The organism is Streptomyces sp. NPDC093546 (genome assembly GCF_044765045.1).
Taxonomy (GTDB): Bacteria; Actinomycetota; Actinomycetes; order Streptomycetales; family Streptomycetaceae; genus Streptomyces.
This window is the reverse complement of record NZ_JBIWJG010000014.1, coordinates 112945-170615: the sequence shown is the minus strand read 5'-3', so window position 1 is coordinate 170615 and position 57671 is coordinate 112945. Positions and strand designations below refer to the sequence as shown.

Genomic DNA, 57671 nt, shown 5'->3' with positions numbered 1-57671 from the left:
ACCGCATGGAGTCCTTCTACGGGCCCACGGCACACCTCTACGACGCCTTCCGCGAGAACCGGCTGCTGCACGGCCGCCGCGACCTGATGGAGATGCTGCCCCTCGAACCCGGCAGCCGACTGGTCGACCTGGGCGGCGGCACCGGGAACAACCTCGAGTACCTCGCCGCCGACCGCCGGGAGCGGTGCGCGCGCATCACGGTCGTGGACGTGTCGTCGTCCATGCTGGAGGTGGCGCGCGAACGGATCCACCGCAACCGCTGGCGCAACGTGGAGACGGTCCACGCGAACGCCACCGACTACCGGCCCCCGGACGGGCCCGTGGACGTCGTCGTGTTCAGTTACGCGCTGACGATGATGCCCGACTGGTTCGCGGCCGTGGACCACGCCCGCGCCCTCCTCAGACCGGGCGGCACGATCGCGGTCTGCGACTTCTACGTCTCCCGCAAGCACCCGGCCGGCGGCGCCGTACGGCACGCGGCGTGGCGGCGGCACGTGTGGCCCGCCTGGTTCAGCCACAACAACGTCTTCCTCTCCGCCGACCACCTTCCGTACCTGCGGGAGCGGTTCGCCACCGTCCGGCTGGACGAACGGCTGGGCCGGGTCCCTTACCTCGGGGCGCGTGTGCCGTTCTACCTCTTCCTCGGAACCAAACCCGACGCGAAGTCCTGACCGGAAAACCGACCAGAAGACCTGACTCCCGAAGAGCCGACCCGAAGAGCCGACCCAGAAGACCCGACCCGAAGGGCGCCGCCCATGCGCATGCTCCTGATCCGCCACGGCCGTACCGACGCCAACCGGACCCACGTCCTCGACACCGCGGCCCCGGGCGCCGCCCTGGACGACGTGGGCCGGCGGCAGGCCGCCGCCCTGCCCGCCGCGCTGGCCGGCGAGGAGATCGACGTGCTGTACGCGTCCACCCTCACGCGCGCCCGGCAGACCGCCGCCCCGCTCGCCGCCGCGCGGGGGCTGGAGGTCCGCGTCCGGGACGGCATCCGCGAGATCGAGGCCGGTGTCCTGGAGGGGTGCTGCGACGCCGAGGGGATCACCCGCTACCGCACGATCGCCGTGGCCTGGGCCGCCGGGCGGACGGAGCCGCGGATGCCGGGCGCGGAGGACGGAGCCGAGTTCCTCGCCCGCTTCGACGCCGTCGTCGCCGAGGCCGCCGCCTCGGGCGCCGCCACCGCCGCGCTGGTGGGCCACGGCTCGGCGATCCGCGTGTGGGCGGCCGCCCGGGCGCACAACGTGTCCGTCCCCTTCGCCGCCGCGCACGAGCTGCCCAACACGGGCATGGTCGTCCTGGAGGGCACCCCGGAGGACGGCTGGCACGCGCTGTCCTGGACGGGCGGGGACCTGGCCACCCCCACCCTCACCTGCACCTCGACTACACCGGCTCAGGAGCCGGTTCCGGCTCCGACTCCGCCTCCGGCTCGGGCCTCGCGTCCGTCGGTGTCCTTCTGACCGGCAGCCACCAGTTGGCGCGGCCGAGCAGCGCCATCAGCGCGGGCGCCAGCAGCAGCCGGATGAGGGTGGCGTCGACGAACACCGCCACGGCCAGGCTGACGCCCACCACCTTCAACAGCAGCAGCCCGGAGGCCGCCAGCGCCGCCATGACGACGATGACGACCACGGCCGAGGCGGTGAACAGCCCGGCCGTGCGCTGCACGGCCCGCGCGACGGCCACCCGCGTGGAGGCGCCCGCCGCGTGCTCCTCCACCGCACGCGACAGCAGCAGCACCTCGTAGTCCATCGACAGCCCGAAGGCCACGCACAGCACCAGGATCGGTACGAGCGTGTCCGTCACGCCCGTCACCGCGAAGCCGCCCAGCAGGCCGCGCAGGAAGCCCTGCTGGAAGACGAGCACCATCACCCCGAAGGCCGCGCTCAGACTGAGGACGTTGAGCAGGAACGCCTTCAGCGGCAGCACGACGCTCCGCGTGCACCAGGCCAGCAGCGCCAGCGTGACCACGGTGATCAGCACCAGCGCCGGCACCAGGCCCGCGCGGATGCTGTCCTGCAGATCGGCCAGCCACGCCTGCGTACCGCCCACCATGAACGGCCCCGGAGCCGGGGTCTTCCGCACAGCCCGTACCACCGCCGCGCCTTCCTCGGCGTGCGGCCCGATGTCCGTGACGACCGCCGCCCAGGTACCGGCGGGGGAGGCGTATCCCACCTGGGGATGCGTGGGGCCGAGCAGCCGGCCGTGGTGGTAGATGCCGGTGACGGTCTCCACCCGGGTCACGTGCTCCAGCCGGGACAGGCGGCGGGCGTACGCGTCCAGCGCCGCGGCCTCCCACGCGCGGTGCGCGTCGAGGCCGGGCAGGACCACCTGCACGGAGTTGACGGCGTGGTGGTCGAAGTCCCGCCGCAGCGTCTCCGTCGCCTGCCGCGTCGGCGAACCCTCCGGCAGCGCCCGGTCGTCGAACGTGCCGAACCGGGCGTCCGCGAACGGCAGGACCAGCGCCGCCAGCAGCGTGCCCAGGACGAGGACCACCGGCACGGGCCGCCGCATCACCCCGTCGGCCAGCCGGTACCAGCGGCCCTTCTCCGGCGCGGCGGCCGGCCGCGCGGTACCGTCGCGGCGCCGGCGCAGCGACAGCCGGTCGATGCGCGGGCCCAGCAGGAGCAGCGCCGCGGGCAGCGCGGTGAGCGCCAGCAGCCCGCTGAGCGCCACCACGGCCATCCCCCCGTACGCGATGGAACGGAGCATGTCGAGCGGGAAGACGAGCAGCGCCGCCATGCTGGCCATCACCGTCAGGGCCGAGCACACCACCGTCCGGCCGGTGGTGCGCACGGTCTCCAGCAGCGCGTCGTGGAGGCTCGCCGTCCGCTCCCGCTCCTCCCGGTAGCGGGCCAGCATGAAGAGGCTGAAGTCGACCGCCAGGGCGAAACCGAGCGCGGTCGTCAGGTTGAGGGCGATCACGGAGACGGTGGTGAAGCCGGCGAGCCCGCTGAGCACCGCCGCGCTGCCCACCACCGCCGCCAGCCCGACCACCAGGGCCAGCCCGGCGGCCACGACACCCCCGAAGACCACCACGAGCACGGCGGCGGTCAGCGGCGCGGCCAGCAGCTCCATGCGCTGGAGATCCAGCCGGCTCTGCCGCTCGATGGCCAGCCCCACCGGGGTCGGCCCCGTCGCCGCCACCTCCAGCGGCCCGTGGCGGCCGGTGAGCTCGCGCAGCAGCGGCTCGACGTCCCGGTGGGCGGTGCCCTCGCTGGTCGCGATCCGCAGCAGCACCAGCGCCGAGCGCCCGTCGCGGCCGCGCAGCGAGATCGGCCGCTCCGTCCAGTAGGAGCGCACCGCCACCACCTTCGGCAGCGCGCGCGCCCGCGCGACGAGCCGCGTTCCGGCGCGTACGGCCGCGGGGTCGTCCACCGACCCGGTGGCCGCCGTGGCCACCAGCGTCACCGTCGGCACACCGCTGCGGAAGGCCGTGGACAGCGCGTGCTCGGCCCGCGCCGCTTCCGCGCCCGGCGGGGTCGTACCGCCGTGGTACAGCCGGTCGCCCACACCCACGCCCGCCACTCCGGCCGCCACCAGGGCGCACAGCGTCAGCACGAGCGTACGGACGGGGAAGCGCAGTACGAGCCGGGCCAGGGCGCCCAGCGGATCGGCGCGCAGAGCCCTACCTCCCGAGGGAGGGCGCCAGGGCGGGGGCCTCCGGCGCCAGCCGGTCCAGCGCCTCGTGCCAGTACCCCGCCAGCTCCCGCGCCGCCGGTACGGCGGCGTCGGCGGTGAACGCGCAGACGGCCTGGGAGCGCCAGATGGTCAGCACGGGCTGGTACGGGAAGTGGGCGGGCAGGCAGTTCAGGCCGGTGAGGCCCAGGGCGCGGCAGCCGCCGAGCCCGAAGTCGGCCGTCTGCGTGAGGACCGTGGTCTGCACCCCGCAGCGCGCGAAGACCCGCTCCGACAGGCTCCTCGTGCGCCGCGCGTCGAGCCGTACGAGCGCGTCGCCCTTCGCCCACCTGAGAGCGGGATCCTTGTAGCGGGCGGTACGCCGGGACAGCAGCCGCGCGCGGCGCCGCAGGTCCGCCTCCTCCCACGGCACGTCCACCACGGCGACGGAGAAGCGGTTGCCCGCATAGGCGGGGCAGGCCGCGGTGGAGGAGCCCACCGGGCCCAGCGCGATGGGCAGTCCGATGCCCCGCGCGCGCGGCCCCTCCCGGGTCCAGCCGGTGGTGTCCGTCCGCTGCGCCGCGTACGACAGGGCGCTGAGGTGGATGTCGAGCACCGAGCAGCCGAGGCCGGCGGCCGCCGTCCGCAACCGGCTCACCGGCACGCTCACGGCGGACAGCACCCGCCGCCCTTCCCGGGGCCCGTCCAGCAGCGGCCGGCGCGAGGCCGGCAGGAAGAGCCGTACGGACTCGAGCGCGTTGCGCGCATGGCCGCCGATCCGCGCGGAGAGGTCCGGCGCGTACGAACCGCCCGCCGGGGGCACGGCCTCGGCCGGCGGCCTCGTCCGGAAGAGCCGCTGCATCACCCAGGCCAGGCTCACGCCGTCGTGCAGCGCGTGGTGTCCGCGGTAGCACAGCAGGAACCGGTTCTCCTCGTAGCCGTGCACCAGCCACACGCCCCAGGGCCGCCGCGGACACGGAGCGGCGGCGTTGAGCAGCGCGTCGTACGCCGCCTCCCGCCGCTCCACACGCAGTTCGCGGACGTGCCGGCCGAGGTCCGGCCCCTCGTCCCCGGCGTCCCCCGTGACGGACAGGGAGAGCAGCGGCAGGTACGGCAGCCGCCCGCGTACGTGCTCCCGTACGGCGGCGAGCTCCGGCACGGGCCCTTCCAGCTCCAGTACGGCTCCGATGTGCAGGTAGTGGCCCTGGTCGGGGCCCTCCATGGCGCGAATGACCTCGTCCACCGCCGGGTAGGCGGCGGCCCCGCCGGTCCCGCTCATCAGCCCGCGACGGGCTGGGCGTGGCGCTGCAGGAAGTCGGCGATGTCGCCGACCGTCCTCAGGCCGGTCAGCCGGCTCTCGTCGACGCTGATCCCGAGCTCGTCCTGGGCGATGAGCACCAGCTCCGTCACGGCGAGCGAGTCGAGGCCGACCTCCTCCACCGTGGCGTCCGGCCGGATCAGGTCGACCGGCAGGTGCAGCGTGCCGGCCATGGTCTCCCGCAGCCATTCGTACATGGTTCTCCTCTGCGCTCACCGTGTGGGACCACTTCTGGAATGCGCCAACTTTCCACACGGCCGAGGGCGGTGCCCGGCACCCGGCCCGGCATGTTCGCAATCGCCCGGGATCCTGTACTCGGACGGCGGAAGGCGCCCCGGCCCGCCCCTCGGCGGCCCTCCGACCGGCTCGGGACGGGGCTCGCCCGGCGCCCCCTTACCCTGGAGGAATGACCAGCATCGACCGGAGCCTTGCCGTGGGCGCGTCCAAGACCTATGAGATCCGCACCTACGGGTGCCAGATGAACGTCCACGACTCCGAGCGCCTCTCCGGGCTGCTGGAGGAGGCGGGCTACGTCCGCGCGCCCGAGGGCTCCGACGGTGACGCCGACGTTGTCGTCTTCAACACCTGCGCGGTGCGGGAGAACGCCGACAACAAGCTGTACGGCAACCTCGGGCGGCTCGCCCCGCGCAAGTCGGAGCGGCCCGGCATGCAGATCGCCGTCGGCGGCTGTCTGGCCCAGAAGGACCGCGACACCATCGTGAAGAAGGCGCCGTGGGTCGACGTCGTCTTCGGTACGCACAACATCGGCAAGCTGCCGGTGCTCCTGGAGCGCGCCCGGATCCAGGAGGAGGCGCAGATCGAGATCGCCGAGTCGCTGGAGGCGTTCCCGTCGACGCTGCCGACCCGGCGCGAGTCCGCGTACGCCGCCTGGGTGTCCATCTCCGTCGGCTGCAACAACACCTGCACCTTCTGTATCGTCCCCGCGCTGCGCGGCAAGGAGAAGGACCGCCGCCCCGGCGACATCCTCGCCGAGATCGAGGCGCTGGTCGCCGAGGGCGTCTCCGAGATCACCCTGCTCGGCCAGAACGTGAACGCGTACGGCTCCGACATCGGTGACCGCGAGGCCTTCTCCAAGCTGCTGCGGGCCTGCGGCACGATCGAGGGCCTGGAGCGCGTGCGCTTCACCTCCCCGCACCCCCGCGACTTCACGGACGACGTGATCGCGGCGATGGCCGAGACCCCCAACGTGATGCCGCAGCTGCACATGCCGCTGCAGTCCGGCTCGGACACCGTCCTGAAGGCGATGCGCCGCTCCTACCGCCAGGACCGCTTCCTGGGGATCATCAGCAAGGTGCGGGAGGCCATCCCGCACGCCGCGATCTCCACCGACATCATCGTGGGCTTCCCCGGCGAGACCGAGGAGGACTTCGAGCAGACCCTGCACGTGGTGCGCGAGGCCCGCTTCGCGCAGGCCTTCACCTTCCAGTACTCCCAGCGCCCCGGTACGCCGGCGGCGACCATGGACGGGCAGATCCCCAAGGAGGTCGTGCAGGAGCGGTACATGCGCCTGGTCGCCCTCCAGGAGGAGATCTCCTGGGAGGAGAACAAGAAGCAGGTCGGCCGGACCCTGGAGGTGATGGTCGCCGAGGGCGAGGGCCGCAAGGACGACACCACCCACCGCCTGTCGGGCCGCGCCCCCGACAACCGCCTGGTGCACTTCACCAAGCCGGAGCAGGAGGTGCGCCCGGGCGACGTGGTGACCGTCGACATCACCTACGCGGCCCCGCACCACCTGCTGGCCGAGGGCCCCACCACCCGGGTACGCCGCACCCGCGCGGGCGACGCGTGGGAGAAGCGCAACGCCGCCGAGGCGGCCAAGCCGGCCGGTGTGATGCTGGGCCTGCCCCAGATCGGCGTCCCGGCCCCGCTGCCGCCGGTCACCGGAGGCTGCGCGGTCGGCTGATCCACGCCGGTCTGCCGACGCACACTGGTGTCCGCCTGACCTGCGCCGCTGTCACCGGGGTGCAGCGGCTACGCTGCGGATCATGCTTGTCGCCGCGGCCGTCTGCCCCTGCCCCCCGCTCCTGGTCCCCGACGTCGCCGCCGGGGCCGCGCCCGAACTCGACGCCGCGCGCACGGCCTGCTCCGACGCGCTGTCGGTGCTCGCCGCCGCGCGCCCGGACCGGCTGTTCGTGGTGGGCCCGGCCGAGGGCGACGCGATGGAGCGGTACACGGCCGGCGCGGTGGGCGACTTCCGGGGCTTCGGCGTCGACCTCGGCGTGCGGCTGGGGCACGGTGCCGCCGCGCGCGCGGAGGACCGGCGGCTGCCCGCTTCCCTCGCCGTCGGGGCCTGGCTGCTGGCACGGGTCGACTGGGCCGACGCACCCGTCGAGGGCCTGGCCGTGGGGGAGCGCCTTTCGCCGGCGCGCTGCGCCGACGCGGGCCGCGACCTCGCCGCCCGCGCCGATCGGGTCGCCCTGCTCGTGATGGGCGACGGCAGCGCGTGCCGCTCCCTCAAGGCGCCGGGCTACCTCGACGACCGCGCCGCCGGCTTCGACGAGGCGGCCGCCCGCGCCCTGGGCGCGGCGGACACCGCCGCCCTCGCGGCGCTGGACGAGCACCTCGCGTACGAGCTGAAGGCGGCGGGGCGCGCTCCCTGGCAGGTCCTGGCGGGCGCGGCGGAGGGCGCCCGTCTGGAAGGCCGCCTGCTCCACGAGGACGCGCCGTACGGCGTCGGCTACTTCGTCGCCGCCTGGTCCTAGGGGCGCCGCAGCACGACGGCGGACGGCCGCGGAGTCGTGCTCCGCGGCCGTCCGCCGTCGCCGTGCTGCCGTTGCCGTACGTCTACGCGTACGAGGGTTCGGGGTCGCGGGGTCAGGAGGTGGAACCCGGCGGTGGCGGTGGCGCGGCGCCACCCTCGTCCTTGTGGGCGAACCGGCCCAAGGCGTCCTTGGCCTTGCCCGTACCGGAATGGATCTTGTCGCTGTACTTGCCCTTGGTGCTCTGGTCGACCATCCGCGCGACCTTGTCGAACCCCTGGTCGATCCGCCCCTCGTGCTGGTGCGCGAGGTCCTGGACCTTCTCCTTGGCAGGGGCGAGCTTGGCCTTCATCTGATCCAGGAAGCCCATGGGTCACCGTCCCTCGTCAGTCGCCGCCCGGCCGCGATGCCGCCGCCGTGGTGCGGCTTCCCGCTCCGGCTCTACTTGCGCGCGCCTTCACCAGCCCCGTTGTCCGCCGCCTCCTCGGCCGACTGCTGCTTGGGGATCTCCACCCCTTCGCCGCCCGCGGCCTCGGGCGCCGGTGCCGCCCCGGTCGTCTCCGCCGCTTCGGTGACCTCGGCCGCCGCCTCGGACTCCGCCGCCGTCTGCGCGGCGGTGTCGGTGTCGGCGGTCACCGGAGCGGTCGCCGTCCCGTCGGCCGATGCCGCGGCAGGCTCCTCACCCTTCCGGCGAAACCATGCAAAAACGCCCATGTCTACTCCATAGCGTACTCGTGTGGGCGAAATTCCGCGCCGTCCGGAGCGTCCCATTGCGTCGCCCGGTGGAGCCGGTCCTGAAAACCGGCGGTCGGAACCTCGCAACAGGCAACGACGCCGACCCCGGACCGTCACGTCGCTCGTTCGGGGACAGTGGGTGAGGTTTGCGAGACTGGGTCGGTGAGAAGCGCAGCTCCCGCCCCGCGGGTCATCGCCGTCGTCGGCCCCACCGCGGCCGGAAAGTCCGATCTGGGCGTCTTCCTCGCCCAGCAGCTGGGCGGCGAAGTCGTCAACGCCGATTCCATGCAGCTCTACCGGGGGATGGACATCGGAACCGCCAAACTGACGCCCGAGGAGCGCGGCGGCATCCCGCACCACCTCCTCGACATCTGGGATGTCACCGAGACCGCCAGCGTCGCCGAGTACCAGCGGCTCGCCCGCGCCGAGATCGACCGGCTGCTCGCCGAGGGGCGCGTCCCCGTCCTCGTCGGTGGCTCCGGGCTGTACGTACGCGGCGCCGTCGACGCCCTCGAGTTCCCCGGCACCGACCCGGCCGTCCGCGCCCGCCTCGAAGCCGAGCTCGACGAGCGCGGCTCCGGCGTCCTGCACGCCCGCCTCGCCGCCGCCGACCCGGACGCCGCCCGGGCCATCCTGCCCAGCAACGGCCGCCGGATCGTCAGGGCGCTCGAAGTCATCGAGATCACGGGCAAGCCCTTCACCGCCAACCTCCCCGGTCACGAGTCGGTGTACGAGACCGTCCAGATCGGCGTCGACGTCGAGCGCCCCGAGCTCGACGAGCGGATCGCCGCGCGCGTGGACCGCATGTGGGAAGCCGGACTCGTCGACGAGGTGCGGGAACTGGAGGCGCGCGGGCTGCGCGAGGGCCGCACCGCCTCCCGCGCCCTCGGTTACCAGCAGGTACTCGCCGCGCTCGCGGGCGAGTGCACCGAGGACGAGGCGCGCGCCGAGACCGTCCGCGCCACCAAGCGCTTCGCGCGGCGCCAGGACTCCTGGTTTCGCCGCGACCCGCGCGTGCACTGGCTCAGTGGGGCGGCCGCGGACCGCGCGGAACTCCCGCGGCAAGCGCTGACGTTGGTCGAACGAGCGGTTACAGCCTGATCACGTGATGGCATCGGGACGCCCTGCCCGTCATTCCGGTGCCCGGGGCCGTGCCATCATCGAGCATCGATCGACCAGTGGAGTCCGAGTTGGGAGGGCGCGTGGCGATGGAGGCCGGCCCTCGCGACAGAGAACAGTACGAAGCACCGGACGACATGGCACCGGGAGAAGACCAGGCAGCACAGGGCCTGGGCTCCGCCGCGCCGGGCCTGAGCCCGGACGGGCCGGAGCTCGACGAGGACGGGGCCCAGGAGATCACCCCGGACGAGGTCGAGGTCGAACTGCGCCCGCAGCGGCGGCTGCGCATCTGGCAGCTCGCCCCCATCGTGGGACTCGCCGCGATCGGCTCGCTGATGTTCGCCTTCCCCCTCGCCTTCGGCTCGGGTGACGGCGGCGCGGTCCTGCCCATGCTGGGCCTGCTGCTGTGCGGGTGCGCCGCCGGCTGGGGCATGATGGCCGCCCGCCGGGTCGGCTACACCTGGCCCGGCCTGCCCGCCCGCGGCTCCGGCGAGCGCCCCGACTGGCGCGTGATCGCGCTGTACGCCGCCGGCGTCGCCGTCCTCGTGGCGCTGGCCGTGTGGCGGGTCGCTCGCCTCCGCTGAGCCGAGCGGGGCCGGTGTCGGACCCCCCTCGTACGATGGAGCGCATGACGACCACACCCCTCGCCTTCCTCAAGGGCCACGGCACCGAGAACGACTTCGTGATCGTGCCGGACCCGGACAACGCCATCGAGCTGAGCGCCTCCGCGGTCGCCCGGCTCTGCGACCGGCGGGCGGGCATCGGGGGCGACGGGGTGCTGCACGTCGTCCGCTCCGCCGCGCACCCCGAGGCCCGGGACATGGCCGGGGAGGCCGAGTGGTTCATGGACTACCGCAACGCCGACGGTTCGATCGCCGAGATGTGCGGCAACGGCGTCCGCGTCTTCGCCCGCTACCTCGAGCACGCGGGCCACATCACCGCCGGTGAGATCGCCATCGCCACCCGCGGCGGCGTCAAGCGCGCCCACCTGGAGAAGACCGGTGACGTCACCATCTCCATGGGTCGCGCCCGGCTGCCCGAGGACGGCGTCACCGTCACCGTCGGCGACCGCAGCTGGCCCGCCCGGAACGTGAACATGGGCAACCCGCACGCCGTGGCCTTCGTCGAGGACCTCGCCCACGCCGGTGAGCTGCGGTCCGAGCCGCCGTACGAGCCCGCGGCCGTCTACCCCGACGGGGTCAACATCGAGTTCGTCGCCGACCGGGGCCCCCGCCACGTCGCGATGCGCGTCCACGAGCGCGGCTCCGGCGAGACCCGCTCCTGCGGCACCGGCGCGTGCGCGGTGGCCGTCGCCGCGGCCCGTCGGGACGGCGCCGACCCGGCCGCGACCGGGACGCCGGTCACGTACACCGTGGACCTCCTCGGCGGCACGCTCACGATCACCGAACACCCCGACGGCGAGATCGAGATGACCGGCCCCGCGGTCATCGTCGCCGAGGGCCGCATAGACCCCGCCTGGCTCTCGGGGAACGCCACCGCCTGAGGCTTCGCTCGAATGGGTGATCCCGTTCACGCTGGGGGAGAGCCGGTCGGCTCGACGTGGTGGGCTCGGTAGCATCAAGCACCGGCCCGGCGGGCATGCCGCCCGCCCACCGCCGGTAGACCCCGCCGGAGGTGCCCCATGAGCGCAGAGGCCACCAACCCCGCGCCCAGCCGCCGGCGCGGCCGCCCGAGGATCGACCTCCGGAGGCTCGGCCGCGCCGCCCTGCTCGGTCCCGCCACCCGGGACCGGCTGCCCGACGCGATCAGCCATGTCGCCGAGGCCCACCGCGCACACCACTCCGACGCGGACCTCGCCGTGCTGCACCGGGCGTACGTCCTCGCCGAATCCTCGCACCGCGGACAGTTCCGCAAGAGCGGCGAGCCGTACATCACCCACCCGCTCGCCGTCACGCTGATCCTCGCCGAACTGGGCGCCGAGACCACGACCTTGACCGCTTCCCTCCTCCACGACACCGTCGAGGACACGGACCTGACCCTCGACCAGGTGCGCGAGCAGTTCGGGGACGAGGTCTGCTACCTCGTCGACGGCGTGACCAAACTGGAGAAGGTCGACTACGGCGCCGCCGCCGAGCCCGAGACCTTCCGCAAGATGCTCGTCGCCACCGGCAACGACGTCCGCGTCATGTCCATCAAACTCGCCGACCGGCTGCACAACATGCGCACCCTCGGTGTCATGCGCCCCGAGAAGCAGGCGCGGATCGCCCGGGTCACCCGCGACGTCCTCATCCCGCTCGCCGAACGGCTCGGCGTACAGGCGCTCAAGACCGAGCTGGAGGACCTGGTCTTCGCCATCCTCCACCCCGCCGAGTACGAGCAGACCCGCGCCCTCATCGCCGAGAACGCCACCGCCGGGGACGCCCTCGCCGCCATCGCCGACGACGTCAGGACCGCCCTGCGCGAAGCGCGCATCCCCGCCGAAGTCCTCGTCCGGCCACGCCACTTCGTCTCCGTGCACCGGGTCAGGCTCAAACGCGGCGAGCTGCGCGGCACGGACTTCGGGCGCCTCCTGGTCCTGGTGGGGGAGGACGCCGACTGCTACGGCGTGCTCGGCGAACTGCACACCTGCTTCACGCCCGTGATCTCCGAGTTCAAGGACTTCATCGCGGCGCCCAAGTTCAACCTGTACCAGTCGCTGCACACCGCGGTCGCCGCGCCCGACGGCTCGGTCGCCGAAGTGCTGATCCGTACGCACCAGATGCACAAGGTCGCCGAGGCAGGCGTCGTCGCCCTCGGCAACCCCTACGCCGCGGGCGCCGAGCACGGCGAGGACGGGGAGGACGGCGAGCGCGCCGACCCGACCCGGCCCGGGTGGCTCTCCCGCCTGCTGGAGTGGCAGCAGGCCACCCCGGACCCCGACACCTTCTGGACCTCGCTGCGCGCCGACCTCGCCCAGGACGGCGAGATCACCGTCTTCCGCCCCGACGGCGGAACGCTGGCGCTGCCCGGCGGCGCGACCTGCGTGGACGCCGCGTACGCCCAGTACGGCGAGGCGGCCCACGCCTGCGTCGGCGCCCGCGTCAACGGCCGCCTCGCCTCGCTCGCCACGGTGCTCGGCGACGGGGACACCGTGCAGCTGCTGCTCGCCCAGGACCCGCCGCAGGACGCCGTCTCCGGGCCCTCGCCCGACTGGCTCGAACACGCCAGCACCCCGGCCGCGCGGATCGCCATCACCCGCTGGCTCGCGGCACACCCGGAGGCGGTGAAGCCGGAGCCGGCGGCGGAGCAGCCGTCGGAGCACCCCGCGGAGCACCCGCCCTTCGCCGCCGCGCCCACGGAGCGGGGCCCGGCGGGCCCCGGCCCCGTCCCCATGCCCGGTGCGGGCGCCCGCGCCGTCGTCGCCGGCCTCCCGGACGCGCCCGTCCGCCTCGCCCGCTGCTGCACCCCCGTACCGCCCGACGCGGTCACCGGCTTCGCGGTACGCGGCGGAAACGTCACGGTCCACCGCGCCGAGTGCCCCGCCGTCCGCCGCATGGAGGCGCTCGGGCGCGTGCCCACCGCCGTGAGCTGGGGCGACACCGCCGACTGCCGGGTCACGCTCGTCGCCGAGTCCTTCGGGCGGCCGCGCCTGCTCGCCGACCTCACCGACGTCATCGCCACGGCGGGCGCCGCGATCATCTCCGCCACCGTGGAACCGCCCACCGAACAGCGCGTCCGGCACACCTACACGCTGCAGCTCCCCGACGCGGCGCAGCTGCCCGGCCTGATGCGCGCCATGCGCGACGTGGCGGGCGTGTACGACGTCAGCCGCGCCTAGGCCCCTATGGGGAGCGGCGTACGACGCCGTTCGGGTGCGCGCGAGGTACGCGGGGCGCGCGCCGTCACGGCGGGTGCGCGGTGCGCTGGTAGCGGTTGCCCCATGCCTCTCATCACACCGCGATCCACGCCGCGCTCGCTCGTACGATCGTCCCGACGCCTCCGCGTGGCCCTGCTGGCCGCGGCGTCGGCCGGCTGCCTGGTCGCCGCCGCCGCGCCCGCGCCCCAGCCGCTCGGCATCGGCGACCCGCTCTTCCCGCACCTCGGCAACCCCGGCTACGACGTCCTCGCGTACGACATCGCCCTCACCTACCAGGGCGACAACACCAAGCCGATGGACGCCCTCACCAAGATCGACGCGCGGACCACGGCCCGGCTGGAGCGCCTCAACCTCGACTTCACCCACGGCACCGTGCGCGCCGTCCACGTCAACGGCCTGCCCGCCGCGTACGAGAGCAGCGGCGAGGACCTGGTCGTCGAGCCGGTCCAGCCCGTCGAAGCCGGTGCGCCGCTGACCGTCACCGTCGCCCACACCAGCGATCCGCGCGCCTCCCGGGAAGCGGGCGGCTGGGTCCGCACCTCCGACGGGCTGGCGATGGCCAACCAGGCCGACGCCGCCCACCGGGTCTTCCCGGGCAACGACCACCCCGCCGACAAGGCGTACTTCACCTTCCGCGTCACCGCTCCCCGGGACCTCACCGTCGTCGCCAACGGACGCCGCGTCGCGCAGGTGGAGGCGGGCGACGCGCGGACCTGGCTCTACCGCACCGCCCAGCCCATGGCGACCGAGCTCGCACAGGTCTCCATCGGCCGTTCCGCCGTCGTCGAGCGCACCGGCCCGCGCGGGCTCCCCGTGCGCGACGTCGTCCCGGAGGCCGACCGGGAGGCCCTGGAACCGTGGCTGAAGAGGACACCGCAGCACCTGGAGTGGATGGAGCGCCGGGTCGGGGCCTACCCCTTCGAGACGTATGGCGTGCTCGTCGCCGACGCCGACACCGGCTTCGCGCTGGAGACCCAGACGCTGTCCCTCTTCGAGCGGGCGCTGTTCCGGGACGGTGACTACCCGAAGTGGTACGTCGACGCGATCATGGTCCACGAGCTGGCCCACCAGTGGTTCGGCAACAGCGTCTCCCCCCGCACGTGGTCCGACCTGTGGCTCAACGAGGGCCACGCCACCTGGTACGAGGCCCTGTACGCCGAGGAGACCGCCCAGCAGTCGCTGGAGGAGCGGATGCGCAACGCGTACATCGCCTCCGACGGCTGGCGCGCGGCGGGTGGCCCCCCGGCCGCGCCCAAGCCTCCCGCCCCCGGCCAGAAGATCAGCCTGTTCCGGCCGGTGGTGTACGACGGCTCCGCCCTGATCCTGTACGCGCTGCGCCAGGAGATCGGCAAGGAGGCCTTCGAGCTGCTGGAGCGGCGCTGGGTGACGGAGCACGCCCACGGGACGGCGAGCACCGCGGACTTCGTACGCCTCGCCTCCGACATCGCGGGCCGTGACCTGAGCGCCTTCATGCAGGGCTGGCTGTACGGCGAGAAGACGCCGGCGATGCCCGGCCACCCGGACTGGCGCAGCAAGGCCCCGGCCGAGGCCCAGCCGTCGCAGAAGCGCTGAAACTCGCGTGACGGGCCCGCGGTACCGTGCGACCATCGTCGGGTCGGCGGCGCTGCCGGGCCCCCGGGTTGCCGGGGACCCGTCCCGGGAATGATCCGGGGGAGTCACGCGTTGAGCTTGACGAATCGAGTATTTCTTCGACGTAAGGATCCAATGACCTCCTCTTCTTCCCCTTCCCAGGACGCACAGAGCTTCGCGGACACCACCCGCACCGAGAGCCTTCGGGCCGATGCCCTGATGGAAGAGGACGTCGCCTGGAGCTACGAGATCGACGGAGAGCGCGACGGCGACCAGTTCGACCGCCACGAGCGCGCCGCCCTGCGGCGTGTCGCGGGCCTCTCCACCGAGCTCGAGGACGTCACCGAGGTCGAGTACCGGCAGCTGCGCCTGGAGCGTGTGGTGCTGGTCGGCGTGTGGACCTCGGGGACCGTGCAGGACGCGGAGAACTCCCTCGCGGAGCTGGCCGCGCTCGCCGAGACGGCGGGTGCGCTGGTCCTCGACGGTGTGATCCAGCGCCGCGACAAGCCGGACCCGGCCACGTACATCGGCTCGGGCAAGGCGAACGAACTGCGTGACATCGTGCTGGAGACCGGGGCCGACACCGTCGTCTGCGACGGTGAGCTCAGCCCCGGCCAGCTGATCCACCTCGAGGACGTCGTCAAGGTCAAGGTGGTCGACCGCACCGCCCTGATCCTCGACATCTTCGCCCAGCACGCCAAGTCCCGAGAGGGCAAGGCGCAGGTCTCGCTCGCGCAGATGCAGTACATGCTGCCGCGGCTGCGCGGCTGGGGTCAGTCGCTGTCCCGGCAGATGGGTGGCGGTGGCTCCGGCTCCTCGGGCGGCGGTATGGCCACCCGTGGTCCCGGTGAGACCAAGATCGAGACGGACCGTCGGCGGATCCGCGAGAAGATGGCGAAGATGCGCCGGGAGATCGCGGAGATGAAGACCGGCCGCGAGATCAAGCGGCAGGAGCGGCGGCGCAACAAGGTGCCGTCGGTCGCGATCGCCGGATACACCAACGCCGGCAAGTCCTCCCTGCTCAACCGTCTGACGGGCGCGGGCGTCCTCGTGGAGAACGCGCTGTTCGCGACCCTCGACCCGACCGTGCGCCGGGCCGAGACGCCGAGCGGCCGCCTGTACACGCTGGCGGACACCGTCGGCTTCGTACGGCACCTGCCGCACCACCTCGTCGAGGCGTTCCGCTCCACCATGGAGGAGGTCGGCGACGCCGATCTGATCCTGCACGTGGTGGACGGCTCGCACCCGGCGCCGGAGGAGCAGCTGGCCGCCGTGCGCGAGGTGATCCGGGACGTCGGCGCGACGGACATCCCCGAGATCGTCGTGATCAACAAGGCGGACGCCGCCGATCCGGTCGAGCTGCAGCGGCTGCTGCGCATCGAGCGGCACTCCATCGCCGTGTCCGCGCGGACCGGCGAGGGCATCGACGAGCTGCTCGCCCTGATCGACGCGGAGCTCCCGCGGCCGCAGGTCGAGATCGAGGTCCTCCTGCCGTACACGCAGGGCGGGCTGGTCTCGCGGGTGCACGCCGAGGGCGAGGTGATCTCCGAGGAGCACACCGCGGAGGGCACGCTGCTCAAGGCGCGGGTGCACGAGGAGCTGGCCGGCTCGCTGGCCCGGTTCACCCCGGCGACGCACTGACGCACCGGCGCACCGCCGTACCGAACGAGCCGAAGGCCCGCCCCCTCCAGGTGAGGGTGCGGGCCTTCGGCCTGTCCGCCGGGGTTACCGCCCCGCGAACTTGTCGCTCATCATCGTGTAGATGCCCCGCGCGCCCTCGTCCAGGCGCGGGCCCGCCAGCCAGCCCGCCGTCACCGGGCCGATGGAGGTGTTGGACACGAGGACCAGCCGGTCCTCGCCCGGGACCTCGCGGAACCAGCCGCCGCCGGAGGAACCGCCGGTCATGGTGCAGCCGATCCGCCACATCGTCGGCGTACCGGGGCTGAGGGTGAGGCGGCCCGGGCGGTCGACGCACTTGTGCATCAGCGCACCGTCGTACGGGGCGGCGGCCGGGTATCCCCAGGCGCCCATCGCCGGGATGCCGACGGCCTGCGGGGCCTGGAAGTCGACGTCGAGGGCGACACCGACCGTCTCCTCCAGCGACTTGCCGCCGTTCTCCGGCTTCACGTGCATCACGGCGTAGTCGTACGGAGCGCCCTCGCCGCCCGTCGGGCCGCCCTGGGAGATCCACTCACCGGAAGTCGCCACCCAGTCCGCCCAGTACACGCCGTACGGGGCGATCTCCTGCGGCCGCGCGTTCTCCAGCTGTGCCGGGCTCTTGCCCAGGTCGTTGTAGGCGGGGACGAAGGCGATGTTGCGGTACCAGCCGCCGCTCTTGCCGGCGTGGACGCAGTGGCCGGCGGTCCACACGAGGTTGGACTTGCCGGGGTTCTTCGGGTCCTTCACCACGGTGGCCGAGCAGACCATCGAGCCCTCGGGGGAGTCGAAGAAGACCTTGCCGACCGGGGCGGCGTTCTTGTGGTACGGCTTCTCCTCCGGCACGGCCTGGATCGGCCTCGGCTCCGGGTCGGTGACGCCCTGGTCGCCGGAGAGGTCACCGGCGGCCATGGTCTTCTGCGGCGACTTGGCGGTCTGCATCCGCTCGGGCTTCCACAGCCCCTCGATCACCGGGTTGACGAAGTCCTTGGCCTCACGCAGCCATGTGTCCTTGTCCCAGTTCTTCCACTCGCCGTTCTTCCACTTCTCCGGGTCGACACCGTGCTCCTTGAGCTTGTCGGCCAGGTCCTTCGGAAGCTCGGTCCCGCCCTGACCGTCCTGCCCGCCCGCGGGGCTGGAGGCCGCCGGCTTGCCGGCCGCCCCGTCCTCGGTCGGGCCGCAGGCCGTGGCCGTCAGCGCGAGGGCCGCGGCCAGGCCGGTGGCGCCCAGCAGTGGACGTATGGATCGCATGAAACGACTCCCCCATGAAAGCGCGGGGTCCGGGTGTCGGCCCGCCCCGCGCGTATTGCCATGAACGTGTCACGCCATAGGGCGGTCTTCCGGGACCGCCGCGTGAGGATGTGCCCCCACTCTATGCAGGTGGCGCCGGGGCGCCTTGCCACCCGGCGCCACCTGCACGGACTCTCCACGAGAGCACGCACCGGCCGGTCGGCCGAAGCCGATCGGTGCCGGGCGCTAGCGCCCCGCGAACTTCTTGCTGACCTCGTCGAACACGCCCTTCGCCTCGACACCCAGGCGCGGACCGGCCAGCCAGCCCGCCGTCACCGGGCCGATCGAGGTGTTGGACACCAGAGCCGGCTTGCCGTCCGCGCCCTCCGCGACCCAACCGCCGCCGGACGAACCGCCGGTCATGGTGCAGCCGATGCGGTGCATCGTCGGCTGGTCAGCCCGGAGGGACAGCCGGCCGGGCTTGTCCGCGCACTGGAACATCTTCTGGCCGTCGAACGGCGGCGCCGCCGGGTAACCGGTCGCCGTGATGCTCGCGATCTTCTGCGTGGCCGGAGCGTCGAAGTCCACCGGCAGCGCCGAACCGACCGTCTCCTCCAGTGACTTGCCGTTGCCGCCCTTCTCCGGCGTCACATGGATGACCGCGAAGTCGTACGGCGCGCCCTGGCCACCGGTCGCCGCGCCCTCGTTGATCCACTGCTCCGAGGTCTGCGCCCAGTCACCCCACCACACGCCGAAGGGGGCGACCTCTTCGCGCGAGGCCTTCTCCAGCTCGGCGGTCGACTTGTCGCCGTCGTTGTACGACGGGACGAAGGCGATGTTCCGGTACCAGCCGCCCTCCTTGCCGGCGTGCACGCAGTGGCCCGCCGTCCACACGAGGTTGGACCTGCCGGGGTTCGCCGGGTCCTTCACCACGGTCGCCGAGCAGACCATCGGGCCCTGCGGGCCGTCGAAGAGCAGCTTGCCCGCCTCCGGGACACCGGAGTGGTACGGCGCCTTCACCGGCTGGGCCTCGACCGGCCGGGGCGTCGGGTCGGTGACACCCTCGTCACCGGAGATGTCCTCCTCCTCGACCGGGCGCTCCGGCTCCTCCGCCTCCCGCATCCGGTCCGGGTCCCACAGGTCCTCGATGATCGGGTTGACGTAGTCCTTGGCCTCACGCAGCCATGTGTCCTTGTCCCAGTTCTTCCACTCGCCGTTCTTCCACTTGTCCAGATCGATCCCGTGCTCCTTGAGCCGGTCCTTCAGCTCGTCAGGAATCGTGATCTTCCCGTCCGCGGTCTGAGCGGCGGAAGCGCTGGGCTCCCCGCCCGCGGTGTCCTCCCCCGGCCCGCAGGCGGTGGCCGTCAGCGCCAGCGCGGCGGCGACGGAGGCTGCGGCGAGCAGCGGACGAATGGGTCGCATGTCGTGAATCCCCCTGGGACTTCGTAACCAAGTACGTCTAGAACTCTTGCACTACGGCACCGGAGTGCGGCCCCCCACTATGCCGGTGACGATGGGGACGGTGTCCGGCAGGTCCGCGGTTCCCCGCGTGCGACGGGCTCCGACCGCCCGCGTCCGCGCGGATCCGGAGACGACCGTGATCCCGGCGAGGCACCGTCGTTGGTACGGACGGGGGACAGACAACCGCTCCAGCCGGGAGGACCCGAAGACGTGGCCGCGACCGAACCAACCACGGTGGCGCCGCCCGCCGCGCACGAAGGCATCCTGCGCCGTCAGTCGCTCCGCGAATCGGCGGCCCGCACCTACGCGCGCTCGCTGCCCATCGTGCCCGTACGGGCCAGGGGCCTGACGATCGAAGGGGCGGACGGGCGGCGCTATCTGGACTGCCTCTCCGGCGCCGGGACGCTGGCGCTCGGACACAACCACCCGGTGGTGCTGGAGGCCATCAGGAAGGTCATCGACTCGGGCGCCCCGCTGCACGTCCTCGACCTCGCCACCCCGGTCAAGGACGCCTTCACCACCGAGCTGTTCGCCACGCTGCCACGAGAACTCGCCGAGGACGCGCGGATCCAGTTCTGCGGCCCGGCCGGCACCGACGCGGTCGAGGCCGCGCTGAAGCTGGTCCGCACGGCCACCGGGCGGACCGGCCTCCTCGCCTTCACCGGCGCCTACCACGGCATGACGGCCGGCGCGCTGGACGCCTCCGGCGGCGCCACGGACGTACGCGTGACCCGCCTGCCCTACCCGCACGACTACCGCTGCCCGTTCGGCATCGGCGGCGAGCGCGGCGCCGAACTCTCCGCCCGCTGGACCGAGAACGTCCTGGACGACCCCAAGAGCGGCGTACCCGACCCGGCCGGCATGATCCTCGAACCCGTCCAGGGCGAGGGCGGTGTCATCCCCGCCCCCGACACCTGGCTGCGCCGGATGCGGCAGATCACCGCCGACCGCTCCATCCCGCTCATCGCGGACGAGGTGCAGACCGGTGTCGGCCGCACCGGAGCGTTCTGGGCCGTCGAACACAGCGGCGTCGTCCCCGATGTGATGGTCATGTCCAAGGCCATCGGCGGCTCCCTCCCCCTGGCGGTCATCGTCTACAGGTCCGCGCTCGACCTGTGGCGGCCCGGCGCCCACGCGGGAACGTTCCGCGGCAACCAGCTCGCCATGGCCGCGGGCGCCGCCACCCTCACCTTCGTACGCGAGAACCGGCTCGCCGAGCGGGCCGCGACCCTCGGCGCCCGCATGCTCGGCCGGCTCCAGGGGCTGGCCGCCACGCACCCCTGCGTCGGCGACGTACGCGGCCGGGGGCTGATGCTCGGCGTCGAGCTCGTCGCCCCGGACGCCGACGGCCCCCACGACGGGGCTCCGCCGCCCGCCCCGGCGCTGGCGGCCGCGGTCCAGCGCGCCTGCCTCGACCGCGGCCTCATCGTCGAACTCGGCGGCCGCCACGGCGCCGTCGTCCGCCTGCTGCCACCCCTCACCCTCACCGACGAGCAGGCATCGGCGGTCCTCGACCGCTTCGCCGACGCCCTGACCGCGGCCCAACGCACCCGGCACCAGCCCCTCACGAGCGACACAGGACCGTCCCGCTGACCGCGAACACCCTCACCAGAAAGCGCCCTCCGTGAACAGCACCCCCGCACCCGAAGCAGCCGACGCCGACGGCCGCCCCACCGCCCCGCACCCGGGTCCCGGCCCCCTGACCCGAGACCCCCGCGCGGCCGAGTCGACGACGGTGCCGCGCCAGCAGCCGGGTGCGTACGCCGAGCGGCGCACCTCCACCGCCGCGCTGCCCGTCGACCACCTCGACGACCCCGACGCGCACCGCGCGGCGGACGCGGCGACCACCGAGAACCTGCTGCGCTGCTGGGTACGGGAGAAGAACCTGGCCGCACCCGCCGAGGCCCCCCTGCGGATCCCCCTCGACGCCAGCGGCACCGCCCTCCTGGTGCCCGTCCACTACTGGTCGGCCACCGGCTGGCACCGCTTCGGACCGCCCGCCCTCGAAGGCGCCCCCCGCACCGCCCCACCCGCCGACGCCGCGACGGTCGCCGCCCTGCTGAGCCGTGAAACCCACCGCGCCCCGGGCGCCGCCTCGGACCGCGAGCCCGCCCGCTCCGAAGGCGCCGACCTGGTGGCCCGGGTCGCCGACTCGGCCCGCCGCACCGCCGAGTTCATCGCCCACCGGCGCCGCCGGCCCACTCCCGTGTCGGAGGCCGACGCGTTCCTCGCCGCCGAGCAGTCGCTGGTGCTCGGCCACCCGCTCCACCCCACACCCAAGAGCCGCGAGGGACTCTCCGACGCCGAGGCACGCCTCTACTCACCGGAGTTGTACGGCTCCTTCCCCCTGCACTGGATGGCCGTCGACCGCTCCGTCCTGGCCGCCGACTCCGCCTGGACCGAACAGGGCCGCCCCCTGCCCGCCGACCGGATCACCGCCCGCCTCGCCGCCGGCCTGCGACTGCCCGACGGCACCGTCGCGTTGCCCGTGCACCCCTGGCAGGCCCGCGAACTGCGCCACCGCCCCCAGGCCGCCGAGCTCCTCGCCGCCGGACTCCTCCACGACCTGGGCCCCCACGGCACCCCCTGGTACCCCACCTCCTCCATCCGCACCGTCCATCAGCCGGGCGCCCCGGCCATGCTCAAGCTGTCGCTCGGCCTGCGCATCACCAACTCCCGCCGCGAGAACCTCCGCAAGGAGCTCCACCGGGGCGTCGAGGTCCACCGGCTGCTGCGCACCGGACTGGCCAAGCAGTGGCGGGCCGCCCACCCCGGATTCGACATCGTCCGGGACCCGGCCTGGCTCGCCGTCGACACCCCCTCCGGCGAGCCCGTCCCCGGGCTCGACGTGATGATCCGCCACAACCCCTTCGGCCCCGGCGACGACGCCGTCTGCATCGCGAGCCTCACCGCGCCGCGCCCCTGGCCCGGCAGCCCCCGCATGCGGTCGCGCCTCGCCGTCACCGTCTCCCGCCTCGCCGCCCGCACCGGCCGGCCCGCCGGAGCCGTCGCCGCCGAGTGGTTCCTGCGCTACCTGGACCACGTCGTACGCCCGGTGCTCTGGCTGGACGGCACGGCCGGCGTCGCCCTGGAGGCCCACCAGCAGAACACCCTGGTCGTCCTCGACCCCGACGGCTGGCCCATCGGCGGCCGCTACCGCGACAATCAGGGCTACTACTTCCGCGAGTCCCACCGCACGCCCCTGGAGCGCCGGTTGCCCGGTATCGGCGCCGAGAGCGACACCTTCGTCCCGGACGCCGTCACCGACGAGCGCTTCGCTTACTACCTCGGTATCAACAACGTCCTCGGCCTCATCGGGGCCTTCGGCGCCCAGCGCCTCGCCGACGAACGCCTCCTCCTCGCCGCCTTCCGCCAGTTCCTCACCACCGCCACCGCCCTCGGGTCACCGCTGCCGCGCCTCCTCCTCGACAGCCCCACCCTGCGCTGCAAGGCCAACCTCCTCACCCGGCTCCACGGCCTGGACGAACTCGTCGGCCCGGTCGACACCCAGTCCGTCTACGTCTCCGTCACCAACCCCCTCCACCCCTGAGACCACCGGCACCACCCCCTCCGCAGAGAGGAGCGCCCCATGCCTCCCACCGATGCGACCACCGGCACCGGAATCAGCCCCCGCCCCCCGTCGGACCCCGTCGGCACGGGCACGGAGGACACCCTGGACATGCGGCTGCCGGACGACCTCATCGCCCTGTTGACGGCGGACGAGCCGATCCCCGCAGACCAGCCGCGGAACACCCTCGCCGACGGCGACCTCCTCGACGCGGTCGCCGGCTGGGGCGCGGCCACCACCCCCGCGGGCGTCTTCCGGCTCGTGCCCGTACGCATCCAGCGCGACCTGCCGCTGATCACCCGCTGGATGAACGACCCCGCGGTCGCCGCCTTCTGGGACCTCGCCGGCCCCGAAGCCGTCACCGCCGCCCACCTGCGCGCCCAACTCGACGGCGACGGCCGCAGCGTGCCCTGTCTCGGCGTCCTGGGCGACGCGCCCATGAGCTACTTCGAGATCTACCGCGCCGACCTCGACCCGCTGGCCCGCCACTACCCCGCGCGTCCGCACGACACCGGCGTCCACCTCCTCATCGGCGGCGTCGCCGACCGCGGCCGCGGCCTCGGCACCACCCTCCTGAGGGCCGTCGCCGACCTCGTCCTCGACCACCGCCCCAGCTGCACCCGGGTCATCGCCGAGCCGGATCTGCGCAACACCCCCTCCCTCTCCGCCTTCATGACCGCCGGATTCCGCTTCTGCGCGGAACTCGACATCCCGGACAAGAGAGCCGCCCTCATGATCCGCGACCGCGCCCTGAGACACCTCCTGTGAACGGCCTCCCCCTCCACACCTCCGCCTTACGTACCCCACCCGACCCGCATCGGTCCCACCCCGAGGAGTCCACGTGCCGAAGTCCCCTGCCGTCCCCGACTCCGCGGATGCGTCCGCCCCGGCGCAGGACACACCGCCGTCGGCCACCCCGCCCGAGCTGACCGCGGAGGCGTGGGACCGCGCCTCGCGCCGCCTCCTCGCCAAGATGATCGGCGAGTTCGCCTACGAGGAGATCGTCGAGCCCGCGCCCGCCGGCCCGCCGGCCGCCGCGGGGGCACCGGCGGACGACCCGTACGACCCGTACACGCTCCGGCTCGACGACGGCTCCCTGCTCGCCTTCACCGCACGCCGCACCGCGTACGGCAGCTGGCGGGTGGCTCCCGACTCGATCACCTGCGACGGGAAGCCCTTCACGGACCCGCTCGGCTTCCTCGTCCGGGCCCGGGGCCTGCTTGCCATCGACGGCGCCACCCTCGGCCACCTCCTGCGCGAGCTGACCACCACGCTCGCCGCCGACACCCGGCTCGACCACACCGCGCTCGGCGCCGACCAGCTGGCCGAGCTCGACTACGCGGACCTCGAAGGCCACCAGACCGGCCACCCGTGGATCGTCCTCAACAAGGGCCGCATCGGCTTCTCCGCCGACGACGCGGCCCGCTGGGCACCCGAAGCCCGCAGACCGGCCCGGCTGCCGTGGATCGCCGCCTCCACCGAGCTCGCCGCCTATCGCGGGGTCACCGGACTTGATATCCCCGAGCAGCTCTACGCCCGCGAGCTCGACCCGGACGTCCACGACTCCTTCACCGCCGCGCTCCGCGCCCGGGGCCTCGACCCCGCCGCGTACCTCCTCCTCCCCGTCCACCCCTGGCAGTGGGACGAGGTGCTGCTGCCGCTCTACGCCCCCGCCATCGCCCGCGATCTCATCGTGCCACTGGGCACCGACAACGACGTCCGGCTGCCGCAGCAGTCCATCCGCACCTTCCTCAACACCAGCCGTCCCGAGCGGCACACCGTCAAGCTGCCGCTCTCCGTCCTCAACACCCTCGTCTGGCGCGGGCTGCCGACCGCCCGCACGCTCGCCGCCCCGGCCGTCACCGCCTGGGTCCACACCCTGCGCGACGGCGACCCCTTCCTGCGCGACGAGTGCGGCGTGATCCTCCAGGGCGAGGTCGCCTCCGTCACCGTCGAGCACCCCCTCTACGACCACCTGCCCGAGGTCCCGTACCAGTACAAGGAGCTCCTCGGGGCGATCTGGCGCGAACCCCTGCGCCTGCCGCCCGGCGAACGCGCCCGGACCCTCGCGGCGCTGCTGTACACCGACCCCCGCGGCCGCGCCTTCACCGCCGAGCTGGTGGCCCGCTCGGGACTCGCCCCCAAGGCGTGGCTGCAGCGCCTCTTCGCCGCCCTGCTGCCGCCCCTGCTGCACTTCCTCCACCGCTACGGGACCGTCTTCTCCCCGCACGGCGAGAACGCCATCGTCGTCTTCGACGACCACGACGTGCCCGTACGGCTCGCGATCAAGGACTTCGTCGACGACATCAACGTCAGCGCCCGGCCCCTGCCAGAGCACGACACCATGCCCGACGACGTACGGGCCACCCTCCTCACCGAGGAGCCCGCGTTCCTGACCCAGTTCATCCACTCCGGTCTCTTCGTCGGGGTGTTCCGCTTCCTGGCACCGCTGTGCGAGGAGCAACTCGGCGTCCCCGAGAGCGATTTCTGGTCACTCGTACGGGCGGAAATCCTGCGCTACCAGGCCCGCTTCCCGGAGCTGAAGGACCGCTTCGAGCTCTTCGACCTCTTCACGCCGCGCATCGAGCGGCTCTGCCTCAACCGCAACCGGCTGCATCTGGACGGTTACCGCGACCGCCCGCAGCGCCCGCACGCGGCGGTCCACGGCACCGTGCCCAATCCGCTGGCATGATCGCCGTGATCGGATTGTCAGTGCCGCACCGTAGGGTGGACGGGCTATGACGAAGCCATCCCTCCCCGACCTCCTCCACGCCGCCGTCACCGCCGTCGGCGGCGTGGAACGGCCAGGCCAGGTCACCATGGCCGAGGCCGTCGCCCAGGCCATCGACGACGGTTCCCACCTGCTCGTCCAGGCCGGCACCGGCACCGGAAAGTCCCTCGGCTACCTGGTGCCCGCCCTGGCGCACGGGGACCGTGTGGTGGTCGCCACCGCCACCCTGGCCCTCCAGCGGCAGCTGGTCGAGCGCGACCTGCCCCGGACGGTCGACGCGCTGCACCCGCAGCTGCGCCGCCGCCCGGACTTCGCGATGCTCAAGGGCCGGTCGAACTACCTGTGCCTGCACCGCCTGCACGAGGGCGTCCCGCAGGACGACGAAGAGGGACTGTTCGACGCCTTCGAGGCCGCGGCGCCCACCAGCAAGCTCGGCAAGGACCTGCTCCGGCTGCGCGACTGGTCCGACGAGACGGAGACCGGCGACCGGGACGACCTGACGCCCGGCGTCTCGGACCGCGCCTGGGCCCAGGTGTCGGTGTCGTCCCGGGAGTGCCTGTCCGCGTCGAAGTGCGCGTACGGCGCCGAGTGCTTCGCCGAGGCCGCGCGCGAGCGCGCCAAGCTCGCCGATGTCGTGGTCACCAACCACGCCCTCCTCGCCATCGACGCGATCGAGGGCGCCCCCGTGCTCCCCGAGCACGACGTGCTGATCGTCGACGAGGCCCACGAGCTGGTCTCCCGGGTCACCGGCGTCGCCACCGGCGAGCTCACCCCCGGCCAGGTCAACCGCGCGGTGCGGCGCGCCGCCAAGCTGGTCAACGAGAAGGTCGCCGATCAGCTCCAGACGGCCGCGGAGGGCTTCGAGCGGTTGATGGAGCTGGCCCTGCCGGGGCGCCTGGAGGAGATCCCGGAGGACCTCGGGTACGCGCTGATGGCGCTGCGCGACGCCGCCAGGGCCGTCATCTCGGCGCTGGGCTCCACGCGCGACAAGTCGGTGCAGGACGAGGACGCGGTGCGCAGGCAGGCGCTCGCCTCCGTCGAGACCGTGCACGACGTGGCCGAGCGGATCACCCAGGGCTCCGAGTACGACGTCGTCTGGTACGAGCGCCATGACCGCTTCGGCGCCTCCCTGCGCGTCGCGCCGCTCTCCGTGTCCGGGCTGCTGCGCGAGAAGCTGTTCGCCGACCGGTCGGTGGTCCTCACTTCCGCCACGCTGAAGCTGGGCGGGGACTTCAACGGGGTGGGGGCCTCGCTGGGCCTGGCCCCGGAGGGCACCGAGGGCGACGACGTACCGGTCTGGAAGGGCATCGACGTCGGCTCGCCGTTCGACTATCCGAAGCAGGGCATCCTGTACGTCGCACGGCATCTGGCCACTCCGGGCCGCGAGGGCAGCCGTACGGACATGCTGGACGAGCTCGCGGAGCTGGTGGAGGCCGCCGGCGGCCGTACGCTCGGCCTGTTCTCGTCCATGCGGGCCGCCCAGGCCGCGGCCGAGGAGCTGCGCGGGAGGCTCGACAAGCCGATCCTGCTCCAGGGCGAGGACACCTTGGGCGAACTGATCAAGAACTTCGCGGGGGACGCCGAGACCTGCCTGTTCGGCACGCTGTCGCTGTGGCAGGGCGTCGATGTGCCGGGCCCGAACTGCCAGCTGGTGGTGATGGACCGGATTCCGTTCCCGCGCCCCGACGACCCGCTGATGAGCGCGCGGCAGAAGGCGGTGGAGGAGGCCGGGGGCAATGGCTTCATGGCCGTCGCGGCGACGCACGCCGCCCTGCTGATGGCGCAGGGAGCGGGGCGCCTGGTGCGCGCCACGGGGGACCGGGGTGTCGTGGCCGTCCTGGACCCGCGCCTGGCCACCGCCCGGTACGGCAGCTACCTGCGGGCCTCCCTGCCCGACTTCTGGTACACGACCGACCGCAATCAGGTGCGGCGCTCGCTCGCCGCGATCGACGCGGCGGCGAAGGCGGCGGCGCAGGCCCCGGGGGCGTAACCCCCGATGGGCGTGTGACATGGGAGGACCCCGGGACCGGCGCAGTGGGTCCCGGGGCCGATCAGGGGTCGGCGGGGGAGGGGTCAGACCCGCCGCAGCACCGCTACGACCTTGCCGAGGATCGTAGCCTCGTCGCCGGGGATCGGCTGGTACGCCGCATTGTGCGGGAGCAGCCAGACGTGGCCGTCCTCGCGCTTGAACCGCTTCACGGTTGCCTCGCCGTCCAGCATGGCGGCGACGATGTCGCCGTTCTCCGCGACGGGCTGGCGGCGCACGGTCACCCAGTCGCCGTCGCAGATGGCGGCCTCGATCATGGAGTCGCCGACGACCTTCAGGACGAAGAGCTCTCCGTCGCCGACGAGCTGGCGGGGCAGGGGGAAGACGTCCTCGACCGACTCCTCCGCCAGGATGGGGCCGCCGGCCGCGATCCGGCCGACCAGCGGGACGTACGACGCGGCGGGCTTGCCGGTGGTGTCCGTCGGCTGGGTGCTGGGCTGGTCGGAGCCGCGGACCTCGTACGCCCTCGGCCGGTGGGGGTCGCGGCGGAGGAATCCCTTGCGCTCCAGTGCCATCAGCTGGTGGGCGACGGAGGAGGTGCTGGACAGCCCCACGGCCTGGCCGATCTCGCGCATGGACGGCGGGTAGCCTCGCCGCTGCACGGAGTCCCGGATCACCTCGATGACGCGGCGCTGCCGGTCCGTGAGTCCGGAGCTGTCCGCCCGGATGCCGGGAGGTCGCCCGGGGAGGGAGCGCGTGGGCGGCTTGGCGCCCTCCGCGTTCGTCGTCGCATCATTCATGGCATGTACCGGCTCAAGTCGGCTCTGGGAGCGGTCCTGGGCAGTGATGGTGGCACTGTCTGCGGTGGTAGTCACGTCGGCCCCTCTCGAATGTTCTCCCTAGCCGGACAACGGTAGTGGCTTTCGAAAGGTTGCGCCAAACACACGTTCGAGTGAAAAATCGCGGAATGGCTTACGTGTGCGTGTGACTAGGTGTATGTGCGACGCTTCCCGGAATTCTCGCTGCTCGCTGCGGTGGCAATTTCGGTTCATGACGCTAGCCTCCGCCACCGTCGCCCGGTGGGGCGGGGGTGGCCCGGGGTGCCAGTCTGCCATCCGCCGCCCCCCGGGCCGGAGGCGCCGCGCCCGTCCCGTAGGCTCGTGCCCGCCGCCGTGCCCCCCGCCCGCCCTCGCGTGCCGCGGGGGTGTGCCGTCGTCGGTGGCCGTCGTCGGTAAGGTGCCGGCATCCGCGTTCGTCCGTCCCCCGGAACAGGGGCTCGGAGTCATGCCCGCGGCGCCCTGAAGGGGCTTCCCGGCGGGGCGGTGCCGGGCTGGTGCCGCGTCGGCGCCGCGCTGGCCTCGGGGTACTGCGGACCGTGTCCGAGTCGCGACACGCGGCTGGTGGTGATTGGCCGCCCAGACCCTAGATCTAGTGGTTGTATGTCCTCGGCCGCCCAAGTGTTGTGGTCCCCCGGTCTTCCGGGGGTGTGGCGATCGCCTATGCTTATGGCTGCTTCGAGGGGCCTGACGGCCCCGGCGAGGCTATTCAGTCGTGCTGTGAAGGAGGGTTGGGAGCCATGCACTGCCCCTTCTGCAGGCACCCCGACAGCCGCGTCGTCGACAGTCGCACCACCGACGACGGGACCTCCATCCGGCGCCGCCGCCAGTGCCCCGACTGCTCCCGCCGTTTCACCACGGTGGAGACGTGCTCGCTGATGGTGATCAAGCGCAGTGGGGTCACCGAGCCCTTCAGCCGCACCAAGGTCATCAACGGCGTACGGAAGGCATGCCAGGGGCGGCCCGTCACCGAGGACGCCCTCGCCCAGCTCGGCCAGCGGGTCGAGGAGGCGGTGCGTGCCACCGGCAGCGCGGAACTGACCACACACGACGTCGGACTGGCCATACTCGGCCCGCTGCAGGAGCTCGACCTCGTCGCGTACCTGCGCTTCGCGTCCGTGTACCGGGCGTTCGACTCGCTCGAAGACTTCGAGGCGGCCATCGCGGAGCTCCGCGACGGACGGCCACCCGCGGAAGGGCGCGGGCCCGGTGCGACCCCAGAGGTCCCGGTGCCCGCGACCGCCGCCGACTGATCGAGCCGTCCGGCGATCGACAGTGATCGTCGGCGACCGGCAGTGATCGGCAAAAGACCTGTCACGGGCGCTGTGCGCGGCGTTCGCGACACCAGACACAAACTGTGCCTTGGGAAGATCTGGGCACTTCAGGGCGTTTTTGCCCACATATGGGAGGCGGCATGACAGAGACGACGAGCGGCCCGGCACGAGGCGCCCGCGCCAAGGGAGCCAAGGTGAACAAGGGCCTGCGTATCGAGCGCATCCACACGACCCCCGGCGTGCACCCGTACGACGAGGTGGTCTGGGAGCGTCGTGACGTCGTCATGACCAACTGGCGCGACGGCTCGGTCAATTTCGAGCAGCGTGGCGTCGAGTTCCCCGACTTCTGGTCGGTGAACGCGGTCAACATCGTCACCAGCAAGTACTTCCGCGGAGCCGTCGGCACCCCGCAGCGGGAGACCAGCCTCAAGCAGCTGATCGACCGCATCGTGAAGACGTACCGCAAGGCCGGTGAGGACTACAACTACTTCTCCTCGCCCGCCGACGCCGAGATCTTCGAGCACGAGCTCGCCTACGCCCTCCTGCACCAGATCTTCAGCTTCAACTCCCCGGTGTGGTTCAACGTCGGCACGCCGCAGCCCCAGCAGGTCTCCGCCTGCTTCATCCTGTCCGTCGACGACTCCATGGAGTCGATCCTCGACTGGTACAAGGAAGAGGGCATGATCTTCAAGGGCGGCTCCGGCGCCGGCCTGAACCTCTCCCGCATCCGCTCCTCCAAGGAGCTCCTCTCCTCCGGCGGCAACGCCTCCGGCCCCGTCTCCTTCATGCGCGGCGCCGACGCCTCCGCCGGAACGATCAAGTCCGGTGGCGCCACCCGCCGCGCCGCCAAGATGGTCATCCTCGACGTCGACCACCCCGACATCGAGGACTTCATCGAGACCAAGGTGAAGGAAGAGGAGAAGATCCGCGCCCTGCGTGACGCGGGCTTCGACATGGACCTGGGCGGCGACGACATCACGTCCGTCCAGTACCAGAACGCCAACAACTCCGTCCGCGTGAACGACGAGTTCATGAAGGCCGTGGAGTCCGGCGGCACGTTCGGCCTGCGCGCCCGCATGACCGGCGAGGTCATCGAGGAGGTCGACGCCAAGTCCCTCTTCCGCAAGATGGCCGAGGCCGCCTGGGCCTGCGCCGACCCCGGCATCCAGTACGACGACACGATCAACCGCTGGCACACCTGCCCGGAGTCCGGCCGCATCAACGGCTCGAACCCCTGCAGCGAGTACATGCACCTGGACAACACCTCGTGCAACCTCGCCTCGCTGAACCTGATGAAGTTCCTCAAGGACGACGGCAAGGGCAACCAGTCCTTCCAGTCCGAGCGCTTCGCCAAGGTCGTCGAGCTCGTCATCACCGCGATGGACATCTCCATCTGCTTCGCCGACTTCCCGACCGAGAAGATCGGCGAGAACACCCGCGCCTTCCGCCAGCTGGGCATCGGCTACGCCAACCTCGGCGCCCTGCTGATGGCGACGGGCCACGCGTACGACTCCGACGGCGGCCGCGCGCTCGCCGGTGCCATCACCTCCCTGATGACGGCCACCTCCTACCGCCGCTCCGCCGAGCTGGCCGCGGTCGTGGGCCCGTACGACGGCTACGCCCTCAACGCCGAGCCGCACAAGCGCGTCATGAAGCAGCACTCCGACGCCAACGCCACGGCCGTCCGCATGGACGACCTGGACACGCCGATCTGGGCCGCGGCGACCGAGGCCTGGCAGGACGTCCTCCGCCTCGGCGAGAAGAACGGCTTCCGTAACTCCCAGGCGTCCGTCATCGCCCCGACCGGCACCATCGGTCTGGCGATGTCCTGCGACACCACCGGCCTCGAGCCCGACCTCGCCCTGGTCAAGTTCAAGAAGCTGGTCGGCGGCGGCTCGATGCAGATCGTCAACGGCACCGTCCCGCAGGCCCTGCGCCGCCTGGGCTACCAGGAGGAGCAGATCGAGGCGATCGTCGCCCACATCGCCGAGCACGGCAATGTGATCGACGCCCCCGGCCTCAAGCAGGAGCACTACGAGGTCTTCGACTGCGCCATGGGCGAGCGCTCCATCTCCGCGATGGGCCACGTCCGCATGATGGCCGCGATCCAGCCCTGGATCTCCGGCGCCCTGTCCAAGACGGTCAACCTGCCGGAGACGGCGACCGTCGAGGACGTCGAAGAGGTCTACTTCGAGGCGTGGAAGATGGGCGTCAAGGCGCTCGCGATCTACCGCGACAACTGCAAGGTCGGCCAGCCCCTCTCCGCCAAGAAGAAGGAGCAGGAGAAGGCCGAGGTCACCGAGAAGGCCGAGGAGACGATCCGCGCCGCGGTCGAGAAGGTGGTCGAGTACCGTCCCGTCCGCAAGCGCCTCCCCAAGGGCCGCCCGGGCATCACCACCTCCTTCACGGTGGGCGGCGCCGAGGGCTACATGACCGCCAACTCCTACCCGGACGACGGTCTCGGTGAGGTCTTCCTGAAGATGTCCAAGCAGGGTTCGACGCTCGCGGGCATGATGGACGCCTTCTCCATCGCCGTCTCGGTGGGTCTGCAGTACGGCGTGCCCCTGGAGACGTACGTCTCGAAGTTCACCAACATGCGCTTCGAGCCGGCCGGCATGACGGACGACCCGGACGTGCGGATGGCGCAGTCGATCGTCGACTACATCTTCCGCCGCCTGGCGCTGGACTTCCTGCCCTTCGAGACCCGCTCGGCGCTCGGCATCCACTCGGCCGAGGAGCGCCAGCGCCACCTGGAAACCGGTTCGTACGAGCAGTCCGTCGACGATGTCGAGGTGGACGTCGAGGGCCTCGCCCAGTCCGCCCCGCGCCAGCAGGAGGCGCCGAAGACGGTGGCCGCGACCGGCACGAAGGCGGAGGTTCCGGCTCCGAAGCAGGCGCACACCTCGGCGGAGCTCGTCGAGATGCAGCTCGGCATCAGCGCGGACGCGCCGCTCTGCTTCTCCTGCGGTACGAAGATGCAGCGGGCCGGGTCCTGCTACATCTGCGAGGGCTGTGGCTCCACCAGCGGCTGCAGCTGATCCTTGAGGAAGGGAGGGGTGCCGGCCACGGGCCGGTGCCCCTCCCTTCCGCTATCCCCGGGCGTCCTTCACGACGTCCGGGCGCCCATCAGCCCGGTGAAGGACTCCGGATCGGTGTCGAAGCCGCGCAGCGTACGGCGGTACTCCCAGGCGCCCGACTCCTCGCGCACGAACTCGGCGACGATCGCGGCGGTCGCCTCCCGGACGTCCTGGAAATCGTGGCCGTCCAGTTCCCGGTAGCCCTGCCGCACCGCCACCCGGGTGCCCGTCACATCGCCGAACGCGCACCGTCCGCCACCCTGCTGTATGGCCACACCGACCACCACGCGCCCGTACGCCGCGGCGAGGCGGTACAGCTCCAGCGTCATCACCTCGTCGGCCCCGAAGCCCTGGCCGTTGCTGCTCTCCCGCTGGAGCGTGATGGTGCCGTCCGGGGAGCGGCTCCCGAAGTGCACCAGATAGGCCGGCTCGCCATAGGGAGCGTCCACCCCGTAGACCGCGGCGATGATGTCGAGATCGTTGTCGGGAGCGCCGGCGGGGCTCGGGTCCCACTTGAGCGTGATCTCGGCCTTGTCGATCCCCTTGTTGACGCTGTTCACCGGGTTCCCCTCTCTCGTACGGTCGGACCAACTCCTGGTGGCCCTCGGGTCCTTCGGCATGCTGACATGGTGTCACGGGGCTCGCCCCGGCGGACGCCGGACAACGGCCACCCTGTGTGGGGCGGCCGGGTATGCGGAGCGTGACCCACGCCACGTCGCCCCGCCGTACGATGGCGCGGTGCTGGTCAAGTGGATTCGCTGCACCGTGGTGGACCGTCGTGGGTTCGAGCGGGGACAGCGGAAATGGGCGGGGCTGCTGGGTGAGCCGGGATTCCGGGGGCAGGGCGGCGGATGGAGCCGGGCACGACCCGGTGTGGCGCACGTCTTCGCCTTCTGGGAGAGCCGTGCGTTCTACGACTCCTTCATGGCGCGCTCGTACGACCGGCTGGCGGCCGCGCAGTCGGGCACGTACAAGGACATGCAGGTGAAGCTGTTCGACTACCGCTTCGACGTGAAGACGGGGTTCGAGCCGCGGTTCACGGACGCCGACGTCGTCCGGGTCGCGCACAGCAGGGTCCGCGCGGAGCGGGTCGAGCACTTCGCGCTGATGCAGGAGAAGGTGTGGAACCCGGCGATGGCGGGTTCGCCCGGGATGCTGCGCGGGCTGTTCGGGGAGGCGCCCGGCAACGAGTTCCTGGTGCTGTCGATGTGGCGGTCGGCGGCCGAGTACGGCAAGTACCGCACGGAGCGGGTGGAGCGGCTCGCGCTGCGCGCGCAGATCGAGGCGGACGTGGCGGCGCTGACGGGGGACGTCGTGGACCTGGAAGCCGCCTGGACGGTGTGACGCGAGGGGCTGGACGGGCGGGTGGGCGCTCGCGTGGCCCCGGGGCGTGACGGCGTACCGGATAGAGTGGCAGTGCGATGACCGCTGACTCCTCTCTCGACCGGCGCTTCGAACGCGCCCTGGCCAGCCTGCGCGGACTGGCCGTGGGAGACGCCCTGGGCTCCCAGTTCTTCGTCCCCGCCCACTACCCCCTGCTGAAGCGGCGCGAGCTGCCGCCGGAGCCCTGGCAGTGGACCGACGACACCGAGATGGCCTGCTCCGTGCTCGCCGTGCTCGCGCAGCACGGCCGTATCGACCAGGACGCCCTCGCCCGCTCCTTCGCCGAGCACCACGACTTCGACCGCGGCTACGGCCCCGCCGTCAACCGGATGCTCCGGCTGATCCGCGAGGGCGGCGACTGGCGGGAACTGGCCGCCGCGCTCTTCAAGGGCCAGGGCTCGTGGGGCAACGGCGCCGCCATGCGCATCGCCCCGCTCGGGGCCTGGTACGCCGACGACCCGGAGCAGGCCACGCACCAGGCCGAGATCTCCTCGTACACCACCCACCAGCACCGCGAGGCCGTGGTGGGCTGCATGGCCGTCGCGGCCGCCGCCGCGCTCGCCGCCGCTCCGGACGGGCCGCCCAAGCCCGAGGAGCTCCTCGACGGCGTCGTCGCGCTGGTGCCGCGCAGCGCCGTGGGCGCCGGGCTGCGCCGCGCCCGGGACATGCTGGACTACGGTGACGCCGGGACCGTCGCGGCGGTGCTCGGATGCGGACGGCGTACGAGCGCGCACGACACGGTGCCGTTCGCGCTGTGGTCGGCGGCCCGCGCCCTCGGCGACTTCGAGCGCGCCTTCTGGACGACCGCGCAGGTGGGCGGCGACGTCGACACCACCTGCGCCATCACCGGGGGAGTGGTGGCCGCCGCCGAGGGCGGGGCGCCGCCCGCGCGGTGGCTGGAGCGCACGGAGGAGCTGCCCGGCTGGCTGCCCACGGGACCGGCCCGCTGAGCCGCGCCCCCTCTCCTCCGTCCGTAGGTCCGTACGTATGTCACGGTCCTGCCACAGCACGCGTTCGGCTCGTGGCGGGCGCCGCTCCCAGGGCTACTCTTTCGGCCACGCCGTCGCGTTGATCATGACAAGCGCGCGCTGGGGGAGGGGCCCGTGACAGACACGCCATCGCCATCCGCATCGCCATCTCCACCGCCGTCGACGCCGCCACCGCCGTCCCGGTCGAGGGCGGAGGCCGGCGGCCCGGAGTTCGCGCCCGGGGCGCTGCGCGACCCCTGGCGGCGGCCCCCGGCGGGCCGGCCGGAGACCTGGTTCACGCGCATCAGCCCCAAGGCGCCGGGCCCCGTGCCGACGGCCACGCTCTGGGGCGTCCTCGCCACGGCGCTGCTCAGCGCGCTGCTGTTCGGTGAGGGACTGGGTCTGAACCTGATCCTGGTGGCGATACCGGCGACCCTCGCCGCGTACGCCGCCGCACGGGCGGCCGGGCGCCGGGCCCGCCCCTGGACGCTGGTCTGGGGCGTCGGCGGCCTGGCCCTGCTCACGATCCCCGCCCTGCGCGACGCGGGCTGGCCCACCTTCCTCGCCCTCCTCGGCGCCGTGGGCCTCGCCTCCCTCGCGCTGCACGGCGGCCGCACCTGGCGGGCCGTCGTCTTCGGGCCCATCGGGCTGTTCGAGTCCGTCGGCTCGGGCATCGGCTGGGGCCTGCGCGGGGTGCGCGGGCTGCTGGACGGTTCGCGGGGCCGCGCGGGGGTCGTGCTGCGGACGACCGCGGTGGCGGTGGGGCTCCTGGTCGTGTTCGGGGCGCTGTTCGCCGGGGCCGACGCGGCCTTCGCCGATCTGCTCGGCGCGCTGATGCCGGACGTCGACTCGGTCGCCGACGGGCCCGCGCGCGTCGCCTTCTTCTCGCTCGGTCTCCTGGGCGCACTCGCCGCCGCCCGGACGGCGGCCGCCCCGCTGCGCTGGGACCGCCTCGAACCCCGCCCCGGCCGGCCGCGCGGCCGCATGGAATGGGCGCTTCCACTGATCGTGCTCAATCTGCTGTTCGCCGCCTTCAACGCCGTCCAGCTCGCCGTCCTCTTCGGCGGGTACGAGAAGGTGCTCAGCGAGACGGGCCTGACCTACGCGGAGTACGCGCGCCAGGGCTTCTGGCAGCTGCTGTGGGCCACGCTCCTCACGCTCGCCGTGATCGGGCTCGCGCTGCGCTGGGCACCGCGCGGCGGCGCCCGCGACCGGAACCTGGTCCGTGCCGTGCTGGGCACCCTGTGCCTGCTCACCCTCGTCGTGGTCGCGTCCGCCCTGCGCCGGATGGACCTCTACGTCGACGCGTACGGACTGACGCGGCTGAGGATCTCGGTGGCCGCCATGGAGCTGTGGCTGGGCCTCGTGATCGTCCTGATCATGGCCGCCGGCGTCCTCGGCGCGCGCCTGCTGCCGCTGCCCCGCGCCGTCGCCGCCAGTGCCGCCGCGGGGGTGCTCGCCTTCGGCCTGATGTCGCCGGACGCGCGGGTGGCGGAGCAGAACGTCCAGCGCTACGAGCGCACGCAGAAGATCGACATCGGGTACCTGGACGGGCTGTCCGCCGACGCCGTACCCGCCCTCGACCGGTTGCCCGAACCGCTGCGCTCCTGCGCTCTCAGGAACATCGCGGCCGATCTGGCCGAGTGGGAGATGCCCTGGTACGCGACGAGTTGGGGCGAGCACCGGGCCCGGGAGATCCTCGCCGAGCGGGGCATCTCGACGGACGGGTACGTCTGCACGCCCGGCGACGGCCGGTACGGCGGGGCCGATCCGTACGATTCGCGCGACCCGTTCGACTCGTCGGAACCGTACGTTCCGCAGGGCGGATGAGCGGGAGCATCCTCGGGGCCGTTGCTTCACGAATGCGACAACGCGAGCGCGGAAGGTGTTCGTGCACCGCGGAGTCGAGGAATTCCGGCCACGGTGTCGTACCGGTCGGACGTATGCGCCAGTGAAGGGGCGGACGCCGCTTGCGAGCAGGCGGCCGACCGTTCCACGGCGCGTGTCATGAGGCCGCCGCCCAGGCCTCCGGACGTCTGATCGCAATCCGGGTGTTGCGGGCGGGGGTGGGCGGCGTAACCTATCTGGCGCCATGCCGTACGAACCACCCACCCACACCGTCGAGCGCTCGCTCCGAGCGACCACCGGCGCCAAGATCATTGCCGGAGTCGACGAGGTCGGACGCGGGGCGTGGGCCGGGCCCGTCACCGTCTGCGCGGCCGTCACCGGCCTGCGACGGCCCCCCGTCGGCCTCACCGACTCCAAACTCATCACCCCCAGGCGCCGCGGTGAACTCGCCCTGGAGCTGGAGCAGTGGGTCACCTCGTACGCGCTCGGTCACGCCTCCCCGGAGGAGATCGACGAGCTCGGGATGACCGCGGCGCTGCGGCTCGCCGCCGTACGCGCTTTGGACGGGCTGCCCGTGCGGCCCGACGCGGTGATCCTGGACGGCAAGCACGACTACCTCGGGCAGCCCTGGCGGGTCCGTACGGTGATCAAGGGGGACCAGTCCTGTGTCGCGGTCGCGGCGGCCTCGGTGATCGCCAAGGTGCGGCGGGACGCGATGATGGCCGAACTGGAGGCCGAGTCCGGGCGGTACGCGGCGTTCGAGTTCGGCGCCAACGCCGGCTATCCGTCGCCGGTCCACAAGGCGGCCCTGCGGGAGTGGGGGCCCACGCCCCACCACCGCATGACCTGGGCGTACCTGGACGGGCTGCCCCAGTGGCGGCACCTCAAGAAGGTCCGTGTCCCGGCGCAGACCGCCGCCCTGGAAAGCGGGGGCCAGCTGGGCTTCGACTTCTGACCCTCCCGCAGCGCCCCGCCGAGCAGCCGGGACGCGTGTATACGCCACCCGCCGGTGCCCCTCGCACCGGCGTTTGATAGACATCCACTTATGCCTCTCATCCCCGAGGAGCCTCAGATTCACGAGAGTGCCCAGGGTCCCCGCGCCACTCCGGCCGCCGGCCGCCCCGCGCCGACCCCCCGTCCCGTACCCGGTCCGCGTACCGCGGCCTCACCGCGACCCGGTCGTCCGGGTCCCGCTCCGGCCCGGCCCACGCCCCCGGTGCCACGCCCGCACACCGGGCAGGAGAATCGTTCCGCGTCGCCGACGCGGCCGCAGATCCAGCTGATCCCCGCCCCGGCGGCCGGCGCGCTCGACGCCGCCGAGGAGGCCGTGGACCTGCTGCTGGAGACCGGCCGGGCGCCAGGCGACATCCTGGTGCTCACGACCGGCGAGCCGCACCTGTGGGCGACGCACGAGCTGTCCTTCGGCGACGCCGCCTACTGGGCCCAGCACGACGCCCGCGACGACGTGTTCTTCGCGGACGCCGCCGCCGTGGAGCGCGCCGCGCAGCGGCCCGTGGTCGTCGTCGCGGTCAACGGCGGCGACGACGAGGCGGCCGCCCGGGTCCTGCCCGCCGCGTTGCAGCGGGCCGGCGCGCTGCTGATCGTCTGCGGCGACCCGCAGCGCATCAACTCCGTGCTGGGCGCGGCGGCCTGACACCCCGACGTACGCAAGAGGGCCTGTCTCTGGAGGCAGGCCCTAACGTGCCGCCGTACGGCGCAGGGGTTCCGCCGCGCCGCCGGCCGTGCGCGGCATCGGGCGCTCCTCGTCGGCCGAGCTGTCGGCGATGTCGCCGGGGGCCGACAGGGAGTGCGGGCGCCGGCCCCCGCGGCCCTCGCCGAGCACGTGCCAGCCGCCCCTGGTGAGCGTGATGTACGCGCCGCAGCGCAGGCCGTGCAGCGTGCACGCGTCCCGCAGGCCCCACATCCAGGCGCCGTCCTCCTCCGTCCAGCGCTCGTCGCCCTCGCGGCAGTAGAGCAGGACGGCCGTCCGCACGGGGGTGCGGCGCCGCAGGTCGTGCGGGAGGACCCGGCGCAGGTGGGCGAGGAGCGCGTTGCGGAACTCCCAGCCGTCCGCGGCGACCGGGCGGCGGGTGAACGAGGCGCTGGCGGTGAGCCGTTCCTCGTGGTCGAGGACGGCGACCACGGCGGTCGCCGGCGTCGGCCGGTGGCGGGCGTGCAGGCCGCTGACGACCTCGCGCGGATTGCGCAGCAGCGGGATCCCCGCCGCCGCCCACTCGGCCGGTTCGAGCATCCGGGCGAGGCGGCTGGGGGAGTCGGCGGGGGCGGTGAGCGAGGTGGCTGCGGACGGAGCGAATCCGAAGGTCACGGTCCTCCCTTCGCATACGCGCCCACAGTGCGGGCAGGGTGAGTGAGGGCGCACCGTGGCGCAGCCCTGCAGACCCCTCCGAACCGCGGCGAGCCGTTCGGGGGGCGGATTCCAATTCTTGCGGGCGCAACGGGCAAGCGGCAACGAGCAATTGAGGACGCCGCCTGGTATGGGCGGGTATGATACTCATATCCTGCCCAGTTGATCCCCCGATGACGCGTCAGTTACGCCCGCACCAGCCAGGACCAGCGGAAACGCCTCATCCGCCTCCCGTCCGGCGCCCGACCGTCACACACCCGTCACGCTGAGTGAAGTGGCCGAGGGGTGTCCGTATCGGGTTGCATGGAGGCATGGACACCCTGGAGCTCCGCGCCGAAGCCGATGCCATCCTCGCCGAGCTGGTCGGCGCCCCGGAGGGGTCGGCGAAGCTCCGGGAGGACCAGTGGCAGGCCGTGGCGGCCCTGGTGCGGGAGCGCCGGCGTGCGCTGGTGGTGCAGCGCACCGGCTGGGGCAAGTCGGCGGTGTACTTCGTGGCCACCGCGCTGCTGCGCCGACGCGGCTCCGGCCCGACGGTGATCGTCTCGCCGCTGCTGGCGCTGATGCGCAACCAGGTCGAGTCGGCGGCGCGGGCCGGTATCCGGGCCCGCACGATCAACTCGGCCAACCCGGAGGAGTGGGGTGCCATCTACGAGGAGGTCGAACGCGGCGAGACCGACGTCCTCCTCGTCAGCCCCGAGCGCCTCAACTCCGTGGACTTCCGCGAGCAGGTGCTGCCCAAGCTCGCGGCCTCCACCGGTCTGCTCGTCGTCGACGAGGCGCACTGCATCTCCGACTGGGGCCACGACTTCCGGCCCGACTACCGCAGGCTGCGGGCCATGCTCGCCGACCTCGCCCCCGGGGTGCCGGTGCTCGCCACCACCGCGACCGCGAACGCCCGCGTGACGGCCGACGTGGCCGAGCAGCTGGGCACCGGCGCGGGAGAGGCCCTCGTGCTGCGCGGCTCCCTGGAGCGGGAAAGCCTGCGGCTGGGGGTCGTCCAGCTGCCCGACGCCGCGCACCGCCTGGCCTGGCTCGCCGAGCACCTGGACGAGCTGCCGGGCTCCGGGATCATCTACACCCTGACCGTCGCGGCGGCCGAGGAGGCCACCGCCTTCCTGCGCCAGCGCGGCTTCCCGGTGGCCCCCTACACGGGACGCACGGAGAACGCCGACCGGCTGCAGGCCGAGTCGGACCTCCTGGCGAACCGGGTCAAGGCGCTCGTGGCGACGTCCGCGCTCGGCATGGGCTTCGACAAGCCGGACCTCGGCTTCGTCGTCCACCTCGGGGCGCCGTCCTCGCCGATCGCGTACTACCAGCAGGTCGGCCGGGCCGGGCGAGGCGTGGAACACGCCGATGTGCTGATGCTGCCGGGCAAGGAGGACCAGGCCATCTGGCGCTACTTCGCCGATACGGCCTTCCCGCCCGAGGCGCAGGTCCGCCAGACCCTCGCCGCCCTCGCCGAGGCGGGACGGCCGCTGTCCGTGCCGGCCCTGGAGGCGGTGGTGGACCTGCGGCGCACCCGGCTGGAGACGATGCTCAAGGTCCTCGACGTGGACGGGGCCGTCAAGCGGGTCAAGGGGGGCTGGGAGTCCACCGGACGGCCCTGGACGTACGACACGGAGCGGTACGCGTGGGTGGCGCGGCAGCGGGCGGCCGAGCAGCAGGCCATGCGCGACTACGTGAGCACCTCCGCGTGCCGGATGGAGTTCCTGCGCCGGCAGCTGGACGACGAGGACGCGGCTTCGTGCGGCCGCTGCGACAACTGCGCGGGCCCCTGGCTCGACTCCGCCGTCTCGGCGGAGGCGCTGACCGGGGCGGCGAAGGAGCTGGACCGCCCGGGCGTGGAGGTCGAGCCGCGCCGGATGTGGCCGACGGGGATGCCCGCCCTGGGCATCGACCTCAAGGGGCGTATCCCGGCCGGCGAGCAGTGCTCCACCGGGCGCGCCCTGGGGCGGCTGTCGGACATCGGCTGGGGCAACCGGCTGCGCCCGCTGCTCGCCGAGAACGCGCCCGACGGGCCGGTCCCCGACGACGTCCTGCGGGCCGCCGTGGCCGTCCTCGCCGACTGGGCGCGCTCGCCGGGCGGCTGGGCGCCGAACGTCCCGGACGCCACCTCCCGGCCGGTGGGGATCGTGTCCGTACCGTCCCTCACCCGGCCGCGGCTGGTCGGCTCGCTCGCCGAGGGGATCGCGGCCATCGGCCGCCTCCCGTACCTCGGTTCCCTGACGTACACCGGGCCGGACGGCGCGCACGCGGCGCGCCGCAGCAACTCCGCCCAACGCCTGCGGGCGCTGTCCGGCGCCTTCACGGTCTCGGAGGAGCTGGCCGACGCCCTGCGGCGCGCTCCGGGGCCCGTCGTGCTCGTCGACGACTACACCGACTCCGGCTGGACCCTCGCCGTCGCCGCCCGCCTCCTGCGCCGGGCGGGCTGTGAGCGGGTCCTCCCGCTGGTCCTCGCCGCGGCGGGCTGAGCGGGGCCCGCGGACACCACCTGGACAGACCTGGAGCAGGCCTAGAGCAGCCAGCCCGCCTCGCGGGCGATGCGGATGGCGTCGACGCGGTTGCGGGCTTTCAGCTTCATCACGACGGTCGTCAGGTAGTTCCGTACGGTCCCGGTGGACAGGTGGAGCTGCCCGGCGATCTCGGCGGCCTCCGAGCCCTGGGCGGCGATGCGCAGCACCTCGGTCTCGCGGTCGGTCAGGGGGTTGTCGAGGCCGTTCCACGCGGCGACGGCCAGTTTGGGGTCGATGACCCGCTGGCCGGCCACCACGCGGCGGATGGCGCTGGCCAGTTCCTTCGGGGAGTCGTCCTTGAGGAGGTAGCCCGAGACCTGGGCGGCCAGGGCGCGGCGCAGGGTGCCGGGGCGGCCGAGGCTGGTGAGCATCAGCGTCCGGCACTCCGGGAGGTGCTCGTGGATCTGTGTGGCGGCGCTGAGCCCGTCCAGCCCGGGGAGGTCTATGTCGATGACCGCGATGTCCGGCCGGACGTCGAGGGCGGCGGCCAGGATCTCGTCGCCGCGCCGCAGTTCGCTGACGACCTCCAGGTCGTCCTCCAGGTCGAGCAGGGCGACGAGCGCCCCGCGCACCATGTTCATGTCTTCGGCCAACAGGATCCTGATCACCGTGGTGCCCCCCGTCCACGCGGGTCGATCTCGTGCCCGCGAATATACCAACCCGGTCCGAACCGGGCTCGAAAAACCTGACGGACCGTCAGCTCATACGGCGAGCCAGGCGCGTTCACCCTCCGCCGCCTCGTCGAGATCCGGGTCGACCTCCCCGTCGGCGGGAACCAGCGCCACCAGCCGGAACACCTGGCCGGGCTCCCGCTCGACCCTCAGCTCGCCACCCACCGCCCGGAGGCGCAGGCCCAGGTTCCCCAGGCCGCTGCCGCTGTGCGGCGAGCTGTCGCGGTAGCCCTCGGTGACGCCGTCGTTGGCGACCGACAGGGTGACCAGGCCGTCCTCCTCGACGGCGGTGATCTCGCAGCGCGCGGCCCGGCTGTGGCGCAGCACGTTGGTGACGGCCTCCCGCAACACCGTGGCCAGCACCGTGGCCACGGGAGGACTGACCTGTGCCATGCGGATGTCGGTCACCGCCTCGATCTTGGCGGCGCTCAAAACCGACCGAGCCGAAACGATCTCCTCGTCGAGCGACATGTGCCAGTACCCGCTGGCCACCCGCCGTACGTCGGCCAGCGACTGCCGGGAGATGGTCAGCACGTCGTGGATCTCCTTCTTGGCCTTGTCGGGATGGTCCGGGAGGAGACGGCAGATGAGCTCGCCCTTCAGCGCGATCGCGGACAGGCTGTACCCCAGGAGGTCGTGCAGGTCGCGGGCGAAACGCAGGCGCTCGCGGGTGACGGCGGCACGGGTGAGCTCGTCCCGGCTCTCGTGCAGGACGCGGACCAGCTCCGACAGCCGGGTCAGCCCGAAGGTGACGAGCCCGGTCAGCAGGGTGGTCTGGGCAAGGTAGACGCTGTCGACCACCGGCCGCCCCTCCAGGAGCGGGGGCACCAGCATGCTGACGCCCACGCACCCGTACAGGGTCCAGCCGAGGCGCGCGGGCAGGAGCAGCAGCAGGGAACCCGCGAGGAATCCCGCCATCGCGCCCCACTGCGACTTCAGGGCGACGAGCGGCAGGTAGGTGAAGGCCGCCTGGATGCCGAGGGTCAGCGTCCTGCGGGCGGCGGGGGCGCGTCTGGAGCCCGGGCGGCAGTGCAGGAGCTGGAGCGTGAAGACCGCGCCCAGGCAGGTCAGGGCGGCTGCCAGGGCGGGGCCTTCGACTCCGGCGCTGAGGATGTTCAGGGTGGTGATACCGACGTAGCAGAGGATCGCGACGATCACGATGACCCGGGCCATCCGGGGCGCCGGTAAGTCCCGGCTCCGTCGCAGGATCCCCTCGACCCGGACCGCCTCCGACGCTGCGGTCGAGGGCTCGAGGCGGCCCGCCATGTCAATCCCCCCTTGAAGTCACGGTGTTGCGACCGCCTTCGAGCATAGGCGAGGAACCTGGGGGGCGCTCAGATTCGATCGTTCATACGAACAGGGGGATGGGATTGAGCTGCTCGTAGGGCGTGGGCTCGGGCAGTCGGCCCAGCTCCACGGGCACGTCGAACAGCCGGCCCGGCGCGAACCTCGGCCAGAAGTGACGCAGCCCCGGTACGACGACCTTCACCACCGGAAGCCCCAGATCCGGCCGGGTCTGATCGAGGACCAGAAGGTCCATCCCCTTCCGCCGGACCAGCTCCGTGATCAGATGGACGTCGTCGAGCAGGTCCTCGTTGCGGACCGACGGCCAGTGGTCCGGCCGCCGGGCCGCCACCGCCGGATCGGCCGCCAGATACGGCTGGTTGGCGAGGGTCGCCTGCCGCCACCAGGACAGCGGCTCCGCGTCGGTGATCCGGTACCCCGTGCCGTCCGGCCGTACGTCGCAGACCGCGGGCAGCAGCTGCCCCATCTCCGACAGCGCCCGGCGCAGCGCCACCCGGGGGTCGAAGTGCGCGCCGAAACCGAAGATCACGTCCTGGCCGGGCTTGTCGGTACGCCGGGACAGCGCCGCGATCACCGGGATCCCCAGGTCGGAGGTGAGGTCGAGCGCCCACACCTCCCGGTGCACCCGGCGCAGCCCGTGCCGGAACCGGTCGGTCCACTCGTCGTCGAAGGCCGCCAGGTCCACCCCGGGCTGACGGGTGCGGTTGTACCACCACAGGGCGACCGCGTCCCGCTCCACCAGCTCCAGGAAGCCCTGCACCAGCGCGTCCTCGGGACTGCTGCCCGCCGCGCTGCCGTTGGAGTCGGCCCACAGGTCGTCCGGGACCGGACCCGCGGGCAGGCCCGGGGCCGCCGGCCGGACCTCGCCCCGGGCGAAGTACAGCAGGGAGGTGGGAAGGAACCGCCGGCCGTTCCCGGTGAGCGACCACACCGGGGTCCAGTCGACGGGACGCGTCTCGTCGAACGGCGCGGAGACGTAGTGGAACCGGGAGTGCCGCGCGTTCCAGCGCTCCCGCTCCGCGTACTGGCGGTTGCTGTAGAGCCGGCAGGCGTGGGGGTGCACGGCCTGCTCGCCCAGGCCGCGCAGGGAGTCCCGCACGGTCGGCTCGTCGCCGTGCCGCGTACCGCTGTACCGCTCGACCGCCTCGCACAGCGCGCTGGTGCGCGCTTCCTCGTCGGTGCTCCCCTTGCCGCCGCTGAGCGCCCGCAGTCCGGAGCTGAGGCCGGCGAAGGACGCCGACTCCATCGCCAGGTTGTGCCCCGACGTGTAGGCGTCGACGAAGTCGGGGGCGCCGGAGGCCTTCCGGATCTCCTTGACCACCCCGGTCACCGGGCTCACGAGGTGCCCGTACGTCCGCAGCACCTGCGCCGGGGTCAGGGCGCGGTCCCCGCCCCCGGTCGCCGCGGTCTTGGGCCGCGGCACGGGGACGAAGGGGGCCCGGCCCCGGCGGGCCACCAGACCGGGGTCCCCGCAGGTAGCGCACTGTGGGAGGCGGCTCACCGGGTGGCTGGTGAGGCGCAGGCGCAGCGTGTCGAAGGTGTGGACGTGCCCCTGCGCGGGTTCGCGCAGCCCGGCCAGCCACTTCGCGGTCTCCAGGACCGCGAGGTTGACCGCGAGCGCCGTCCCGGCCGCCAGCCCGGCGGGCGGCCGCGGCACCGGACCGTCCAGGCCGAGCGCGCGCCGGACCGGCACCTCGGAGTGGCGGTGGCCGCGCAGCCGTACGGCCAGGCAGTGCCAGCACGGGCCGGAGCCCGGCTGGAAGAACGGGCCCACCCAGGGGTCCGTCCCGCACAGCCTGACCGGCAGCCACGGCCGACCGGCGGCGCGGTGGCCGGCGTCCACGGAGGCCAGGCCCGGCGCGAGGTAGTCGTCGCACAGGACGAGGACCAGGCCGGCGCCGAGGGGGTCCTCGGTGACCGTGACGCCGGACGCCCGGCAGGCTTCGGCCACCGGCGCCGGGTCCAGGCCGGGAAGGGCCTCGATCGCGACGGACCCCCGGGCCAGCTCGGCGGCGGCCAGGCCACCGTCCAGCCCGGCCAGGTCCCAGTACGCCTCGGCCTCGGCGCCGCGGGGCGCCGGCTCCGCCTCGGCCACTCCCGTGGCCGCCGGGGCGGTGAAGCGGAGCAACCCGGCGTCGGCCAGGGCGCCGAGGGCCGCCTCGGTGTCCCGGACGCCCAGGATCCGCGCCGCCTCCCGCCGGACCGCCCCGACGGTGCGGGTGCCGTCGAGCAGCGGTACGAGGATCTCGGCCTCGCGTCCGTTCAGGGCGGTCACCCCGCGCCGGGACACCAGGTAGGCGGCGTCGCCGGGGACGACCGTGGGGCGCAGGTGGGCGCGGAAGCCCACCAGGAGGTCACCGGCCGCGCCCGGCGCCGGCGGCCGCTCACGTTCGGCAGTGCTCACGCCTCCAGCCGTTCGACGGGCGGGGTCGCCGAGGCCGTGACCCGCGTCGCGCTGCAGACCGTGAACAGGACGTACGAGGTGTCGGGCAGGGCATCGAGGTGTTCGATCACCAGCCCCGGCTTCGCGGAGCGGGCAGGGGCGGGAGTGGATCCGGTGGAACCGATACGCGCACTGGCGGACATGCTGTTCATGGCGGTGAGCGTTCCCTCTGTCGTCGTGGGTCGGACTCGGTCCATTCCGGTCGGACTCGGTCCGTTCCGTTCACCGACGATTCTGCGAGGATCCGCGGGCCGCTGACAGTGCCACGGTCACCAGCCGGAGGTGAAGATTTCACATGCGCCGGCGGGCGCCGGGAAGCCAGCGGACGGGCAGGCGCCGAGGGCCCCGGATGAGGAGGCCCGCGCGCCAGGGCAGGGACGCGGGCTCGGCGTTCAGGGACAGCGTGGGACAGCGCTCCAGCAGCGCGCCGACGGCCGTGCGGGCCTGGAGCCGGGCCAGCGGGGCTCCCAGGCAGTAGTGGATGCCGTGACCGAAGGCGAGGTGGCCGCCCGCCGCGCGACGGATGTCGAAGCGGTCCGGGTCGGGGAAGCGCGCGGGGTCCCGGTCGGCGTCGGCGAGCGCGACGAGGACCAGTTCACCGCCTGCGGGTATCAACACGCCGCCGATCTCGAGGGGTTCGGTGGTGAAGCGGTAGGTGGTGGTCTCGACCGGTCCCTCGTAACGCAGCGTCTCCTCTATGGCGTTGTCCATGAGCGAGGGGTCCGCGCGCAGCGCGGCGAGCTGATCGGGGTGGCGCAGCAGCGAGAGGACGCCCATGGAGACGAGGTTGACGGTGGTCTCGAAGCCGGTGACGAGCAGCAGCCAGGCCATGCCGATGAGTTCGTCGGGCGAGAGGCGGCCGCCGTCCTCGTCGGTGGTGCGGATCAAGGCGCTCATCAGGTCGTCGCCGGGGCGGCCGCGCATCTCGTCCACCATGCCGACCAGGTAGCGCGTCATCGCGGCCGTGGCGGCCGTCCTGGTGGCGCGGTTCGGGCTGCTCAGCGCCTGTTCGGCCCAGACGCGGAAGGCGGCGCGGTCCAGGGAGGGCACGCCCAGCAGTTCGCAGATGACGCCCATGGCGAGGGGGAAGGAGAGGGCCTCGACGAGGTCGGCCTCCCCGGTCGGCCGCGCGAGCATGGCGTCGAGGAGCTCGCCGGTCAGGGCCCGTACTCTCGGGGCGAGCGTCTCGACGCGGCGGGGCGTGAACTCCTTCGCCACGAGCCGCCGCAGCCGGGTGTGGTCCGGCGGGTTCGCACTCAGCAGGTTCTCGCCCGCGGAGAGCCTGGCCAGCGGCAGCTCGGGTGAGGCGTCCTTCCAGGACTTGGACAGGGTGGGGTCGGTGAGCGCGGACCGGCACGCCTCGTAGCCGACGACGAGCCAGGCCTCCGCGCCCTCGGGCACGCGGACGCGGTGCACCGGGCCCCGGGCGCGGAGTCCGGCGTACACCGGATGGGGATTCCTGAGGAACTCCTCGCCGAGCGCCCCGAAGTCCGCCGTGATGGCCGCCGTGATGTCCGTTTCCGTTCCCATGGTGACTGGTTTCCCTTCGGTGATGACTGGTTGGCTCACGGACGGACGGCGGGGCGCGCGCTCGTCCTTACAGCGCCGACGTGTTGCGCTTCTCGAACACCTCCCTGGCGACCGTGATGGCGTTCAGCGCCCGCGGGAATCCGGAGTACGGCACCACGTGGATCAGCGCCTCCACGACCTGCGCGGGACTCAGGCCGACGTTCAGCGCGGCGCCGATGTGCACGCGCAGCTGGGGAGCGGTGTCACCGAAGGCCGTCAGGGCGGCGACGGTGACCAGTTGCCGCCGCCTCGCCGACAGCCACGGCCGGTAGTAGACGTCGCCGAACGTGAACTCGACGATGAACCGGCCCAGGTCCGGAGCGATGTCCTTGAGGGACTCGACGACCTCCAGGCCGTGGCGGCCGTCGATCTCCACGAGCTTGTCGGCTCCGCGCCGGTAGCGGTTGCGCGGGTCGTTCATGACCGGCGGTTCGAAGGTGACGCCCCGGTCGGCGAAGACCGTCCTGGCGACGCCGATCGCGTTGAGCGCGCGGGGGAACCCCATGAAGGGGACGATGTGGATCAGGGCCTCGATGATCTCGGCGGGACGCACGCCGACGTGCAGCGCCGCGTCGATGTGGAAGTTCAGCTGGGGGGCGGTGTCCCCCTGGGCGGCCAGCGCTCCGACCGTCACCAGCTCCCGCTCGCGCAGGTCGAGTCCCGGCCGGGCGTAGATGTCGCCGTAGGCGAACTCGACGACGAAGCGGCCGAGGTCCGGGGCGATGTCCTTCAGCGACTCGACGACGGCCGCGCCGCGCTCACCCGACGTCTCCCGCAGGACGGCCAGGCCGCGCTCGTAGCGGGAGTTCGCGGCGGCCGCGGCGGCGGACGAGCCCGCGGTGGCGGCGGACGCGGTGGACGAGGCCCCGCCGGACGCGGCCGCCGCCGGTGTCGAGGTGAGCAAGCCCTCGGCGAGACCGATCCCGACGAGGGCGCCGCCGGTGAGCGTGGCGCGGCGCGACATTCCGGCCTGCCCGCGTGATGCGTTCATCGTTTTCTCCATTCATCGCTTCTGATACGTGCGGTTACGTGCGGTACTAGTGGTCCTGATAAGGCCGTGCGCAGGCTGCTCAGGCTGTTCCGACCGCGACGGCATTGCCCTCGCTGATGTATCCGTCCGGAGTGCGCAGCGGGCCGGCCGGATCGTCGGGGTCGAGGAAGGGGGCCCAGTTCCCCGGCATGCCCTCACGCATCGCCTGCCGGGCGAAGCGCGCGCACGCGTTCCCGTAGAACCGGAGGGCGGCGGGGGCCAGGGGGGCGTGGTGCTCCATGAGGATCGTGCGCTGCCGTACCGACGTCAGACCGGCCGCGCGCAACCAGCGGTACAGGTCACGGCCGCGGAGCAGTTGGCGGGCGTACCCCGGGAACCGGGCGGACGTACGGAAGAAGTCCGTGATCAGGAAGGGGTCGGCCGGGCGGACGGTGCTCAGGGAACCGTCCACGTCCTTGACGGCGACGAGCCCTCCGGGCTTGGTCACCCGGCGCAGCTCCGCCAAGGCGCGCGCCAGTTCCCCGTCGTCGAGGTACTGCGTCGTGTTCGCGCACCAGACGGCGTCGAACGTGTCGTCCGCGTACGGCAGGTCGAGGACGCTGCCCTGCCGCACCTCCAGCCGCGCGTGCGCGGGGTGGTCCCGCATGCGCGCGGCGGCGCGTTCCGCGCTCTCCCGGGCGAGGTCGAGGGCCGAGACCCTGCCCTCCGCCCCGACGAGATCCGCGATCAGGGGCAGGAACGCACCGCTGCCGCAACCCGCGTCCAGCACATGCCAGCCGGGCCGGAGACCGACGCCGTCCAGGGCGTCCCGGTAGTACGCGGCACAGGCGTCGAAGTGCGGGTCCACGATCTCCTCGTGGGTGAACGCCAGGCCGGTGGACGTCGTGTACCCCCATGCCGCGTGGTCCGCCGTCAGCATGCCCCGGCCCCCGCCGTCTCCGCCCGGGCGAGCAGGCCCGTCAGGATCTCCAGGGTGGCTTCCGGCGCCTCCAGGGGAGCGAGGTGGCCGACCCCGGGGAGGGTGACGAGCCGGCCGTGCGGCAGCGCCGCGGCCGTCCGGCGCGCCTCGTCGACGGAGACGAGTTCGTCCTCGGCGCCGATGACGATCGCGGCGGGCACGTCGGCCGCGTCCAGGGCGGCCGTGGCATCCGTACGGGCCGCGATGGCCCGCTGCGCCCAGGCGACGGCCTGCGGCCGGGCCGCCGCCGCCAGATCGGTCACCCGCGCCAGCAGCCCGGGCCGCGCGGCACGCGTGGTGGCGCCCAGCAGGGACGGTGTGGTCCCGGCCAGGAGCGGGCCGCGTGCGGCGTCGTCGAGGATCAGGTCGGCGAAGCGGCGGCGCTGCGCGGCCGTCTCCGCGGTGTCGGCCGTGGCCCGGGCGGCCAGCAGCGCAAGCGCGCGGACGCGGTGCGGATGGCGGCGCAGGAAGGCCATCGCCACGTAACCGCCCATGGAGCAGCCGACGAAGGCGGCGGCGCCGATGTCCCGCCGGTCCAGTTCCCGGGCCAGGTCGTCGGCGACGAGGTCGAGCGACGGCGGCTGGTCCGTCAGGGGCGAGGCGCCGAAACCGCGCTGGTCGGGGGCGAGCACGCGGTGGCCGCGGGCGCGCAGCTCCCGGGCCGTCCTGCCCCACATGGACGAGTCGAGGGGCAGGGCGTGGAGCAGGACGACCGGGAGCGCCGCGCCGGGTCGCGTGGCGCCGCTCACCGCTCCACCGCCTGGTGCGCGCCCTGGGTCGCCGCCTGGTTCGCTGCCAGGTGCGCCGTCTGTCCTGCCGTTTGATCCGTCGGCTGTCCCGCCGCCCGCTCCGCGTCGGCGACGAACCGCCGTACGTGTTCGGGTGGTCCGTCGCCGCCCCGCAGCCACGCGAACGCCACGGGTGAAGGCGGCAGGTCGTGCACCGGGACGACCGCGATGTCCGGCGGGACGACCGCTTCCAGGGACTGGAACGACACATGGACCGCGGAGGTGCTCCGGAGCAGGTCCGCCAGCGCGGTGAGCGTCGTCATGGAGTGAACGCGGCGGATGGTGCGGCCCTGAGGTGTCCGCGGCGGCACCACCAGGTCCCAGACGTGGGGCGGGAAGTCACCGGGGCACGCGAAACCCTCGTACGCCGCGACCTCCTCGATCGACACGGTGTCCCGGCCGGCCAGGGGGTGATGGGCTCCCACGAGGACGGCACGCCCGTCGAAACCGACGGGTGCGCTGAGGGTGATGTCGGGCTCCAGCGGGTCGTACTTGACGATCATGATGTCCATGCGTCCGGCCCGCAGCGGGTCGAAGGGCGCGGCCACCTCGTACGGGACGTACTCCACCGGCGTGTGCGCGTGGCCGGCGGCGGCCACGATGCGGGACGCCGGACGGGCGGAGCCGTGCACGCCGAGGCGAAGGGGCGGAGGGAGCAGAGAGGGCATGTCAGTTCTCCGTGGTCAGTCCGGCGTATGCCTGGAGCTCGTCCGGGCGGTGGACATCGGTGTCGACGCGCAACATGGCGAGCTGCGCGCCCACGCCGGCGAGGCGCGGCACGAACCGCAGCGTCAGGCGGTCGTCGGGCCCGATCAGCCCGTCCAGGACGGCCTCGGCGAGAAGGTGGTTGACGTGCACGAGCGCGTCGGTGACGGTCACCTTGGCGGTGGCGACGTACAGATCGCGGTGGACCGGGGGACGGGACGTCGGACGGCCGGGCACGCTCACGGTGACCGGCGGCCGGGCGGTCAGCTCGTGCGCCGACTCGAAGGCCTTGAGCAGGCGGCGCAGCGTGGCCGTCGCGGCGCCGGGCGCCGGTCCCGCCCAGGCCACCGAGTCGTCCCCGGCGATGTGGTCGAAGGCGAACCTCTCGCGGAGGTTGGACGGGTTGCCGGCCAGGTAGACGGTACGGGTGAAGGAGCGCCGCCACGCCTCCCGCGCCTCGGGCGCCAGGGCGAGGGCGAAGGCGCAGGTCTCCCGCACCCACCGGGGCAGGTCGAGCCGGCCGACGACGACCACGGCCAGCGTCTCGTCGCTCCCGGCGGCGCCGCGTGCGTGGAATCCGTCCCGGACGGCCCGCAAGGCCTGGGTACTGGACAGGTCGAGACGGTCCGCCAGCTCCGGGCGGGCGGACCGTACGCGGTCCACGGCCGACTTGAGCAGGGTCACGGAGGTCATGGGGTGGAGGGAGCCGGTCACAGGAACACCGCCGAGAGGAGTGCGGGATCGGGTGCCGGCCGGCCCTTGCCCAGGAGCGAGCAGGCCAGCCGGTAGGGGTCGACGTAGGTGTGGCCGCGTCGATGCCGGTCCAGCGCGTCGAACAGATCGCCCGTCCCGGTCGCGCCCGCGCTGCTCGCGTCCGTTCCGGTCGCGCGCGTCGCTCCGGAGCGGTTCAGGAGCCGGGCGGCCACGGTGAGGCAGTGCCGCAGCAGGTCGTGGCGGAAGGACTGGGACTGCCCCGGGCCGAGGGTCGCGATGAAGTACAGGCGCATACCGAGGCGGAGCGCGCCGAGGTCATCTCCCGGGTCGACGCCGGCGTCGGCCGAGGCCCGCAGCAGCGCGCCCGCCGTGTGGCCGTGCCAGCCGCCGTGCCGCGCCGAGGTGATCCTGCCGTCGATCGGGACCCGGCCGATCGGCACCCGGCGCACCGTCGGGCCGAGCCTGCTCAGCACGCGGTTCAACAGCTGGTAGTCGGCGTCGAGTTCGCGGTCGTACAGCAGGACCACCTCGTCGTACCAGGGGACGAGCGGCAGCAGTTCGCGCAGCGCGCAGGCGAGGTAGTTGGGGCGGCCGTCGGCCGTGACGATCCGGCGCAGAGGCATCCCGTACCGGGTGAGGTCGAGGTAGACGGGGCCTCCGCAGACCCGCTGGTCGAGGACCAGGCCCACGGCGTCGAGCCGCTCGATCATCTCCTCCAGCCCGAGGCCGGGCGGCTGGTGCTCCCGGAGGCCGGGGTCGTGCATCCCGAGCCGCTCGTAGTGCCCGGCCCAGAGCCGCAGCATCCGTTCGCTCGCGGGGTGGACCCAGCCGCTGTGCTCGACGGCGTCCCGGTAGGGCCGCAGGACGTCGGCGCTCTGGTGGGGCGCCTCGGAGCGGTAGCGGACGTAGAGGTCGCCGATGTCCTCCTCGGAGAGCTGGGTGTAGTCGGCCTCGCCGTGGGTGCGGTCGAGGTACTCCCAGAACCCGACCGTCTGCTCGGTGACGTGGTAGGTGGTGTGGCTGTAGCGGTAGGTCACCTCCGCGAGCGGCGCCGTGGCCCGGAACATCACGTCGGTCCACAGCAGCCCCTTGAGGTGGCTGGGGGTCAGCGGCTTGGTGGGGGTGACCGTGACCGGCGCCAGCAGGACGTTCTTGCGAGGCGGCACCGTCATGCTCCTTCCCGGGCGGCGATGGCGTGCCGGAGTTCGGCGTGGGTCGGCGGCGGGGGACCGTACGGCGCGGGTGGCGGGGAGGAGGTGCCGGCCGCGGCCCGCACGCGGGCCAGGAACCGCTCGTCGGAGAAGACCTCCGCGGGGGTGCGCAGGCTCGTCTGGATGCGGGTCATGCCCCGCCACACGGTGCCGTCGCCGGCCGCCGCCGCCACCGCGGCCGCCCAGAGGTGCCCGGGTACGGGCGTGGCGGGCCGGCCGGGTGCGGGGTCCGCGGGCGCTCCCGTCTCGGCCCGCCACCGCTGGACGCGCGACCAGGAGTCGTGCACGCCCTGGTCGTACCAGGGGCGCAGCAGCCTGTCGGCGAGGTCCGCGGCGGCCAGGCTCAACCGGTCGTCGGCCGCGGGGTGTTCGTCCAGCAGGTCCGCGAGCAGGAAGGCGTGGGCGAGAGCCAGGGACATGCCGCGGCCGAACATCGGGTCGGTGACGCAGGCGGCGTCCCCCGCCTGGAGGAGCCCGGCCACCGGGCTGCGCCGCTCGGTCGCCGTGCCGCGCAGGATGTTCGGCGGCATGCCGATGGCCCGTACCGGCCCCAGCGGCCGCGCCACGTCCTCGTCGACCCAGGCGGCGAGGAACGGCGAGAGGCGGCAGGCCGCGGTGAAGGCCCCGGGCGTGCGCAGCGCCGTCAGCGCGCGGTCGCCGGGCAGCGTGCCGAGGGTGATGGCGAAGACGTCGTTGTCCGCCGGGTGCAGGACGGCGGAGTAGTGGCCCCAGATGCCGCCGGCCGCGTTGCCCCGGTTGAGCGGGCCGGGCGGCGGGCCGCCGGGGTCCCGCAGCCGGTAGAAGCGGCCGAAGGCGTGCAGCCGGCTGGGCCCGGTCAGGTCGTCCGGTATCGGGACGCCGGCGGCGCCGAGCCACGACCGGGAGGCGGACCTGCGGCCGGACGCGTCCACCACCACGTCGGCCGGTACCGTCCGGCCGCCGTCGGTCACGACGCCCGTCACCCGGTTCCCCGTCGGCCCCGACGGATCCAGCAACAGCCCGTCCGCCGTGGTGCGGTGACTGAGCGTCACGCCGGGCAGGGCCTGAACGGCCCGGTGCAGCACCAGGTCGAGGACGGGACGGCGGACGACCAGCGTGACCAGCTCGTCGTCCCCCGGCTCCGGGCCGGCGGTGCCCGCGGGGGGTGCCGCGGTGGTGAGGTCGAGGAGCCGGGCCCCCGCCGCCAGCGCCGCGTCGAGGACGTCCGGCGCGTAGCGGCGCAGCATCCGTACGCCGAGTGCGTTCAGGATGTGGTCGTGGGCGGCCTGGGGTACCGCGGGCCGCCGCCACAGCTCGGCGCTCTCGACGACGGGCCCGTCCGGCGGCGGGTCGCTCTTCTCCAGGACCCGCACCCGGTGGCCGCGCCCGCCGAGCGCGAGGGCCATGGCGAGGCCGGCGATGCCGCCGCCCGCGATCACGATGGACGCCATGGTCAGCGACGCCTGCCGTGCACGAAGAACACCCGCCGTACCTCCGTCACCCCGCGCGGCGGCACCGGGTCGGGCCACCGCCCGTAGTCGGCTTCGGGCTCGCCCGGCTGGACGGCGCGGACGTCGAACCCGTACCGCTGGAACAGGGCCTCCGGCTCGTCGGTGCCGAACACCCAGGGGCAGCCCCAGCCCGCGAAGACGTCCAGCAGCCCCCGCATGTGCGGCAGGCGCAGGGCGGCCGCGTTGACGATGTCCGCGGCGATCCGGCTGCCGGGCGCGGAGATCGCGGCGACCCGCTCCAGCATCCGGTGGGCGTCGGCCTCGGGGATGTAGTAGAGCAGCCCCTCCAGCAGCCACGTCGAGGGGACGGCGGGGTCGTAGCCGGACGCGACGAGCCGGTCCTCCCAGTCGGGGGAGGTGAGGTCGACGGCGACCGTACGGTGGTCGACCCGGGGCTCGACGCCCCGGAGCCGCTCGGCCTTGAAGTCGAGCACCGCCTGCCGGTCGACCTCGAAATAGCGTATGTGCGCGGGCCACGGGAGCCGGTACGCACGCGAGTCCATGCCCGCCGGGGCCAGCACGATCTGGGTGGTCTCCGGTTCCCGGGCCGCCCGCTGCAGTAAGTCGTCGAAGAACCGCGTACGGATGGCGTTGTAGTCCGGAGTGCTGGGCAGGGTCCGCGGCCGGTCCGGCGGGAAGGTGGCGGCCCGGATCTCGGCGAGCAGCTCCGGGCCCGCGTCTCCGACGAGTCCGGCGGCGTAGGGGTCCTCGTACAGCCGGTCCTCGCGGCGGGTCTCGGCGGCCCGCAGCGCTGCGGTGAGCAGGGCGGTCCGCTCGACGGGGTCGAGCGCGGGATCGAGCACGGGGTGGGGCGCGGGATCGAGCACGGGGTTGAGGACGGGGTGGGGCGCGGGCATGACGGGCTCCTCGGAGTGGGGGTGCGGAATGCCGGGCGGATGCCGGGCGGACGGCGCCAGGTACCGGTTATGCGCGGGTCAGGCGGTCCCAATGGCCGTCGTCCTGCCGGAAGAGGCGGTCCTTGACCTGGGTCGGGCGGACACCGGTGGCGACCGTCCCGTGCCAGTCGCGGACGAACGCCTCGGCGTCGAGCAGCCGCACCGCGGGCGCCCTCAGCCGGCCGGCCGCCCGCGCCTTCGCGTACCCGTCGGACTCCGCCGCCAGGGACACGTCCAGAGCGGCGGTGAAGCGGTCGGCCTCGGTCGCGTGCCAGGGGGTGTGGGGAGCGAGCGCGAACACGTAGTGCGGGGTGCCGTCCGCCGCCGGTTCGACCCGGCACGCCACGTTGCGCAGCGCCAGGCCGCCGGAGCCGAGAGCCGTGTGCAGGGCCCTGACCACCTGGGCGTCGCGCAGCCGCTCGCCCACGGCGTCGGACCGGCCGCCCCGGCCCGCGTACTCGACCCGTGGTACGCCGCCGACCCTGTCGACGACCCGGACCACGTCACCGACCGCGTACCGGTACAGCCCGCCGACGTGGCTGAAGATCACGTGGTAGTCGTGACCGGCCTCGAGCTCGTGCGGCAGCAGGGTGGCGGAGTCGGGGGCGAGGTCCTGGTCGGCGGGCACGAACTCGTACACCGAGGCCGAGGCGACGAGGCTGCCCGCGGAGGCGTGCCGGTCCAGCGCCACGCCGACCGGCCCCTCCGAGGCGGCCACCGGCGCGGGCAGCACGGTGACCGCGGTCCCGAACTCCTCGCGCAGCGCGGGCAGGTACAGGGACGCCACGCCGGTCGTCCAGCAGAACAGCGCCCGCAGGCGGGGCCACACGTGCGCGGGGCGCACGGTCCCGAAGTACTCCGCCAGCCGTTCGAGTTCGGCGGCGCGGCCGGGGTCCGGCACACCGTGGGGCAGGCCGCCGAGCGTGCCGTCCCGCACCTCCTTCACGATCCGCGGCCACCACAGGTTCAGCTGGTACGGGACGGCGGCGACCATCGCCGGATTGATGCCGATCAGGCAGCGCACATCGCTCTGCACCGCCAGCCTGAGCCGCAGGTACGCCCGCTCCGGGTGGTCACCGGGCTCGGTGGGCACGGACAGCGCCGCCCACGGGGCACCCGTGCCCGGTTCGGCGGCGAGGGGTTCGCCGAACCGGGCACCGAAGTCCACCTGGCTGGCGCCCACATGGGGCCGGCCGTCGGCGGTGGTGGGCGGGGCGCTCAGCGGGTCGTGCTTGAGGTTGAGGACGGCGTCGGGCCGTTCCAGCACCTCGGGGAAGTGCTGGATCAGGGGCGCCCACGCCGCGAAGTAGAACGGCATGAACGTCGTCTTCATGAAGCGCGGGGTGACGGGGACCTTCTTGCGCGCTCCGGTGCTGCCGCTGCTCGTGAAGTAGACCTCCGGGGCGTCCGCCGACAGCAGGTTCCGCTCTCCGGCGGCCGTCCGTTCGATCAGGGGGGCGTGATCGGCGTAGTCGCGCACTGCGACGGCCGCACGGAAGTCGTCCATCGTACGGACGGCGCCGAAGCGGTGCCGCCTGCCGAACTCGGTGGAGGCGTTGAAGGCGAGCAGATCCTCCAGGGCGCGCTGCTGCGCACCGCGCAGATCGGCGTGCTCACCGGCCAGCCGCTCGCGTGCGGCGAACACACGCTCGCGGTAGCGGCCGGTGTGGCCCGGGGTGTGCCAGACGGAAGGGGCGTTCACGCGGACGGCACCTCCAGCACGGCGCGCACGGCTTCGGCCGCGCGGTCGGCGTCGGGCTGCTCCCGCAGCATCGTCACCGGCACGTCCCGCACCTCCTCCAGCAGCAGCTTCCGCAGGTTCGTCTGATAGCGCTCGAAGTCGGCCCAGTCGCCGTCCTCCCCGTCGAACTCCAGGGCGTTGAGCCGCGTCCCGTCGCCTCTGCGGTGCCAGGCAGCCCGGGGCGAGACGTCGAGGAAGACCACCCCGCTCGGCTGCGGGAAGGAACGCCACCAGGAGTACATCCGGCTGTCGCGGACGCCCGCCAGGCGGCACTTCGCGAGGATCTTGTAGTAGTACGAGTCCATGAGCACCGGCACCCGCGGGTCCCGGTCGCGCACCTGGTCCCTGAGATGGACCACGGCCGTCTGCAGCACGCTC

General features: G+C 73.2%; 49 protein-coding genes (2 of these 49 only partly in view). 23 read left to right on the top strand and 26 right to left on the bottom strand.

Going from position 1 to position 57671, the window contains the following annotated elements; translation table 11 throughout:
* Nucleotides 1-671 carry the 3' portion of a class I SAM-dependent methyltransferase gene (locus ACIRNI_RS26760; protein WP_403555082.1) on the top strand. Its footprint begins 37 nt before the window's first position, so only the last 671 of its 708 coding nucleotides appear in the window; its start codon lies off the left edge, out of view; the stop codon is at nt 669-671.
* An 84-nt stretch (nt 672-755) separates the two neighbouring features.
* Nucleotides 756-1460, top strand: a complete 705-nt coding sequence (locus ACIRNI_RS26755) for a histidine phosphatase family protein (RefSeq protein ID WP_403555080.1) — start codon at nt 756-758, stop codon at nt 1458-1460.
* On the opposite strand, the gene ACIRNI_RS26750 is transcribed toward ACIRNI_RS26755, so the two are convergent.
* The 3 genes from ACIRNI_RS26750 to ACIRNI_RS26740 all read right to left on the bottom strand — a co-directional run bounded on the left by ACIRNI_RS26750 (nt 1384) and on the right by ACIRNI_RS26740 (nt 5130).
* Nucleotides 1384-3558, bottom strand: coding sequence for an MMPL family transporter (locus ACIRNI_RS26750; RefSeq protein ID WP_403555079.1), 2175 nt, complete (start codon nt 3556-3558; stop codon nt 1384-1386). The two genes, ACIRNI_RS26755 and ACIRNI_RS26750, sit on opposite strands and share 77 nt — an antisense overlap.
* Nucleotides 3559-3625: 67 nt before the next feature.
* Entirely contained in the window at nt 3626-4894 is a 1269-nt protein-coding gene (locus tag ACIRNI_RS26745; RefSeq protein ID WP_403555077.1) for a wax ester/triacylglycerol synthase domain-containing protein, read from the bottom strand.
* Complete coding sequence (locus ACIRNI_RS26740) at nt 4894-5130, bottom strand: acyl carrier protein (RefSeq protein ID WP_403555075.1); 237 nt, start codon at nt 5128-5130, stop codon at nt 4894-4896. The genes ACIRNI_RS26745 and ACIRNI_RS26740 overlap by 1 nt, the downstream gene beginning before the upstream one ends.
* 209 nt (nt 5131-5339) lie before the next feature.
* Here ACIRNI_RS26740 and miaB point away from each other — a divergent pair, with 209 nt between their 5' ends.
* Together miaB and ACIRNI_RS26730 are read left to right on the top strand one after the other, a co-directional pair.
* Complete coding sequence (miaB, locus tag ACIRNI_RS26735; protein ID WP_403555073.1) at nt 5340-6857, top strand: tRNA (N6-isopentenyl adenosine(37)-C2)-methylthiotransferase MiaB; 1518 nt, start codon at nt 5340-5342, stop codon at nt 6855-6857.
* An 82-nt stretch (nt 6858-6939) separates the two neighbouring features.
* On the top strand, nt 6940-7656 hold the full coding sequence (locus tag ACIRNI_RS26730) for a class III extradiol dioxygenase subunit B-like domain-containing protein (RefSeq protein WP_403555071.1): 717 nt from the start codon (nt 6940-6942) through the stop codon (nt 7654-7656).
* A 112-nt stretch (nt 7657-7768) separates the two neighbouring features.
* Here ACIRNI_RS26730 and ACIRNI_RS26725 read toward each other — a convergent pair whose 3' ends face one another.
* From ACIRNI_RS26725 to ACIRNI_RS26715, 3 genes are all read right to left on the bottom strand, one after another.
* On the bottom strand, nt 7769-8023 hold the full coding sequence (locus tag ACIRNI_RS26725; RefSeq protein ID WP_403555070.1) for an antitoxin: 255 nt from the start codon (nt 8021-8023) through the stop codon (nt 7769-7771).
* A 71-nt stretch (nt 8024-8094) separates the two neighbouring features.
* The gene (locus ACIRNI_RS26720) at nt 8095-8289 is read right to left on the bottom strand and encodes a gliding motility protein (protein WP_403555068.1); all 195 of its coding nucleotides are present in this window, start codon (nt 8287-8289) and stop codon (nt 8095-8097) included.
* A 212-nt stretch (nt 8290-8501) separates the two neighbouring features.
* Nucleotides 8502-8582: a hypothetical protein gene (locus ACIRNI_RS26715; protein WP_403555138.1), complete on the bottom strand. Its 81-nt coding sequence runs from the start codon at nt 8580-8582 to the stop codon at nt 8502-8504.
* Between ACIRNI_RS26715 and miaA the strand changes: the two genes are divergently transcribed.
* From miaA to hflX, 6 genes are all read left to right on the top strand, one after another.
* Nucleotides 8551-9489, top strand: a complete 939-nt coding sequence (gene miaA, locus ACIRNI_RS26710; RefSeq protein WP_403555066.1) for a tRNA (adenosine(37)-N6)-dimethylallyltransferase MiaA — start codon at nt 8551-8553, stop codon at nt 9487-9489. The two genes, ACIRNI_RS26715 and miaA, sit on opposite strands and share 32 nt — an antisense overlap.
* 107 nt (nt 9490-9596) lie before the next feature.
* The gene (locus ACIRNI_RS26705) at nt 9597-10091 is read left to right on the top strand and encodes a hypothetical protein (RefSeq protein ID WP_403555136.1); all 495 of its coding nucleotides are present in this window, start codon (nt 9597-9599) and stop codon (nt 10089-10091) included.
* A 44-nt stretch (nt 10092-10135) separates the two neighbouring features.
* Nucleotides 10136-11011, top strand: a complete 876-nt coding sequence (gene dapF / locus ACIRNI_RS26700) for a diaminopimelate epimerase (protein ID WP_403555064.1) — start codon at nt 10136-10138, stop codon at nt 11009-11011.
* A 138-nt stretch (nt 11012-11149) separates the two neighbouring features.
* A complete protein-coding gene (locus tag ACIRNI_RS26695; RefSeq protein WP_403555063.1) occupies nt 11150-13285 on the top strand; it encodes a RelA/SpoT family protein in 2136 nt (711 codons plus the stop codon).
* 102 nt (nt 13286-13387) lie between these two features.
* Nucleotides 13388-14896 (top strand): M1 family metallopeptidase, encoded by a 1509-nt coding sequence (locus ACIRNI_RS26690; RefSeq protein ID WP_403555061.1) that lies wholly within the window; start codon nt 13388-13390, stop codon nt 14894-14896.
* 153 nt (nt 14897-15049) lie between these two features.
* Nucleotides 15050-16555 (top strand): GTPase HflX, encoded by a 1506-nt coding sequence (gene hflX, locus ACIRNI_RS26685; RefSeq protein WP_403555060.1) that lies wholly within the window; start codon nt 15050-15052, stop codon nt 16553-16555.
* 84 nt (nt 16556-16639) lie between these two features.
* Here hflX and ACIRNI_RS26680 read toward each other — a convergent pair whose 3' ends face one another.
* Together ACIRNI_RS26680 and ACIRNI_RS26675 are read right to left on the bottom strand one after the other, a co-directional pair.
* Nucleotides 16640-17821: a trypsin-like serine peptidase gene (locus tag ACIRNI_RS26680; RefSeq protein WP_403555058.1), complete on the bottom strand. Its 1182-nt coding sequence runs from the start codon at nt 17819-17821 to the stop codon at nt 16640-16642.
* 225 nt (nt 17822-18046) lie between these two features.
* Complete coding sequence (locus ACIRNI_RS26675) at nt 18047-19222, bottom strand: trypsin-like serine peptidase (protein ID WP_403555056.1); 1176 nt, start codon at nt 19220-19222, stop codon at nt 18047-18049.
* Nucleotides 19223-19471: 249 nt separating this feature from the next.
* Here ACIRNI_RS26675 and ACIRNI_RS26670 point away from each other — a divergent pair, with 249 nt between their 5' ends.
* The 5 genes from ACIRNI_RS26670 to ACIRNI_RS26650 all read left to right on the top strand — a co-directional run bounded on the left by ACIRNI_RS26670 (nt 19472) and on the right by ACIRNI_RS26650 (nt 27550).
* On the top strand, nt 19472-20854 hold the full coding sequence (locus tag ACIRNI_RS26670) for a diaminobutyrate--2-oxoglutarate transaminase family protein (RefSeq protein ID WP_403555054.1): 1383 nt from the start codon (nt 19472-19474) through the stop codon (nt 20852-20854).
* A gap of 31 nt (nt 20855-20885) precedes the next feature.
* Complete coding sequence (locus ACIRNI_RS26665; RefSeq protein ID WP_403555053.1) at nt 20886-22811, top strand: IucA/IucC family protein; 1926 nt, start codon at nt 20886-20888, stop codon at nt 22809-22811.
* A 39-nt stretch (nt 22812-22850) separates the two neighbouring features.
* Entirely contained in the window at nt 22851-23597 is a 747-nt protein-coding gene (locus ACIRNI_RS26660; protein ID WP_403555051.1) for a GNAT family N-acetyltransferase, read from the top strand.
* Between the two features lie 73 nt (nt 23598-23670).
* Entirely contained in the window at nt 23671-25521 is a 1851-nt protein-coding gene (locus ACIRNI_RS26655) for an IucA/IucC family protein (protein ID WP_403555049.1), read from the top strand.
* Between the two features lie 46 nt (nt 25522-25567).
* Complete coding sequence (locus ACIRNI_RS26650) at nt 25568-27550, top strand: ATP-dependent DNA helicase (protein WP_403555047.1); 1983 nt, start codon at nt 25568-25570, stop codon at nt 27548-27550.
* 83 nt (nt 27551-27633) lie between these two features.
* Here ACIRNI_RS26650 and lexA read toward each other — a convergent pair whose 3' ends face one another.
* Nucleotides 27634-28422 carry a transcriptional repressor LexA gene (gene lexA, locus ACIRNI_RS26645; protein ID WP_403555045.1) on the bottom strand — a complete coding sequence of 263 codons (789 nt, stop codon included), beginning with the start codon at nt 28420-28422 and terminating at the stop codon, nt 27634-27636.
* A gap of 701 nt (nt 28423-29123) precedes the next feature.
* Here lexA and nrdR point away from each other — a divergent pair.
* Both nrdR and ACIRNI_RS26635 read left to right on the top strand, forming a co-directional pair.
* Nucleotides 29124-29636: a transcriptional regulator NrdR gene (nrdR, locus tag ACIRNI_RS26640; protein ID WP_355356786.1), complete on the top strand. Its 513-nt coding sequence runs from the start codon at nt 29124-29126 to the stop codon at nt 29634-29636.
* A gap of 161 nt (nt 29637-29797) precedes the next feature.
* Nucleotides 29798-32695, top strand: a complete 2898-nt coding sequence (locus tag ACIRNI_RS26635) for a vitamin B12-dependent ribonucleotide reductase (RefSeq protein WP_403555043.1) — start codon at nt 29798-29800, stop codon at nt 32693-32695.
* A gap of 68 nt (nt 32696-32763) precedes the next feature.
* On the opposite strand, the gene ACIRNI_RS26630 is transcribed toward ACIRNI_RS26635, so the two are convergent.
* The gene (locus ACIRNI_RS26630; protein WP_403555134.1) at nt 32764-33294 is read right to left on the bottom strand and encodes a TerD family protein; all 531 of its coding nucleotides are present in this window, start codon (nt 33292-33294) and stop codon (nt 32764-32766) included.
* Between the two features lie 178 nt (nt 33295-33472).
* Between ACIRNI_RS26630 and ACIRNI_RS26625 the strand changes: the two genes are divergently transcribed.
* The 5 genes from ACIRNI_RS26625 to ACIRNI_RS26605 all read left to right on the top strand — a co-directional run bounded on the left by ACIRNI_RS26625 (nt 33473) and on the right by ACIRNI_RS26605 (nt 38587).
* Complete coding sequence (locus ACIRNI_RS26625) at nt 33473-34078, top strand: YdbC family protein (RefSeq protein WP_403555041.1); 606 nt, start codon at nt 33473-33475, stop codon at nt 34076-34078.
* Between the two features lie 77 nt (nt 34079-34155).
* Entirely contained in the window at nt 34156-35067 is a 912-nt protein-coding gene (locus ACIRNI_RS26620) for an ADP-ribosylglycohydrolase family protein (protein ID WP_403555039.1), read from the top strand.
* Nucleotides 35068-35220: 153 nt separating this feature from the next.
* Nucleotides 35221-36915 (top strand): DUF4153 domain-containing protein, encoded by a 1695-nt coding sequence (locus ACIRNI_RS26615; RefSeq protein WP_403555037.1) that lies wholly within the window; start codon nt 35221-35223, stop codon nt 36913-36915.
* 262 nt (nt 36916-37177) lie between these two features.
* Nucleotides 37178-37888, top strand: a complete 711-nt coding sequence (locus tag ACIRNI_RS26610) for a ribonuclease HII (RefSeq protein WP_403555035.1) — start codon at nt 37178-37180, stop codon at nt 37886-37888.
* 90 nt (nt 37889-37978) lie between these two features.
* Entirely contained in the window at nt 37979-38587 is a 609-nt protein-coding gene (locus tag ACIRNI_RS26605) for a hypothetical protein (protein WP_403555033.1), read from the top strand.
* Between the two features lie 42 nt (nt 38588-38629).
* On the opposite strand, the gene ACIRNI_RS26600 is transcribed toward ACIRNI_RS26605, so the two are convergent.
* Entirely contained in the window at nt 38630-39259 is a 630-nt protein-coding gene (locus ACIRNI_RS26600) for a hypothetical protein (protein WP_403555031.1), read from the bottom strand.
* Nucleotides 39260-39609: 350 nt separating this feature from the next.
* Here ACIRNI_RS26600 and ACIRNI_RS26595 point away from each other — a divergent pair, with 350 nt between their 5' ends.
* Complete coding sequence (locus tag ACIRNI_RS26595) at nt 39610-41769, top strand: RecQ family ATP-dependent DNA helicase (RefSeq protein WP_403555029.1); 2160 nt, start codon at nt 39610-39612, stop codon at nt 41767-41769.
* Between the two features lie 41 nt (nt 41770-41810).
* Here ACIRNI_RS26595 and ACIRNI_RS26590 read toward each other — a convergent pair whose 3' ends face one another.
* From ACIRNI_RS26590 to ACIRNI_RS26520, 15 genes are all read right to left on the bottom strand, one after another.
* The gene (locus ACIRNI_RS26590) at nt 41811-42419 is read right to left on the bottom strand and encodes a DNA-binding response regulator (protein WP_403555027.1); all 609 of its coding nucleotides are present in this window, start codon (nt 42417-42419) and stop codon (nt 41811-41813) included.
* A 93-nt stretch (nt 42420-42512) separates the two neighbouring features.
* Nucleotides 42513-43748: a sensor histidine kinase gene (locus ACIRNI_RS26585; protein WP_403555025.1), complete on the bottom strand. Its 1236-nt coding sequence runs from the start codon at nt 43746-43748 to the stop codon at nt 42513-42515.
* A gap of 82 nt (nt 43749-43830) precedes the next feature.
* Nucleotides 43831-46191: a TOMM precursor leader peptide-binding protein gene (locus ACIRNI_RS26580; protein ID WP_403555024.1), complete on the bottom strand. Its 2361-nt coding sequence runs from the start codon at nt 46189-46191 to the stop codon at nt 43831-43833.
* The gene (locus tag ACIRNI_RS26575; protein WP_403555022.1) at nt 46188-46382 is read right to left on the bottom strand and encodes a hypothetical protein; all 195 of its coding nucleotides are present in this window, start codon (nt 46380-46382) and stop codon (nt 46188-46190) included. Before ACIRNI_RS26575 ends, ACIRNI_RS26580 begins: the two co-directional genes overlap by 4 nt.
* A gap of 139 nt (nt 46383-46521) precedes the next feature.
* On the bottom strand, nt 46522-47760 hold the full coding sequence (locus tag ACIRNI_RS26570; RefSeq protein ID WP_403555020.1) for a cytochrome P450: 1239 nt from the start codon (nt 47758-47760) through the stop codon (nt 46522-46524).
* Between the two features lie 67 nt (nt 47761-47827).
* Entirely contained in the window at nt 47828-48790 is a 963-nt protein-coding gene (locus ACIRNI_RS26565) for a carboxymuconolactone decarboxylase family protein (RefSeq protein ID WP_403555018.1), read from the bottom strand.
* A 79-nt stretch (nt 48791-48869) separates the two neighbouring features.
* Nucleotides 48870-49709: a methyltransferase domain-containing protein gene (locus ACIRNI_RS26560; RefSeq protein WP_403555016.1), complete on the bottom strand. Its 840-nt coding sequence runs from the start codon at nt 49707-49709 to the stop codon at nt 48870-48872.
* Nucleotides 49703-50497: an alpha/beta fold hydrolase gene (locus tag ACIRNI_RS26555; RefSeq protein WP_403555014.1), complete on the bottom strand. Its 795-nt coding sequence runs from the start codon at nt 50495-50497 to the stop codon at nt 49703-49705. Before ACIRNI_RS26555 ends, ACIRNI_RS26560 begins: the two co-directional genes overlap by 7 nt.
* A complete protein-coding gene (locus tag ACIRNI_RS26550) occupies nt 50494-51204 on the bottom strand; it encodes a LysR substrate-binding domain-containing protein (RefSeq protein ID WP_403555012.1) in 711 nt (236 codons plus the stop codon). Before ACIRNI_RS26550 ends, ACIRNI_RS26555 begins: the two co-directional genes overlap by 4 nt.
* Before the next feature lies 1 nt (nt 51205).
* Nucleotides 51206-51934, bottom strand: coding sequence for a DUF6182 family protein (locus ACIRNI_RS26545; RefSeq protein ID WP_403555010.1), 729 nt, complete (start codon nt 51932-51934; stop codon nt 51206-51208).
* A gap of 17 nt (nt 51935-51951) precedes the next feature.
* A complete protein-coding gene (locus tag ACIRNI_RS26540) occupies nt 51952-53127 on the bottom strand; it encodes a hypothetical protein (protein ID WP_403555008.1) in 1176 nt (391 codons plus the stop codon).
* Complete coding sequence (locus tag ACIRNI_RS26535; RefSeq protein WP_403555006.1) at nt 53124-54596, bottom strand: FAD-dependent oxidoreductase; 1473 nt, start codon at nt 54594-54596, stop codon at nt 53124-53126. Before ACIRNI_RS26535 ends, ACIRNI_RS26540 begins: the two co-directional genes overlap by 4 nt.
* A 2-nt stretch (nt 54597-54598) precedes the next feature.
* On the bottom strand, nt 54599-55513 hold the full coding sequence (locus ACIRNI_RS26530; RefSeq protein WP_403555005.1) for a class I SAM-dependent methyltransferase: 915 nt from the start codon (nt 55511-55513) through the stop codon (nt 54599-54601).
* 67 nt (nt 55514-55580) lie between these two features.
* Nucleotides 55581-57254, bottom strand: coding sequence for a GH3 auxin-responsive promoter family protein (locus ACIRNI_RS26525; protein WP_403555003.1), 1674 nt, complete (start codon nt 57252-57254; stop codon nt 55581-55583).
* On the bottom strand, nt 57251-57671 hold the 3' portion of the coding sequence (locus ACIRNI_RS26520; RefSeq protein WP_403555001.1) for a hypothetical protein. The gene runs 218 nt beyond the window's last position; the window shows 421 of its 639 coding nt (coding positions 219-639); its start codon lies beyond the right edge, outside the window; its stop codon occupies nt 57251-57253. The genes ACIRNI_RS26525 and ACIRNI_RS26520 overlap by 4 nt, the downstream gene beginning before the upstream one ends.

Bases quoted from the DNA above. Each gene is read 5' to 3' on its own strand.
- ACIRNI_RS26610 (WP_403555035.1), top strand. From the start codon at position 37,178: ATGCCGTACGAACCACCCACCCACACCGTCGAGCGCTCGCTCCGAGCG.
- ACIRNI_RS26595 (WP_403555029.1), top strand. From the start codon at position 39,610: ATGGACACCCTGGAGCTCCGCGCCGAAGCCGATGCCATCCTCGCCGAG.
- ACIRNI_RS26755 (WP_403555080.1), top strand. From the start codon at position 756: ATGCGCATGCTCCTGATCCGCCACGGCCGTACCGACGCCAACCGGACC.
- miaB (WP_403555073.1), top strand. From the start codon at position 5,340: ATGACCAGCATCGACCGGAGCCTTGCCGTGGGCGCGTCCAAGACCTAT.
- ACIRNI_RS26740 (WP_403555075.1), bottom strand. From the start codon at position 5,130: ATGTACGAATGGCTGCGGGAGACCATGGCCGGCACGCTGCACCTGCCG.
- ACIRNI_RS26550 (WP_403555012.1), bottom strand. From the start codon at position 51,204: ATGCCCTCTCTGCTCCCTCCGCCCCTTCGCCTCGGCGTGCACGGCTCC.
- ACIRNI_RS26695 (WP_403555063.1), top strand. From the start codon at position 11,150: ATGAGCGCAGAGGCCACCAACCCCGCGCCCAGCCGCCGGCGCGGCCGC.
- ACIRNI_RS26560 (WP_403555016.1), bottom strand. From the start codon at position 49,709: ATGCTGACGGCGGACCACGCGGCATGGGGGTACACGACGTCCACCGGC.
- ACIRNI_RS26545 (WP_403555010.1), bottom strand. From the start codon at position 51,934: ATGACCTCCGTGACCCTGCTCAAGTCGGCCGTGGACCGCGTACGGTCC.
- ACIRNI_RS26605 (WP_403555033.1), top strand. From the start codon at position 37,979: ATGCCTCTCATCCCCGAGGAGCCTCAGATTCACGAGAGTGCCCAGGGT.
- ACIRNI_RS26565 (WP_403555018.1), bottom strand. From the start codon at position 48,790: ATGAACGCATCACGCGGGCAGGCCGGAATGTCGCGCCGCGCCACGCTC.
- ACIRNI_RS26650 (WP_403555047.1), top strand. From the start codon at position 25,568: ATGACGAAGCCATCCCTCCCCGACCTCCTCCACGCCGCCGTCACCGCC.
- hflX (WP_403555060.1), top strand. From the start codon at position 15,050: ATGACCTCCTCTTCTTCCCCTTCCCAGGACGCACAGAGCTTCGCGGAC.
- ACIRNI_RS26725 (WP_403555070.1), bottom strand. From the start codon at position 8,023: ATGGGCTTCCTGGATCAGATGAAGGCCAAGCTCGCCCCTGCCAAGGAG.
- ACIRNI_RS26585 (WP_403555025.1), bottom strand. From the start codon at position 43,748: ATGGCGGGCCGCCTCGAGCCCTCGACCGCAGCGTCGGAGGCGGTCCGG.
- ACIRNI_RS26680 (WP_403555058.1), bottom strand. From the start codon at position 17,821: ATGCGATCCATACGTCCACTGCTGGGCGCCACCGGCCTGGCCGCGGCC.
- ACIRNI_RS26690 (WP_403555061.1), top strand. From the start codon at position 13,388: ATGCCTCTCATCACACCGCGATCCACGCCGCGCTCGCTCGTACGATCG.
- ACIRNI_RS26620 (WP_403555039.1), top strand. From the start codon at position 34,156: ATGACCGCTGACTCCTCTCTCGACCGGCGCTTCGAACGCGCCCTGGCC.
- ACIRNI_RS26705 (WP_403555136.1), top strand. From the start codon at position 9,597: ATGGAGGCCGGCCCTCGCGACAGAGAACAGTACGAAGCACCGGACGAC.
- ACIRNI_RS26730 (WP_403555071.1), top strand. From the start codon at position 6,940: ATGCTTGTCGCCGCGGCCGTCTGCCCCTGCCCCCCGCTCCTGGTCCCC.
- ACIRNI_RS26535 (WP_403555006.1), bottom strand. From the start codon at position 54,596: ATGGCGTCCATCGTGATCGCGGGCGGCGGCATCGCCGGCCTCGCCATG.
- ACIRNI_RS26660 (WP_403555051.1), top strand. From the start codon at position 22,851: ATGCCTCCCACCGATGCGACCACCGGCACCGGAATCAGCCCCCGCCCC.
- ACIRNI_RS26715 (WP_403555138.1), bottom strand. From the start codon at position 8,582: ATGACCCGCGGGGCGGGAGCTGCGCTTCTCACCGACCCAGTCTCGCAA.
- ACIRNI_RS26745 (WP_403555077.1), bottom strand. From the start codon at position 4,894: ATGAGCGGGACCGGCGGGGCCGCCGCCTACCCGGCGGTGGACGAGGTC.
- ACIRNI_RS26570 (WP_403555020.1), bottom strand. From the start codon at position 47,760: ATGGGAACGGAAACGGACATCACGGCGGCCATCACGGCGGACTTCGGG.
- ACIRNI_RS26635 (WP_403555043.1), top strand. From the start codon at position 29,798: ATGACAGAGACGACGAGCGGCCCGGCACGAGGCGCCCGCGCCAAGGGA.
- ACIRNI_RS26675 (WP_403555056.1), bottom strand. From the start codon at position 19,222: ATGCGACCCATTCGTCCGCTGCTCGCCGCAGCCTCCGTCGCCGCCGCG.
- dapF (WP_403555064.1), top strand. From the start codon at position 10,136: ATGACGACCACACCCCTCGCCTTCCTCAAGGGCCACGGCACCGAGAAC.
- ACIRNI_RS26540 (WP_403555008.1), bottom strand. From the start codon at position 53,127: ATGACGGTGCCGCCTCGCAAGAACGTCCTGCTGGCGCCGGTCACGGTC.
- ACIRNI_RS26530 (WP_403555005.1), bottom strand. From the start codon at position 55,513: ATGCCCGCGCCCCACCCCGTCCTCAACCCCGTGCTCGATCCCGCGCCC.
- nrdR (WP_355356786.1), top strand. From the start codon at position 29,124: ATGCACTGCCCCTTCTGCAGGCACCCCGACAGCCGCGTCGTCGACAGT.
- ACIRNI_RS26575 (WP_403555022.1), bottom strand. From the start codon at position 46,382: ATGAACAGCATGTCCGCCAGTGCGCGTATCGGTTCCACCGGATCCACT.